This is a genomic window from Gordonia sp. (in: high G+C Gram-positive bacteria) (assembly GCF_049647785.1).
GTDB lineage: Bacteria > Actinomycetota > Actinomycetes > Mycobacteriales > Mycobacteriaceae > Gordonia.
In genome coordinates this window covers 1-57,671 of record NZ_JBARYI010000061.1, presented here as the reverse complement: position 1 = coordinate 57,671, position 57,671 = coordinate 1, and the positions used below count along the sequence as shown (strand labels likewise).

Annotated in this window: 56 protein-coding genes (1 of these 56 running past the window's edge); 30 read left to right on the top strand and 26 right to left on the bottom strand. The window is 62.6% G+C overall.

Features of this window, described 5'->3' with window-relative positions; all coding sequences use genetic code 11:
- From WBA38_RS10035 to WBA38_RS10020, 4 genes are all read left to right on the top strand, one after another.
- Nucleotides 1-457, top strand: partial view of a protein kinase domain-containing protein gene (locus WBA38_RS10035; RefSeq protein ID WP_424322621.1) — the end only. 1,082 nt of this gene lie to the left of the window's left edge; only the last 457 of its 1,539 coding nucleotides appear in the window; the start codon falls outside the window, past its left edge; its stop codon occupies nt 455-457.
- A gap of 212 nt (nt 458-669) precedes the next feature.
- On the top strand, nt 670-831 hold the full coding sequence (locus WBA38_RS10030; protein ID WP_424297557.1) for a hypothetical protein: 162 nt from the start codon (nt 670-672) through the stop codon (nt 829-831).
- On the top strand, nt 831-1,685 hold the full coding sequence (locus WBA38_RS10025; protein ID WP_424322620.1) for an SDR family NAD(P)-dependent oxidoreductase: 855 nt from the start codon (nt 831-833) through the stop codon (nt 1,683-1,685). The genes WBA38_RS10030 and WBA38_RS10025 overlap by 1 nt, the downstream gene beginning before the upstream one ends.
- Nucleotides 1,686-1,700: 15 nt before the next feature.
- A complete protein-coding gene (locus WBA38_RS10020) occupies nt 1,701-3,497 on the top strand; it encodes an acyl-CoA dehydrogenase (RefSeq protein ID WP_424322619.1) in 1,797 nt (598 codons plus the stop codon).
- Between the two features lie 5 nt (nt 3,498-3,502).
- On the opposite strand, the gene WBA38_RS10015 is transcribed toward WBA38_RS10020, so the two are convergent.
- From WBA38_RS10015 to WBA38_RS10005, 3 genes are read right to left on the bottom strand one after another with little or no spacing between them, the layout of a single operon-like run.
- Nucleotides 3,503-4,339, bottom strand: coding sequence for a lysophospholipase (locus tag WBA38_RS10015; protein WP_424322618.1), 837 nt, complete (start codon nt 4,337-4,339; stop codon nt 3,503-3,505).
- Nucleotides 4,340-4,366: 27 nt separating this feature from the next.
- Entirely contained in the window at nt 4,367-5,143 is a 777-nt protein-coding gene (gene aqpZ, locus WBA38_RS10010; RefSeq protein WP_424297197.1) for an aquaporin Z, read from the bottom strand.
- Nucleotides 5,144-5,196: 53 nt separating this feature from the next.
- A complete protein-coding gene (locus WBA38_RS10005; protein ID WP_424297196.1) occupies nt 5,197-5,610 on the bottom strand; it encodes a hypothetical protein in 414 nt (137 codons plus the stop codon).
- Between the two features lie 117 nt (nt 5,611-5,727).
- On the opposite strand from WBA38_RS10005, the gene WBA38_RS10000 reads away from it, so the two are divergent.
- Genes WBA38_RS10000 through WBA38_RS09985 form a run of 4 tightly spaced genes read left to right on the top strand, consistent with a single transcriptional unit; the run spans nt 5,728 to nt 9,344 of the window.
- Nucleotides 5,728-6,702, top strand: a complete 975-nt coding sequence (locus tag WBA38_RS10000) for a pirin family protein (protein WP_424322617.1) — start codon at nt 5,728-5,730, stop codon at nt 6,700-6,702.
- Complete coding sequence (locus WBA38_RS09995) at nt 6,699-7,151, top strand: MarR family winged helix-turn-helix transcriptional regulator (protein ID WP_424297192.1); 453 nt, start codon at nt 6,699-6,701, stop codon at nt 7,149-7,151. Before WBA38_RS10000 ends, WBA38_RS09995 begins: the two co-directional genes overlap by 4 nt.
- Nucleotides 7,148-7,939: a pirin family protein gene (locus tag WBA38_RS09990; protein ID WP_424322616.1), complete on the top strand. Its 792-nt coding sequence runs from the start codon at nt 7,148-7,150 to the stop codon at nt 7,937-7,939. The genes WBA38_RS09995 and WBA38_RS09990 overlap by 4 nt, the downstream gene beginning before the upstream one ends.
- A 34-nt stretch (nt 7,940-7,973) precedes the next feature.
- Nucleotides 7,974-9,344: a dipeptidase gene (locus WBA38_RS09985; protein WP_424322615.1), complete on the top strand. Its 1,371-nt coding sequence runs from the start codon at nt 7,974-7,976 to the stop codon at nt 9,342-9,344.
- Between the two features lie 6 nt (nt 9,345-9,350).
- On the opposite strand, the gene WBA38_RS09980 is transcribed toward WBA38_RS09985, so the two are convergent.
- Together WBA38_RS09980 and WBA38_RS09975 are read right to left on the bottom strand one after the other, a co-directional pair.
- Complete coding sequence (locus WBA38_RS09980; protein WP_424293427.1) at nt 9,351-10,283, bottom strand: hypothetical protein; 933 nt, start codon at nt 10,281-10,283, stop codon at nt 9,351-9,353.
- A gap of 95 nt (nt 10,284-10,378) precedes the next feature.
- Nucleotides 10,379-11,005: a hypothetical protein gene (locus tag WBA38_RS09975; protein ID WP_424322614.1), complete on the bottom strand. Its 627-nt coding sequence runs from the start codon at nt 11,003-11,005 to the stop codon at nt 10,379-10,381.
- A gap of 1 nt (nt 11,006) precedes the next feature.
- Between WBA38_RS09975 and WBA38_RS09970 the strand changes: the two genes are divergently transcribed.
- Complete coding sequence (locus WBA38_RS09970) at nt 11,007-11,327, top strand: hypothetical protein (protein WP_424322613.1); 321 nt, start codon at nt 11,007-11,009, stop codon at nt 11,325-11,327.
- On the opposite strand, the gene WBA38_RS09965 is transcribed toward WBA38_RS09970, so the two are convergent.
- A complete protein-coding gene (locus WBA38_RS09965; RefSeq protein WP_424322612.1) occupies nt 11,324-12,826 on the bottom strand; it encodes a serine/threonine-protein kinase in 1,503 nt (500 codons plus the stop codon). The two genes, WBA38_RS09970 and WBA38_RS09965, sit on opposite strands and share 4 nt — an antisense overlap.
- Before the next feature lie 106 nt (nt 12,827-12,932).
- The gene (locus WBA38_RS09960; protein WP_424293430.1) at nt 12,933-13,625 is read right to left on the bottom strand and encodes a TetR family transcriptional regulator; all 693 of its coding nucleotides are present in this window, start codon (nt 13,623-13,625) and stop codon (nt 12,933-12,935) included.
- Between the two features lie 168 nt (nt 13,626-13,793).
- On the opposite strand from WBA38_RS09960, the gene WBA38_RS09955 reads away from it, so the two are divergent.
- The 4 genes from WBA38_RS09955 to recQ all read left to right on the top strand — a co-directional run bounded on the left by WBA38_RS09955 (nt 13,794) and on the right by recQ (nt 18,281).
- Nucleotides 13,794-14,870 carry a ferredoxin reductase gene (locus WBA38_RS09955; RefSeq protein ID WP_424322611.1) on the top strand — a complete coding sequence of 359 codons (1,077 nt, stop codon included), beginning with the start codon at nt 13,794-13,796 and terminating at the stop codon, nt 14,868-14,870.
- A gap of 5 nt (nt 14,871-14,875) precedes the next feature.
- The gene (locus tag WBA38_RS09950; protein WP_424322610.1) at nt 14,876-16,072 is read left to right on the top strand and encodes a fatty acid desaturase family protein; all 1,197 of its coding nucleotides are present in this window, start codon (nt 14,876-14,878) and stop codon (nt 16,070-16,072) included.
- Between the two features lie 83 nt (nt 16,073-16,155).
- Entirely contained in the window at nt 16,156-16,440 is a 285-nt protein-coding gene (locus WBA38_RS09945; RefSeq protein WP_424322609.1) for a hypothetical protein, read from the top strand.
- An 8-nt stretch (nt 16,441-16,448) separates the two neighbouring features.
- Nucleotides 16,449-18,281 (top strand): DNA helicase RecQ, encoded by a 1,833-nt coding sequence (recQ, locus tag WBA38_RS09940; RefSeq protein ID WP_424322608.1) that lies wholly within the window; start codon nt 16,449-16,451, stop codon nt 18,279-18,281.
- Here recQ and WBA38_RS09935 read toward each other — a convergent pair.
- A complete protein-coding gene (locus WBA38_RS09935) occupies nt 18,202-19,203 on the bottom strand; it encodes an endonuclease domain-containing protein (protein ID WP_424322607.1) in 1,002 nt (333 codons plus the stop codon). The genes recQ and WBA38_RS09935 overlap by 80 nt on opposite strands.
- Nucleotides 19,204-19,409: 206 nt before the next feature.
- On the opposite strand from WBA38_RS09935, the gene WBA38_RS09930 reads away from it, so the two are divergent.
- Nucleotides 19,410-19,910: a DUF4395 domain-containing protein gene (locus WBA38_RS09930; protein WP_424294239.1), complete on the top strand. Its 501-nt coding sequence runs from the start codon at nt 19,410-19,412 to the stop codon at nt 19,908-19,910.
- A 14-nt stretch (nt 19,911-19,924) separates the two neighbouring features.
- Here the strand turns inward: WBA38_RS09930 and WBA38_RS09925 are convergent, their stop codons facing one another.
- The 5 genes from WBA38_RS09925 to WBA38_RS09905 all read right to left on the bottom strand — a co-directional run bounded on the left by WBA38_RS09925 (nt 19,925) and on the right by WBA38_RS09905 (nt 24,204).
- The gene (locus WBA38_RS09925; protein ID WP_424322606.1) at nt 19,925-20,881 is read right to left on the bottom strand and encodes an exopolyphosphatase; all 957 of its coding nucleotides are present in this window, start codon (nt 20,879-20,881) and stop codon (nt 19,925-19,927) included.
- Nucleotides 20,878-21,432, bottom strand: coding sequence for a DUF501 domain-containing protein (locus WBA38_RS09920; protein WP_424294235.1), 555 nt, complete (start codon nt 21,430-21,432; stop codon nt 20,878-20,880). The genes WBA38_RS09925 and WBA38_RS09920 overlap by 4 nt, the downstream gene beginning before the upstream one ends.
- A gap of 5 nt (nt 21,433-21,437) precedes the next feature.
- Nucleotides 21,438-21,950 (bottom strand): FtsB family cell division protein, encoded by a 513-nt coding sequence (locus WBA38_RS09915; RefSeq protein WP_424294234.1) that lies wholly within the window; start codon nt 21,948-21,950, stop codon nt 21,438-21,440.
- Between the two features lie 187 nt (nt 21,951-22,137).
- On the bottom strand, nt 22,138-23,421 hold the full coding sequence (eno, locus tag WBA38_RS09910) for a phosphopyruvate hydratase (protein WP_424294233.1): 1,284 nt from the start codon (nt 23,419-23,421) through the stop codon (nt 22,138-22,140).
- A 75-nt stretch (nt 23,422-23,496) separates the two neighbouring features.
- Nucleotides 23,497-24,204 (bottom strand): lytic transglycosylase domain-containing protein, encoded by a 708-nt coding sequence (locus tag WBA38_RS09905; protein WP_424322605.1) that lies wholly within the window; start codon nt 24,202-24,204, stop codon nt 23,497-23,499.
- Between the two features lie 280 nt (nt 24,205-24,484).
- Here WBA38_RS09905 and efeU point away from each other — a divergent pair, with 280 nt between their 5' ends.
- From efeU to efeB, 3 genes are all read left to right on the top strand, one after another.
- Nucleotides 24,485-25,390 (top strand): iron uptake transporter permease EfeU, encoded by a 906-nt coding sequence (efeU, locus tag WBA38_RS09900; RefSeq protein WP_424322604.1) that lies wholly within the window; start codon nt 24,485-24,487, stop codon nt 25,388-25,390.
- Between the two features lie 83 nt (nt 25,391-25,473).
- The gene (efeO, locus tag WBA38_RS09895) at nt 25,474-26,691 is read left to right on the top strand and encodes an iron uptake system protein EfeO (protein WP_424296807.1); all 1,218 of its coding nucleotides are present in this window, start codon (nt 25,474-25,476) and stop codon (nt 26,689-26,691) included.
- 4 nt (nt 26,692-26,695) lie between these two features.
- On the top strand, nt 26,696-28,012 hold the full coding sequence (gene efeB, locus WBA38_RS09890) for an iron uptake transporter deferrochelatase/peroxidase subunit (RefSeq protein WP_424296805.1): 1,317 nt from the start codon (nt 26,696-26,698) through the stop codon (nt 28,010-28,012).
- A gap of 18 nt (nt 28,013-28,030) precedes the next feature.
- On the opposite strand, the gene WBA38_RS09885 is transcribed toward efeB, so the two are convergent.
- Nucleotides 28,031-28,360 carry a Dabb family protein gene (locus WBA38_RS09885; RefSeq protein WP_424296803.1) on the bottom strand — a complete coding sequence of 110 codons (330 nt, stop codon included), beginning with the start codon at nt 28,358-28,360 and terminating at the stop codon, nt 28,031-28,033.
- A 106-nt stretch (nt 28,361-28,466) separates the two neighbouring features.
- Here WBA38_RS09885 and WBA38_RS09880 point away from each other — a divergent pair, with 106 nt between their 5' ends.
- Nucleotides 28,467-28,883, top strand: coding sequence for a TIGR02611 family protein (locus WBA38_RS09880; protein ID WP_424322603.1), 417 nt, complete (start codon nt 28,467-28,469; stop codon nt 28,881-28,883).
- 144 nt (nt 28,884-29,027) lie between these two features.
- Here the strand turns inward: WBA38_RS09880 and WBA38_RS09875 are convergent, their stop codons facing one another.
- Nucleotides 29,028-30,647 (bottom strand): DUF222 domain-containing protein, encoded by a 1,620-nt coding sequence (locus tag WBA38_RS09875; protein ID WP_424322602.1) that lies wholly within the window; start codon nt 30,645-30,647, stop codon nt 29,028-29,030.
- A gap of 173 nt (nt 30,648-30,820) precedes the next feature.
- On the opposite strand from WBA38_RS09875, the gene WBA38_RS09870 reads away from it, so the two are divergent.
- Together WBA38_RS09870 and WBA38_RS09865 are read left to right on the top strand one after the other, a co-directional pair.
- Nucleotides 30,821-32,092, top strand: coding sequence for a hypothetical protein (locus WBA38_RS09870; RefSeq protein WP_424322601.1), 1,272 nt, complete (start codon nt 30,821-30,823; stop codon nt 32,090-32,092).
- A gap of 32 nt (nt 32,093-32,124) precedes the next feature.
- Nucleotides 32,125-32,724: a hypothetical protein gene (locus WBA38_RS09865; RefSeq protein WP_424322600.1), complete on the top strand. Its 600-nt coding sequence runs from the start codon at nt 32,125-32,127 to the stop codon at nt 32,722-32,724.
- A gap of 48 nt (nt 32,725-32,772) precedes the next feature.
- Here the strand turns inward: WBA38_RS09865 and WBA38_RS09860 are convergent, their stop codons facing one another.
- Complete coding sequence (locus WBA38_RS09860) at nt 32,773-32,979, bottom strand: hypothetical protein (RefSeq protein ID WP_424322599.1); 207 nt, start codon at nt 32,977-32,979, stop codon at nt 32,773-32,775.
- A gap of 112 nt (nt 32,980-33,091) precedes the next feature.
- On the opposite strand from WBA38_RS09860, the gene WBA38_RS09855 reads away from it, so the two are divergent.
- Both WBA38_RS09855 and WBA38_RS09850 read left to right on the top strand, forming a co-directional pair.
- Nucleotides 33,092-33,517: a (deoxy)nucleoside triphosphate pyrophosphohydrolase gene (locus tag WBA38_RS09855; protein WP_424322598.1), complete on the top strand. Its 426-nt coding sequence runs from the start codon at nt 33,092-33,094 to the stop codon at nt 33,515-33,517.
- On the top strand, nt 33,514-36,471 hold the full coding sequence (locus WBA38_RS09850) for a DUF3427 domain-containing protein (protein WP_424322597.1): 2,958 nt from the start codon (nt 33,514-33,516) through the stop codon (nt 36,469-36,471). The genes WBA38_RS09855 and WBA38_RS09850 overlap by 4 nt, the downstream gene beginning before the upstream one ends.
- 41 nt (nt 36,472-36,512) lie before the next feature.
- On the opposite strand, the gene WBA38_RS09845 is transcribed toward WBA38_RS09850, so the two are convergent.
- The gene (locus tag WBA38_RS09845) at nt 36,513-37,688 is read right to left on the bottom strand and encodes a MazG family protein (RefSeq protein WP_424322596.1); all 1,176 of its coding nucleotides are present in this window, start codon (nt 37,686-37,688) and stop codon (nt 36,513-36,515) included.
- A 296-nt stretch (nt 37,689-37,984) separates the two neighbouring features.
- Here WBA38_RS09845 and acs point away from each other — a divergent pair, with 296 nt between their 5' ends.
- Entirely contained in the window at nt 37,985-39,934 is a 1,950-nt protein-coding gene (gene acs, locus WBA38_RS09840; protein WP_424322595.1) for an acetate--CoA ligase, read from the top strand.
- Here acs and WBA38_RS09835 read toward each other — a convergent pair.
- Complete coding sequence (locus tag WBA38_RS09835) at nt 39,931-40,821, bottom strand: LysR family transcriptional regulator (protein ID WP_424322594.1); 891 nt, start codon at nt 40,819-40,821, stop codon at nt 39,931-39,933. The genes acs and WBA38_RS09835 overlap by 4 nt on opposite strands.
- A gap of 74 nt (nt 40,822-40,895) precedes the next feature.
- On the opposite strand from WBA38_RS09835, the gene dapA reads away from it, so the two are divergent.
- A complete protein-coding gene (gene dapA / locus WBA38_RS09830; RefSeq protein WP_424322593.1) occupies nt 40,896-41,813 on the top strand; it encodes a 4-hydroxy-tetrahydrodipicolinate synthase in 918 nt (305 codons plus the stop codon).
- On the opposite strand, the gene WBA38_RS09825 is transcribed toward dapA, so the two are convergent.
- Nucleotides 41,799-42,725 carry a helix-turn-helix domain-containing protein gene (locus tag WBA38_RS09825; RefSeq protein ID WP_424322592.1) on the bottom strand — a complete coding sequence of 309 codons (927 nt, stop codon included), beginning with the start codon at nt 42,723-42,725 and terminating at the stop codon, nt 41,799-41,801. The two genes, dapA and WBA38_RS09825, sit on opposite strands and share 15 nt — an antisense overlap.
- Before the next feature lie 399 nt (nt 42,726-43,124).
- Between WBA38_RS09825 and WBA38_RS09820 the strand changes: the two genes are divergently transcribed.
- Together WBA38_RS09820 and WBA38_RS09815 are read left to right on the top strand one after the other, a co-directional pair.
- Nucleotides 43,125-43,601 carry an Hsp20/alpha crystallin family protein gene (locus WBA38_RS09820; RefSeq protein WP_424295562.1) on the top strand — a complete coding sequence of 159 codons (477 nt, stop codon included), beginning with the start codon at nt 43,125-43,127 and terminating at the stop codon, nt 43,599-43,601.
- Nucleotides 43,602-43,862: 261 nt separating this feature from the next.
- Entirely contained in the window at nt 43,863-44,435 is a 573-nt protein-coding gene (locus WBA38_RS09815; RefSeq protein ID WP_424322591.1) for a TIGR03086 family metal-binding protein, read from the top strand.
- Between the two features lie 6 nt (nt 44,436-44,441).
- On the opposite strand, the gene mfd is transcribed toward WBA38_RS09815, so the two are convergent.
- The 5 genes from mfd to WBA38_RS09790 all read right to left on the bottom strand — a co-directional run bounded on the left by mfd (nt 44,442) and on the right by WBA38_RS09790 (nt 51,048).
- Nucleotides 44,442-48,044 carry a transcription-repair coupling factor gene (mfd, locus tag WBA38_RS09810; RefSeq protein WP_424322590.1) on the bottom strand — a complete coding sequence of 1,201 codons (3,603 nt, stop codon included), beginning with the start codon at nt 48,042-48,044 and terminating at the stop codon, nt 44,442-44,444.
- Between the two features lie 29 nt (nt 48,045-48,073).
- A complete protein-coding gene (locus WBA38_RS09805) occupies nt 48,074-49,324 on the bottom strand; it encodes a Dyp-type peroxidase (protein ID WP_424322589.1) in 1,251 nt (416 codons plus the stop codon).
- On the bottom strand, nt 49,321-49,851 hold the full coding sequence (locus WBA38_RS09800; RefSeq protein ID WP_424322588.1) for a copper chaperone PCu(A)C: 531 nt from the start codon (nt 49,849-49,851) through the stop codon (nt 49,321-49,323). The genes WBA38_RS09805 and WBA38_RS09800 overlap by 4 nt, the downstream gene beginning before the upstream one ends.
- Nucleotides 49,852-49,922: 71 nt before the next feature.
- Nucleotides 49,923-50,498 (bottom strand): hypothetical protein, encoded by a 576-nt coding sequence (locus WBA38_RS09795; RefSeq protein ID WP_424322587.1) that lies wholly within the window; start codon nt 50,496-50,498, stop codon nt 49,923-49,925.
- A gap of 34 nt (nt 50,499-50,532) precedes the next feature.
- A complete protein-coding gene (locus tag WBA38_RS09790; RefSeq protein ID WP_424322586.1) occupies nt 50,533-51,048 on the bottom strand; it encodes an N-acetyltransferase family protein in 516 nt (171 codons plus the stop codon).
- Between the two features lie 42 nt (nt 51,049-51,090).
- Here WBA38_RS09790 and WBA38_RS09785 point away from each other — a divergent pair, with 42 nt between their 5' ends.
- Complete coding sequence (locus WBA38_RS09785; protein WP_424293913.1) at nt 51,091-52,479, top strand: amino acid permease; 1,389 nt, start codon at nt 51,091-51,093, stop codon at nt 52,477-52,479.
- On the opposite strand, the gene WBA38_RS09780 is transcribed toward WBA38_RS09785, so the two are convergent.
- Together WBA38_RS09780 and WBA38_RS09775 are read right to left on the bottom strand one after the other, a co-directional pair.
- Nucleotides 52,436-53,158: a TetR family transcriptional regulator gene (locus WBA38_RS09780; protein ID WP_424293914.1), complete on the bottom strand. Its 723-nt coding sequence runs from the start codon at nt 53,156-53,158 to the stop codon at nt 52,436-52,438. The genes WBA38_RS09785 and WBA38_RS09780 overlap by 44 nt on opposite strands.
- Before the next feature lie 57 nt (nt 53,159-53,215).
- Complete coding sequence (locus WBA38_RS09775) at nt 53,216-53,872, bottom strand: TetR/AcrR family transcriptional regulator (RefSeq protein WP_424322585.1); 657 nt, start codon at nt 53,870-53,872, stop codon at nt 53,216-53,218.
- 195 nt (nt 53,873-54,067) lie between these two features.
- Between WBA38_RS09775 and WBA38_RS09770 the strand changes: the two genes are divergently transcribed.
- The 3 genes from WBA38_RS09770 to WBA38_RS09760 all read left to right on the top strand — a co-directional run bounded on the left by WBA38_RS09770 (nt 54,068) and on the right by WBA38_RS09760 (nt 57,535).
- Nucleotides 54,068-54,862, top strand: a complete 795-nt coding sequence (locus tag WBA38_RS09770) for an SDR family NAD(P)-dependent oxidoreductase (protein WP_424293916.1) — start codon at nt 54,068-54,070, stop codon at nt 54,860-54,862.
- A gap of 76 nt (nt 54,863-54,938) precedes the next feature.
- Nucleotides 54,939-56,066: a DUF5938 domain-containing protein gene (locus WBA38_RS09765; RefSeq protein WP_424322584.1), complete on the top strand. Its 1,128-nt coding sequence runs from the start codon at nt 54,939-54,941 to the stop codon at nt 56,064-56,066.
- Nucleotides 56,063-57,535, top strand: coding sequence for a class I adenylate-forming enzyme family protein (locus tag WBA38_RS09760; RefSeq protein ID WP_424322583.1), 1,473 nt, complete (start codon nt 56,063-56,065; stop codon nt 57,533-57,535). Before WBA38_RS09765 ends, WBA38_RS09760 begins: the two co-directional genes overlap by 4 nt.
- Nucleotides 57,536-57,671 lie beyond the last annotated feature (136 nt).

Below are 57,671 nucleotides of genomic sequence, written 5' to 3'. Positions count from 1 at the left end.
GTCGGCAGCACAGCAACGACCCTCGCAGGTACCCGGAACCGTGACGGTGACGCAACAGCCGCCGGCCGCCCAAACCGTGCCTGGCCAGCCGTCGACTGACCAGCCAACTACTGCTCAGGCACCGCAGCGGGGTTCGGGCGATCTGGGGTTGTCGACGCCGATCAGCACACCGCCATGCGACGGCAGCACGGCGACTTTTGTCTATAACGCGACGACTCCGGGCAACTATGCGACCGAGATCGCCTCTGCGCTTGCCCAGTATCCGGGGGCGTCGTACTTGCGGACCGATCAGTCGTGTTCTTCGCTGCGGCAGGAGTTGAACGGCAACCCGATTTACGCCGTCTACTATTTGGGCTCGTCGGCGTCCGATACGTGCGCGATCAAAGCCCGAGTCGGTGGCGACGCCTATGCCCGCCGCCTCGACAATTCGACCCCGGTCGGCGTCGAGATCTGCTGAGGCCGGCACCTAGTTCGTTGACTTGCCGGGGACGGACCGTCGGTACCAGCGGGCCATGGAAAAACGCCCCGGCGATGTTCGCCGCCACGAAATAAGAAGTGCGCGTTCAGATCACAGCGAAGTTGTCTCTGCGACCTGCAGATATGAGCAAAAGCGGCGTAGCTGGGCCGGATGGGTCGGCGCTGTTCATCTTGACGCGTTACGATCCTGTCGTGCTGGAAGATCTCAACAAGAAGGCCAAGAAGGCCGGGCTCCATGTGGCCAACGCCAAGAAGCCGAACCTGTATAGCGTGCGGAAAGTGAAGAACGGCAAACTCGTCGCCAAGAATGTTGACGCCGACGAGGCACTTTCGGTGATCAAAAAGTACAAGTGATGTCGGTTCTGTCGGCTGTCGCCAACACCCTGCTGAACCCGCCGCACACTGTCACCGAGATTCGGCACATTCTCGGCGGAGCGCGCCGCGATCTCACCGGGAAGACCATTGTTATCACCGGAGCGTCGTCAGGAATTGGTGAGGCCACCGCGCGAGCGTTTGCCGCCCGCGGGGCCAAGATCGTGGCTGTCGCGCGGCACATGGAAGCACTTGAGGCCACTTGCGATTCGATCATCGTTGACGGCGGAACAGCCATTCCGGTGACCGCAGACCTGTCGGACACTGAGGACGCCTCACGCCTGGCCGCGGAGATCATCGAACAGTTCGGTGTTCCCGACGTGCTAATTAACAACGCTGGCCGATCGATCCGTCGGTCGACGCTCGACTCCGCAGACCGATTGCACGACTACCAGCGCACTATGGCCTTGAACTACTTCGGGCCCGTCGCTCTGATTTTGGGCCTGTTGCCCGCCATGATCGATGCCCGTCGCGGACACATCGTCAACGTGGTGACATGGGGTGTCAGCGCTGGCGCGATGCCGAAGTTCGGCGCTTACCTGGCGTCCAAGTCGGCGCTCGCCTCGTTTGGTCGGTCGTTGGACGCCGAGTGCAACGGGACGGGCGTGGTCGTCACCAATGCGGGTTTCCCCCTCGTTCGCACCCCGATGATTGCTCCGACCGCCGACTACCACGATTCACCTGCCCTCAGCAGCGACGAGGCGGCCGCGTGGCTGGTGCGTGCGGTCGATACACGACCCGCTGAGATCTACCCACGATATGCGCTGGTGCTACGTGCGGTGTCAGCGTTCTCTCCCCGCCTGGCAGGTCAACTCACGAACCAGTTGGGCATCTGACGTAATCTTCGGTGTATGACCGAACATCTGTCCCGCCGGGATGTCGACTTCATGCTGTACGAATGGCTCGACACACTCGAACTGCCCCAGCGTGAACGCTTTGCCGAACACTCCCGCGAAACATTCGACGGTCTGCTCGACCTATCCGAAGACATGGCGACCAAACTCTTCGCGCCGCACAACAAGAAGTCCGATCAGTCGCAGCCCGAGATGGACTCCAACGGCAAGGTGGTGATGCTGCCGGAGATTGGGACCGCCCTCACCGAATTCAGCAAAGCCGGGCTGATCGCGGCCTCGTTCGACGAGGAACTCGGTGGCATGCAGTTGCCGAATGTCGTCTCGCGCGCATCGACCACCATTTTCCAGGCGGCCAATGCGGCGACGACGTCGTATGCGTTCCTGACTGTCGGCAATGCCAACTTGCTCGCCAAGTACGGAACGCCCGAGCAGATTGAGACCTGGGTGCTCCCCATGCTCGAGGGCCGATACTTCGGCACCATGTGCCTGTCCGAGCCGCAGGCTGGATCCTCGCTCGCCGACATCACTACCAAGGCAGTCCCCGCCGATGACGGCACCTTCCGGATCACCGGCACCAAAATGTGGATTTCCGGTGGCGATCACGAACTGACAGAGAACATCGTCCACCTCGTTTTGGCGAAGGCACCGGGCGGCGGCCCCGGAGTAAAGGGCATCTCCCTGTTTGTGGTGCCAAAGTTCTTGCCGGATGGCACCCGCAACGACGTTGCCCTCGTCGGCCTGAACCACAAGATGGGTAACCGCGGGACCACCAATACGCTGCTCAATTTCGGCGACGGCACCTTTGCCGTGGAGGGCGCCGGGCAAGGCGCGATCGGCTATCCGGTCGGTGAATTGCACCGTGGCCTGTTCTACATGTTCAACATGATGAACGAGGCCCGGATCGGCGTCGGTTTCCTTGCCACGGCTCTCGGTTACGCGGGTTTCCAAAAGTCTCTGGAGTACGCGAAGGTGCGGACGCAGGGTCGTCCGGTCGATGCCAAGGGTCCCGACGTGCCTCCGGTGCCGATCATCGATCACCCCGATGTGATGCGAATGATGCTGGCCCAGAAAGCTTATGCCGAGGGCGCTCTCGCACTCTGCCTGTATTGCGCACGTCTGCTCGATGAAGAGCAGACGGCATCGGAGGATGCCGCTCGCACGCGAGCACGCACCCTGCTTGAGGTACTTACACCGATCGCCAAAAGTTGGCCCAGCCAGTGGTGCCTGGAGGCCAACAGCCTCGCCATCCAAGTGCACGGCGGGTACGGATACACCACCGAGTTCGACGTCGAGCAGTTTTACCGGGACAACCGGCTCAACCCGATCCACGAGGGTGCCCACGGCATTCACGGGCTCGACCTGCTGGGCCGCAAGGTCGTCATGGACGGCGGGAAGGGTTTCGGCGTCCTGGCTGAAACCATCACCGAAACCATCACCCGGGCGCGTGAGGCAGGCGAGGAAGCGGCCAGGTATGCCGACCAGTTGGCCGCGAGCCTGACTCGCCTCGGCGAGGTGACGGCGGCCGTCTGGGCCCCGGGCGATGCCGCCCTAGCCCTCGCCAACGCGACCGCCTACTTGGAAGCCACGGGTCACATCGTCGTCGCGTGGCTGTGGCTAGACCAGTTCCTCGCTGCCAGCGGCCCAGACGATAAGTTCGCTGCCGACTTCTACGCGGGTAAGCGTGCGGCGACCAAATACTTCTTCACCTACGAACTCCCCAAGACCGGCGTGCAGTTCGACCTGCTCGCCGCCCTCGACCGCACCACCCTGGACACCGATCCGGCCTGGTTGTAGCGCGACTACTTTCGGGTGCGGTGGGCTTCCAGCCAGGTCGTCACATCGCGCAGAACTTCGTCCTGTTCGGGTTCGTTGAAGATCTCGTGGTAGAGGCCGTCGTAAATTTTGACGGTCACATCGTCGCCGCCTGCGAGTCGCCCCACCATCCGCGACCCTTCGGGGTTTGCGAGGGTGTCGGCACCGCCGTGCAACACCAGCGTGGGCATCTTCAGGTTCGGCAGTCGCTCCGGGAAAGTGGCCATGGTGCCGATGAGCGCGCCGCCAAGGCCCGCCGGAATCTTGCCGTGCCACACCAGCGGGTCGGCTTCGTACTCGGCGACCACGGCGGGATCACGGCTCACCGCTGAGGCCGGTAGGCCGGTTGACGGGAGCCACGGCACCAGCTTTCCGAGCACCGGGGCCAGCTTCACCATGACCGGCGGAAGGTCGTCGCCCACCATCAAGGCTGGCCCGGACAGCACAAGCCCGTCGAGCGCATCGGGATAGTCGAGTGCGTACTTGAGGGCAATGGCCCCACCCATGCTGTGCCCAAGCAGGAAGGTCGGCCCGCCGAAGCGGCCAGCGCGACTGATCACCGTACTCAGATCAGTGGTGAAGTCGTTGAAGTCTTTGACTCCCAACCGCTTGCCCCCCGATCGCCCATGCCCGGCGTGGTCGGGAATCACCACCGCATAGCCAAGATCCGTCAGCGTCTCCGCGACGTGCAGATATCGAGCGGCGTGCTCGCCGAGTCCGTGTGAAATAACAACGACGCCCACCGGATCAGAATCGGGCCGATGGACGTCGTAGACGATCTTGTTGTTGTGCGTGCCGGTCACGGAATGAGTTTGCGAGTTCACCACTTCATTCTGCGGTACGCACTGGAATTACGCGGAGACATTGGTGCCGAAGCGGAGCTTTCCGTTCTGGAACAGCAGTGGGTACAGGACGCCGCCGATGGCGCCGCCAATAAGCGGGAAGAGGAAGAATGCCCACAACTGTGCGGGCGCACCGTCACCATTGAAGAACGCGACGCCCATCGAGCGCGCCGGGTTCACCGAAGTATTTGAGATCGGAATCGAAATCAGGTGAATGAGCGTCAACGACAGGCCGATTGCCAACGGACCGAAGCCCTTCGGCGCACGACCGTCAGTGGCCCCCAGGATCACGACGATAAAGAACGCAGTCAGGATGATCTCGGCAACAGCCACCGCAACGAGGGTGTACCCGCCTGGTGAATGCGCACCGTAGCCATTGGCAGCCATGTTGCCTGTGGCCTCCCAACCGGGCTTGCCGTTGGCGATGGTGAAGATGGCGAGGCCACCGAGGAGTCCGCCGATCAACTGCGATACCCAGTAGCCGGGGACGTCGCGCCACGGGAGGCGCCCGCCGACGGCCGCACCAAGGGTGACCGCCGGGTTGAAGTGGCCGCCAGAAATGTGTCCGACAGCGTAAGCCATGGTCACGACAGTGAGACCGAAGGCAAGTGCGACGCCCAGAAAGCCGACACCGACTTGGATCTCTAGTGCTTGGCCGTGCTTACTCGTTGCGTCAGCGACCTGCTTCGCCGCGAAAACAGCCGTGCCAGCGCCACCGAAGACGAGCCAAAAAGTGCCAAAAAGTTCCGCCAGCCATTTGGCCGGCGTTGATACGGGCGTGGTCATATGATCCTCCTCGTTCGCCATCTCAGGACAACCCTACGAGAAGGACGCACCCTTCAACCCAAACCGAAGCGGGATGCGATCCCGCGACCGATCTTCTCTACTTCGTGGCCAGCACTTTCGAGCATTCCGAGCGGCTTGAAGGCCTGCTCGGCGACGCCGACGATGGTTTCGACGCGGCCGACGACCTTCTCGAGTCGCACGACAACCTGTGCGAGTCGATCGATCGTGGTGTCGACTTTGGCGATTGTGCTGCCGAGGTCGTCGAGTGAGGTGTTTAGCCGATCGATGGTGGTATCAAGGCCTTCGAGTGTGCCTTCTAGCGCACCGAGGACGGGTCCGACTGCCGTGAGTAGATCTTCGACTTGGTCGACGGTCTGGTCCGCATTCAGCGCGGCCTGCGCTAGTTTGCGGAGGCGTTGACGCTCACCGCCGCGGGCGGGTCGGTCAACAATCGGATTTATGGCCATGCATCTGAGTATGACCTGTTCCACACACAGATGGAATAGAAGGGCACGGCATTGCGTTGTGGCCTATGAATTAGTTCAGATCTGAACTAAAGTGTAATCCGACTAGGAGGTCACCTCATGCCCGCTGTAACTGCCGACACTCTCACCCTTCCCCGCATCAACCGACCCGGCGAAGGCTCCACGCAGCGTCCGGTCATCAGCCTCACCACCGGGCCCCGCGGCTATGAGGGCGAAGGCTTCCCCGTCGTCCGCGCCTTCGCTGGCGTGCCCCAAAAGCTGCTCGACCCCTTTGTCCACATGGACCAGATGGGCGAGGTCGAATACGAACCCGGCGAGCCCCTCGGCACCGACTGGCACCCGCACCGCGGCTTCGAGACCGTCACCTACATCATCGACGGCCTGTTCCAACACCAAGACTCCCATGGCGGCGGCGGACTCATCACCAACGGAGCCACCCAGTGGATGACCGCTGGCGCTGGCATTCTGCACATCGAGACCCCGCCTGCCGAACTCGTCGAATCGGGCGGCACCTTCCACGGCATTCAGCTGTGGGTCAACCTGCCGGCCTCGGACAAGTTCATCAGCCCCAAGTACCAGAACCTTGAGGGCGGCCAGTCGGAATTGCTGTCGTCGGACGACGGCGGCGCGCTGGTCCGCATCATCGCGGGCGACATCGACGGCCACACCGGCCCCGGTGCCACGCACACCCCGATCGTTTTTGCCCACGCCACCATCTCTCCCGGGGCCGAACTGTCGGTGCCGTGGCGCGCCGACTTCAATAGCCTCGTCTACCTGCTGTCGGGTCGCGGGACCATCGGTGCCGAAAAGCGCCCCATCCAGCAGGGACAGCTCGCCGTCCTCGGTGCTGGCGATGCCATCACCGTCGCTGCCGACAGCGGCCAAGATTCCCACCGTCCGGCAATGGAGATCCTGCTCCTCGGCGGACAGCCCATTCGCGAACCCGTCTTCCAGCACGGCCCGTTCGTCATGAACACCCGCCAACAGGTCGTCGAAGCGATGGAAGATTTCCAGGCTGGTCGCCTCGGCGTGGTTCCGCCGAACGCGCTCCGCCCCCACCGCGTCAAGCGGTGAGCCAGTCTGCCCAGCAGACCGCCTGGCGCTTGTTCATCGAGAACGCGGTGCGTCTGCAAACTGAACTCGATCGCCGCCTAAAGGCTGCGGACATGTGCCTGTCCGATTATCAGGTACTCCTGCTGTTGCATGAGTCCCCGGACCGGAGTTTGCGGATGAACGAACTCGGCCGCCGCATGGTGTTTTCCGCGTCGCGCCTCACCTATCAAATCGACACCCTGTGTCGACGGGGTTGGGTGCGACGCGAGAACGCCACCGAGGACCGTCGCGGTAGCTACGCCGTCCTCACCGATGAGGGCAACACCGCATTCGAGGCCGCCGCCGCAGGGCATTCGGCCGATATCGACGAACTGTTCTATAGCGCCGTCGCCGACGATGACGACGCGACCGTACTGGCCAACATCATGCGACGTCTGGCCGACAACCTCAACAACAGCGAGAACCCATGACCGCGACCTTGATTCCCGCCGCCGACCGCCACTTCTGGGAGAACGAGTGGCTCACATCGCGGCAGTCGTTCCCAGGCACCGGAAACTTCGACATTTTCGCCAACGCACACGGCGTTCTCGCCATGCACAACGATGACGTCATCGGCCCTGGCGAAGGCCTGGACAATCACGCCCACCAGAACATGGAAATCCTCACCTGGGTGGTAGAAGGTGCTGTGTGGCATAAAGATTCACACGGCAACACCGAGACCATCGGCACCGGTTCGCTGGGTGCCATGACGGCCGGTAAAGGCATCACGCATACCGAACGCAATGCGGCCGCCCGCGCCTCACGTGAGTCTGTCCGCGTCGTGCAAATGTGGGTTCCGCCGCACACCGACGAACTGGAACCTGCGCACAGCACGCGCGACTTCAATGTCGCCCTCGCCAGCGGAGAACCGGTAGTTGTGGCGTCGGGGCGTCCCGAGCACGCCGACTCCGATGCACTGCACATCGAGAACCGCTTCGCGACCCTCCACATCGCACGCCCCCGAACGGGTCAGACCATCACGCTTCCGGGTGCGCCATTCGGGCACCTGTTCACCGTCCGTGGAAGCGTCAGTGTCAGCGGCAACAACAGCGGCAGCGGCAGCGGCGGGAGCACCGCGGGCGACGACCTCGTTGCCCAACCGCTGGCCGAAGGAGACGCCATTCGGTTCACCGACTCCGGACCACTGACGGTGACCGCCACCGACGACGCCGAAATCGTCTACTGGGAGATGTACGCGAGTTTCGACCGCGCTCACTGAGCACGCCCGGCGCGTCCGTGCCAGAGTGGAAGGCATGGGACCAGTAGCGCTGACTCCGGAAATTCTCGCCAACCGCATCGACGATCTGATGGTTCAAGCTCGCGCAGATCTCGCCGAGCTTGTCTCCTACCCGTCCATCCACGACGACCCGACGCGTGCCGCTGACAGTCGGACAAGTGCCGATTGGGTTGCCCAGGCGTTCGCCGCCCTCGGCTTCGACACCGAGGTAATCGTGACGGTCGACGGTTCACCCGCGATCGTCGGCCACCGGGCCGGGCCTGCGGGCAGCAAGACCGTCGGCCTTTACAGCCACCACGACGTTCAGCCCGCCGGCGACGAATCTCTCTGGGACTCGCCGCCTTTCGAGCTCGTCGACCGCGACGGACGCTGGTACGGGCGCGGCAGTGCCGACTGCAAGGGCAACCTTGTTGCCCACTTGACGGCACTTCGCGCGATCGGTGACGAACTGGCCTGCAACGTCCGCATCATCATCGAAGGATCCGAGGAAGCGGGCGGTGAGGGCCTTGATGATCTGGTCCGGACTCGCCCGGAACTCTTTGATGCCGACTTGATTCTGATTGGCGATACCGGCAACCTCGCCGTCGGCATACCCACCCTAACGACCAGCCTGCGCGGCGTAGTGAACGTGAAAGTCTCGGTCACCGCGCTCACCAACGGGATCCATTCCGGCGGGGCGGGCGGCCCCGCGCCCGACGCGATGGCCGCGCTCATCGCGGGCCTGGCATCGCTCCGCGACAGCCAGGGCGACACCACCATCGACGGCCTGCAGGCTGACCAGAAGTGGACCGGTTTCGATTTCACGACCGAGCAGTTCCGCGAAACAGTCGGCGCGGTCGATGGTGCCGAAATCCTTGGCAGCGGGACGCCCGCCGACATGGCTTGGGCCCGTCCGGCGGTCACCGTCATTGGTATGGATGCCCCGAGCACTGCCGAATGCGCGGCGGCCATCATGCCGACTGCCGCGGCCATGCTGAACCTGCGGGTTCCGCCCGGCACCGACCCCCACGCGGCGTACGAACTGTTGGTTACCCACCTTCGCAAGCACATCCCGTGGGGCGTCAAGGTGGAGTTTGAACCCGATGCATTCGGCGCACCATTCTCCGCTGACACATCGGGGCCCGCATATCAGCAGTTGATCGCGGCCATGTCGTCCGCATATAGCGAGTCGTCGGCAAATAGCGACCTACCGGTGCAGTTTGCGGGACAGGGCGGTTCAATTCCGCTGTGCACCGTGCTCGCCGAGACGATTCCGCACGCAGAGATCGCACTTCTCGGCGTCGAAGAACCACTGTCCGCGATCCACGCACCGAACGAGAGCGTCGACCCCGGTGAGATCCGTCGGACCGCCCTCACGGAGGCAATCCTGCTGTCGACGTTCCGCTAGCTGCGGTTACTGCGGGCCCGGAGCTGGCGGCGCGGGAACTGTTGGCGCGCAATGCCCCGAAGGCAGGTGCTGCAAGTTTCGCTGCACCCAGTCGCCGACGCGAGTCAGCATGGCGGTCCCGTCTTCAAAAGTGCCACTGGCGGGAAGTGCGACGAGGCTGACGCCGACCTGACCGCGGTTGGTAGTGATGACACCGAGTTGGCGGACGACATACTTGCCGGTGGCGTCGGAGACCGGTCCCCAGCCGCCTTTGACGGCCGAGCGAACGCCCTTGCGCTGCTTTGCGACACCCCATTTTTGGTTGGGGCCGACCGAACTCATGAATTTGAGGACATTTTCGGCACCGGCTAGGCATGGCATGTTCGCGGCGAACACGGACTGATCGGTAGTGGCCCACGGGGTGGCACCGGGATAGCTCTTAGGTCTGCTCAATTCTGAGGAGATCACGGTGCGGTAGTCGCCGCCGTCGCGCAGCACTGCCGTCGCCGCGTCGATTGCCTGCTGGGTGCTTCCGAGGGAGCCCCAGATGGCCTCGGCGGATTCGTTGTCCGAATCACGGATCGCCTTGGTTTCCAGTGGGGTCAGACCAGCAACATGGGCGCGTTCGGCAGCAACTGCGACGGGCGCCTTCAGCGTCGACCATGCGCGAGCATTCTTCACGGTGCCAAAGAAGACGGGTTCGCCGGTACCGGTGGCGGTGATCGCGACCCCGACCCTGCCGGGTATCGACTTATTGATCTGCTTGGTGAGCTTGTTGAAGCTCTTGCCAAGGTCGACTGGTGGCGGAGGCGTCGGGAGGCCCGGGATCTTGGGCAATACGTTGGGCAAAACGTTGGGCAGCGGGGGCGGTGCTGCCTGCGCGACACCTGCCCCGATACCGGTCATTGCCAATGCTGCGGCAGCGCACACCGCCACCATCACTCCCCGAACGCGCAACACTAACCCCTTTTGCAACTTTAGTAACTCCAGTAACGCTAGCGGAGTTGCCAGGGGCAAGCGAGGCTTGATGCTTAGTCGTTACCGGGGCGGCGAACCTACGCGCAGCGGCCGCCGGGCAACGCCGCGAGATGCCGTCCGAGCCACCGTCCGACAGTGCTCAATGCCGCCGTTCCCGGTTCCATCGATCCCGCAGTGGTTGGCGCCTGCATTGCAACGCCCACCTGTCGGCCATCGCGAAGCGTGAGGATCCCGATCTGCCGAACGATGTAACCGCCAGAAACACTGGGGCCCCATCCACCCTTCACCGCTGTCTGCCGGCTCTCGATGGCTTTAAGACCCCACTGCTGGTTACCGGCAACATTGCCCATTAACTCGACGACATGCTTGGAATCGGGCAGGCACGGCAGATTGGCTGAGAACGTCGCAGCATCGGCGAGGGCCCAAACCGTCTGCCCAAAAATTGAGAACTCGGGCCTGAGCCGCTGGGACGGCACCGTCGTATTCTTGTCGCCGCCTTCCCGCAGCACCTTGGTGACTGCAGCGGCAGCCTGCTCGGGTGTTCCGAGCGAGGCCCACAGCGTTTCGGCGGCGGCATTGTCGGAGTTTTGGATGGCATTCGCTTCAGCGTCACTCGGACCTGACTTGCGCTCCGCGGCCAGCGCCAGCGGCACTTTGCTCGTCGACCATGCGACCTGCGGAGTCAGATCCCCAAACGTCTGCACAGTGCCCCCGCCGACCGGCACCAAAGCCAAGCCAACAGGCGACGACAATGTCTTGCTCATCGCATCGAAGCTCTTCGTCAACGACGACCGCGAGGCCGGGGTACCCGTCGTTGCCGTGCTCGACGAGGGCCCCGCCTGCGGCGTACCCGAAGTCTCCGTCACCACTACGGTTGTCACCGTCTTCTCCGCGTCCGACGATCCGCACGCCACGACCGATCCGCCGCATGCGATTGCCGTTGCCAAGGCCACGGCAGACCGCACCATTGTCCGCTTCACTGAAGAATTACCCCCGCTAGTTTCGAGCCCGGCAAACTGCTTTTAGAAGATCACGACCACGGCGTTGTTGCCGCCTCGACACACCACGACGCCAGTTTCCGGATTGCACGACATGGTGTAACTCATCCCGGTGACCGGACTCGACGCCGAAATCGTTCGCGCCTCCCCCTTCGGTCCGGCAGCCAGGTATGACGCACGGACGTTGTAGGCAAATTCGCAGCTCGTAACCCCTGATGCAACTCCGACTTCACCGCTGCAATTCATGGTCCCGGGGGGCGGAGTTGGTGCCACTACAGGCGGAACGGTCGTGGTGAGGGTGGTTGTGGACGACGATCCGGCTTGATCGGGCGTCTTTGAGTCGCGGAATCCGAACCAGTAGATTGCCATCCCGATCAGCGCCAAGACTAGGAGGCCGATCACGGCACCAAGGACCCACTGGAGTGCGTTGCCCTCTTCTTCCTGCTGCGGGTACCCCTGCGGTCCCGTGTAGTACTGCGGCGGAACGCCAACCGCCTGCTGAGGCGCGGATGGATATTGTGGTCCGGAGGCGTATTGCGGTCCTGAAACATACTCCGGTCCCGAAACACCATGCGGCCCAGAGAATCCCGGGCTGGTCAACGGGTCCATCGAAGGCCGCTCACCAAAGACCGTCGGGTTGTAGGCGGCACCGGTTTGAATCGTGGACGTCGGTGCGGCGTCACCGCCTGGCCAATGGCCCTGCAATGCAGCATTGGCGGCGGTGGCTAACTCACCGGCTGTCACGAACCTCCCGGCGGGGTCTTTCGCGAGTCCGCGCACAACCACCGCGTCAAGCTGCGGGGTAACCGACGATGTGAACTTTCTTGGAGACGGGACGTCGTTCATAACCGTCGCGCGCACTATCTGACTGACGGACGCTCCGGGGAATGGCGGTTGTCCGGTCAGCAATTCAAAGAGCACGGCGGCCAGTGAGTACACGTCGGAAGTGGCGCTCGTCGGCACGCCGTCCAATTGTTCCGGCGCCATGTACGCCAGCGAACCGATGGCGGTTCCGGCCTGCGTCAACCGGGTATCAGTTTCCTGGTGGGCAATACCGAAATCGACGAGGTAGGCAAAGTCAGCGTTGGTGACCAGGATATTTTCGGGCTTCACGTCGCGGTGTACCAAGCCGACCGCATGCGCCGCATCGAGCGCCGACGCCACCTGGGTGATTACTGCGACTGCCTCACCCGATGGCATCGGCCCGCTACGACGGATCCGGGCACGAAGATCTTCGCCCTCGACCAATCGCATGTCGAGGTACAGGACGCCATCGATCTCGCCGTAGTCGTGGATCGGAATGATGTGCGGCTCACCGAGTTTCGCGACCGCCTGCGCCTCTCGCCGGAAGCGTTCCTCGTAGGCAGTGTCTCCAGCGAAACGCTCGTGGAGCACCTTTAGCGCAACCTCGCGTTCGCGGACGGTGTCGAATGCGCGGTAAACCTCGCCCATACCGCCGCGCCCCAGCAAGGCATCAAGCCGATAAGGACCGAACTGCGTTCCAACTCGCGAACCTTGCTCCACCATGCGGACAATCTTCCCTCATAGGTCCGACACTTTGCGCGCAGCACTGAATATCAGAAAGGCCGACGTCGGCCGACCGATTGAACCACCAGCGGGAATACCCCCAGCACTAATGCGCAGGCTTCCAGCGATCCATTCCGAGGAAGACCATGACCAGCTGCTTCTCCGCGCGCTCAACTAGCACGCGCTCGGTCTGTTCGCGGCCATCGCCGTCGAGCAGTTCGGCGACCGTCGTCATCATGATTGTCACAATCAGGTCCGCAGCAACCTCGAGATCGTCGGACCCCCATTCCCGCAGCGACGGGACCCTCGCCAGGTCGATCGCCAATTCGCGGGAAAACAGACGCAGTTCCGTTCCGATGGCGCGACGCACTTCGGCGACGCCACCGTGCTGCTCGCGAATCAGGAAGCGGTACTGCGACTCGCTGGCATGGACCTTTTTGAGCAGCGCAGACAGCGAATCGCGTGCGGTCGGCATACCGCGGCTGGCCAGGTCCCGACGAGCTTCGCGCAATGCCCCGCGTAGCAGTCGCATCGCGTCTTCGACGAGCGTGACACCGAGGTCTTCCATCGACGCGAAGTGCCGATAGAACGCAGTCGGCACAATGCCAGCGCCGCGCGCCACTTCGCGCAAGCTGATGGATCCGAATGAACGATCGTCCACCAAGTCGATCGTGGTGTCGAGCAGCGCCTGCCGCGTCTGTTCCTTCTTTTCGGCACGACTACCACCAGATTCGGTGCGCGCGGACTTGGTGCGCGACTTGCGCACTGTCCTGCCTGGTGAATCGGGGGAAGAGGCCACGTAACCGAGTCTATGTGGTCGCGGTCGTCGTAGCGCCGCGCGGCACACCACACATCCGTGACCGCGAACACACCGGACGACTCTTGACATCGCACAGCGCCCGTATGTCATTCTTATTTGTGTACAGTCGTTCACTGAATGACAGAACGCAACCGAAGGAGTTCCCCGATGGCCAGCATCCTTAGCCGCCTCGGAAAAACCATCGTCGAAGCGACCGCAACGCCGTACCCCGTCGACCGCTACCTCGAACTGATCGATCCCATGATCACCTGGCGTGACATGCGTGCCAAGATCGTTGACGTCCGCCTCCAGACCGACCGCTCCGTAACCTTGACGCTGCGTCCGACACGCCAGTGGTCCGGCCATGTTGCCGGACAATATATCGAGGTCAGCGTCATTGTTGACGGCGTTCGGCACCGCCGGTTCTTTTCCCCGGCAAACGCCGCAGGCGCAACATCGGAGATCGAACTCACCGTCACCGCCCACTCGCGCGGCTTCGTCTCTCGCTACCTCCGCGAGAACGCAAGCCCCGGCATGGTGCTGGGACTGAGCACCGCTCGCGGCGAGTTCACCCTGCCGACCGATCGCCCCGCACGCACCGTCCTGGTGAGCGGCGGCAGCGGGATTACACCTGTCCTCTCAATGCTGAGAACGCTCGTCGCCGAAGGATACGACCGTCCCATCACGTTTGTGCACTACGCCCGGACCCCTGCCGATGTGCCCTACCGCGCCGAGCTCGACACGCTGGCGCGCACGGTGGGCAACCTCGACGTCGTGCTCCGGTACACCCGCACCGTTGACGCCGAACACTTCGAGCCTGCCCATCTGGATGGAATCGCCGATGTCGATGGCGCGCAGGTCTTCCTGTGCGGCCCCACCGGACTGATGAAGGCCGTCGGCGAGTACGCCGCCGATCGCGGACTCACCGAACGACTGTTCTCCGAAGCATTCACGATCGACACCACCCCGGTCATCGACCCGAACCAGCCAATCACCGGCGAGGTCGCCTTCACCAAATCCGATGCGTCAGTCCCCAACGACGGTCGGACCATCCTGGAGCAGGCAGAAGGTGCCGGCCTAAAGCCCGAATACGGCTGCCGCATGGGCATCTGCTTCTCGTGCACCAAGGTTCGCACCAGCGGCTGCACCCGCAACATCTTGACCGGAGAACTCAGCTCCGAACCCGACCAGCACATCCAAATCTGCGTTAACGCCCCAGTCGGCGACGTCGAAATCGAGGTCTAAGAATCATGGCTATCTCCCTTCCCAATCGTCCCGCCCGCAAGCTTCCCTTCCAGTCGACTCCAGCCGCGCCTACCGAGGCAGTGCCTACCGAGGTGAACCTCTCCTATGAGCAGGTTGAACAACTCGGCCGCGACCTCGACGACCTGCGTGCACGGACCGTCGCAACCCTCGGCGAGTCCGATCGCGAGTACCTGTACGGCATCATTCGTGCTCAGCGGACGCTCGAGTTCGCCGGTCGTGCGGCCATGTACGTTCCATTCCTTCCGCCCGTGTGGCTCGCCGGAGTCGCTTCGCTGGGCCTGTCGAAGATCCTCGACAACATGGAAATCGGCCACAATGTGATGCACGGCCAGTACGACTGGATGCGCGAGGACACCTACAATTCCCGCGAATTCGACTGGGACACCGTGTGCCCCGGTGATCAGTGGAAGCACAGTCACAACTACATGCACCACACGTACACGAACATCCTCGGCGAAGACCGCGACGTGGGCTACGGCATTCTCCGCATGGCACGCGACCAGAAGTGGAACCCGTACTTCCTCGGCAACCTGGGCTATGCGACCGCGTTGATGCTGCTTTTCGAGTGGGGCGTGATGCTCCATGATCTCGAAGCCGAGAACGTCATCGCGGGCAAGCGGAAGTGGCGTGACGTAAAGAGCCTCGTCAAGGGCATGTGGCGTAAGGCGAGCAAGCAGGTCGCCAAGGACTACATTGTGTGGCCTGCCCTCACCGGACCGTTCTTCGTCAGCACTCTCATCGGCAACGTCGGCGCCAACCTGATCCGCAATGTGTGGACCTACTCCATCATCTTCTGCGGCCACTTCCCCTCCGGCACACAGACTTTCACTGCCGAGGAGTGCCAGAATGAGACAAAGGGCCAGTGGTATGTGCGGCAGATGCTCGGTAGCGCCAACATCACCGGCAGCGATCTGTTCCATATCTTGAGCGGCAACCTGTCGCACCAGATTGAACACCACCTGTTCCCCGATGTTCCCGCCAACCGGTATCCGGAAATGGCCGGCGAGGTGCGCGAGATCTGCGAACGCTACGGCCTGCCGTACAACAGTGGCCCCTTGCGTCAGCAACTCGGATCCACGTGGCTCAAGATTGCGAAGCTGTCGCTGCCCAACTCCATGACCCGCGACGATAACGACATTGTCGTCAACATCGAACGGTCGAAGGCAATCGACGCTGCCTAGGCCGTAGGCGGTGCCCTTGAATGTCAGGGGCACCGCCTACCATGGGTGGCAAATAGGTTCGATGTCACCGAAGGGATGTAGCGATGGTCGGGCGCGTTGAACGCAACAAAGACTTGGTCCAAGAGGTCGTCGAGAGCGCCGCTCACCGGGTCGGCAACATCACGTCGATCATTACTGCGGCTGTCGCCGACGTGGCTCGTGAAATCGGCGAGCTCGTCACCGACGGTTTTGAGATGCGTGAGGCGGCCCGCGCGGCAAGTATCGACACCGAACAACCACCAAAGCCGAAAAACCACGAGGAAGAACTCGATTCCCTCAACGGCTACGACTCCGACCTCGACGATGACGCCGCCGACGAGGACAACTGATCGCAACCGTGCCCGACCAGTATGAAGTCCTCCGGGACGTCTTCGGCTACTCCGCGTTCCGCGGCGACCAAGACCACATAGTTTCCCACGTCGTCGCGGGCGGCGACGCCGTCGTCCTGATGCCAACGGGCGGCGGCAAGAGCCTCTGCTACCAGGTTCCGGCGCTGGTGCGGGACGGTTGCGCGGTGGTCGTATCGCCGCTAATTGCCCTCATGTCCGACCAAGTTGGCGCGTTAAAGCAATTGGGCGTTCGCGCGTCGTTCCTGAATTCGACGCAGACGTTCGACGAACGGGCCGAGACGGAACGCGCTTACCTCGCAGGCGAACTCGATCTCATCTACGTGGCACCCGAACGCCTCAGCCAGCGCGGGACCCGTGAGTTTCTCTCGCGCGGCAAATTGTCGTTGATTGCGATCGACGAAGCTCACTGTGTCTCGCAGTGGGGGCACGACTTCCGACCCGACTATCTGGCGCTCGGTGAGCTCGCCGAGATCTGGCCCGACGTGCCGCGGATCGCCCTCACTGCAACCGCGACGCGTCGGACACACGAGGAGATCACTTCTCGCCTGCACCTGGGTAATGCGCGGCACTTCGTGTCGAGTTTCGATCGCCCCAACATCACCTACCGGATTGATCCGAAGGCCAAGGCGAACGATCAGCTCCTCGACTTTATCCGCACCGAGGGCGTTGTGGATGGCGAACCAGCGACCGGCATCGTCTATGCGTTGAGCCGCAAGAGTGTCGAGAAGATCGCCGAGTTTTTGCGCCGCAACGGGATTAACGCCTATCCGTATCACGCGGGGCTCGACCGCCGCGTCCGCGACGACACTCTGCATAGGTTCCTCCGTGAGGACGGGATCGTGGTGGTGGCGACGATCGCGTTCGGTATGGGAATCGATAAACCTGATGTCCGGTTCGTGGCGCACATGGATCTCCCTAAAAGCATCGAGGGCTACTACCAGGAGACCGGCCGTGCCGGTCGTGACGGGCTGCCGTCAATTGCGTGGATGGCGTACGGGTTGGCCGATGTGGTCAATCAGCGTCGGATGATCGACCAGTCCGAGGGGGACGCCGCGCATCGGCGCGTGCAGTCGCAGTTGCTCGACGCGATGCTCGCATTGTGTGAGACCCCGACCTGCCGGCGTCAGCAGTTGCTCGGGTACTTCGACCAGCAGATCGAACCGTGCGGAAACTGCGACACCTGTTTGAATCCGCCGAAAACCTGGGACGGCACCGTTGCGGCGCAGAAGCTGCTGTCGACGATGGTCCGCCTGGATCGCGAGTTCAACCATGCCGCCTACGGTGCCGGGCACCTGATCGATATCTTGCGTGGTGCCGAAACTACTCGCATCAAACAGTTGGGCCACGACTCCCTCAGTACCTACGGGATCGGTACGGAATTGGATGCCGTCGGCTGGAGCGGCGCGGTCCGACAACTGGTGGCGTTGGGAATCATTGCGCCACAGGGCGACTACGGCGTTCTCCGGCTCACGGAGAAGGCTGGCCCGGTGCTCCGCGGCGAGACCACGGTGATGTTGCGCGAGGAAGTGAAGGCTCCGGCCCGAGCCCGCAAGGCTTCGCGCGCCGCCGCGCCCGCTGCCGACCTCTCCGAAGGTGACCGCAGCCTCTTCGAGGTTCTGCGCCGCTGGCGTGCGGCCGTCGCCAAAGAGGCTGGCCTCCCCGCCTATACCGTCCTCGGCAACAAGTCGCTCGAGGAGATCGCCGCCGTGAAGCCCGCAAACCGCGACGAACTTCTCGGCATTACTGGCATCGGTCAAAACAAGCTCGAAAAGTATGGCGACCAAGTCCTGGAGATCCTCGCGGGCTTCGAATCGGCGTAGAAGCCAGGATTTTCTGTTGGTTATCAGCCCTCCGAGGGCTATTTTTTCCCTCGGAGGCCGAATAACGAACAGATTTTTCGACTAGCTCCCGCTTTCTTGGAGTCCGCGGGCGGTGGCGGTCACGGTTGGTGATGTTTCGGATGTCGGCGAGGACCTCTTCCCAGCCAAAGAGAATGTCATCGTAGGTGAGGCGCATAGTGAGCCATCCATTGACCAACGCCTTGCGGTCGCGCTTGTGATCACGCTCGTAGGCTTCTTTCGTCGCGTGATACTGCATGCTGTCGCACTCAATGATCAGTAGGCCGATTCGCAGGTCGGCACGACCAACCCCTTTGATTTGCGGCTGAACCACCACATCGAAGCCCTCGGACCTCAGACGAACGCGCGAGATGCTCTCGGTCCCCGACTGCGATCGCGGGTCCGTCAGATAAAGCCAATCAGTCACGGTGGGGCCAACACTTCCGAGTTCTGCCCGCAAGTCCTCAACTCCAAGCCCATGGGAGTTCATGTACGAATCGCAGACCGCAATCCACTCCTCGCGGTTGAGACAGCCAGTCGCACAGAGCAACGCTGATGGGACTGAGTCGACCGGTTTGGTGGCGACAGTCAGCCGCTGGCGGATCGTGCCGGACTTCATTGGCCGACAGGCGGGATGCTTTCCGGAAAGGCTCCGACTTCGCCGCAGGTGTAACTTTCGGCGGCCGACCGGGACCCATAGTTCGTGGAACCTCAGCGCATCCACGCAAGTGAGGACGCCTCCGTCCGAGACCGCCGCAGCCGCGGTCAGGTCATGATTCTTCGCGGCCAACCACCCGCTGCGAAGCCGTGTCAGGTCGCCCGCTGCAATCATCCGGTCGATCGTCTTGTCGTCGAAGCCGCTCGCGTGAAGGTGCGACCGTCGATAAATCCCTGGATCTTTCATGCTTCTTTGGACGCACGCGAGATCGATCTGGTTCCGCGACACGCCGCGCAATTCCCGACTGCCGCATTCCAATCACTGTGATTGAAACCCTAGGCGGGCGGAAAACCTGGGCTTATCGTGAAGCGTCATCTTCACGAATGGGAGTTCCCGTGACCAACACCGTGCCGTCGGCTCAAGCTGATGTGTTCACCCAGGCCGACTCGTCGATCAAGCTCGAGCAGGCGTCGACGTGGCATCGTGGGGTCTTGGATTTCCCGAATCCGGTGAACGACTACGCCGCTCGGTCCACCGCTGGCCTAGTAATTGCGCTGGCCGTGGCATCGATCGTGGTCAACCAGCCATGGCTGTACGCGATCTTGGCCCTCGGCTTCGCGTTGCGTGTCGCCGGCGGACCTCGGTACTCACCGTTTGGCCGCCTCGCCGTGCACGTGATTGTGCCGCAGGTGTGGAAGAAGGAAAAGATCGTTCCTGGCCCGCCGAAGCGCTTCGCACAAACGATCGGCCTCGCCTTCTCCGGGACCGCGCTCGTGCTGTCGCTGTTCGGCCTCGGCCTGGCCGCGCAGATCGTGGTCGGGGCGCTGATCGCCGCGGCCTTCCTCGAATTCGCCTTCGGCCTGTGCCTGGGTTGCATCGGCTTCGGCCTCCTGCAGCGCGCAGGCATCATTCCCGCGAGCGTCTGCGAATCCTGCAACAACTTTGGGCGCTAGGCCCTAGCTGCCCCTCAGCCCAGCGCGAGGGCGATGCCGTCGAGGATGTCGTGCTCGGACACCACCATTTCGGTGATACCTGCACGGTCAGCAAACTGTCGGGCGAGTTCGCGCGTCACGATGGCACCGCCACCAATCACGTCGGCGCGACCGGGGTGCATGGAGCCCAACTGCATCCGCTCGTCACGTGTCATCGCAAAGATCTTGCCGCACAACACATGTAGGTCGGCGAGCGGAATGCTGGAGTGGTGGATGACGTCGGGGTCGTACTCTTCCAGGCCCTGATGAACGGCCACGAAAGTGGTCAACGTCCCAGCCACACCCACCCAGGTGCGGGCGGCGGAAACGTCAACGGCGACGAACGCCGCCTGCAGCGCTTTGGCCGCAATCTCCTCGGCGCGGAGTCGTTCGTCGACTGTCGGCGGATCAGAGGGCAACGCCCGCTCGGTCAGACGCACGCAACCAATGTTGACCGAATAGGCGCCGGCAACCACCGCTTCACCGCCCACTACCGACCCCACGACCACCTCGGTGCTACCGCCACCCAAGTCAGTGACGACAAACGGACCGTCGGCCGGATCGAGACCACCAACGGCACCGCGGAACGACAGTCGTGCCTCTTCGTCGCCGGAAATCACTTCGGCAACGGCACCGGGCTGAACGCGGCCCAGCAGGTCGGCGGTCATCGCAAAGAACTCGTCACGGTTGCTGGCGTCACGGGACGCGGACGTCGCCACCATGCGGACGCGCTCGACGCCCGCAGCCAACATCCTTTCCACATATCCGGCCAACGCCACGCGGACGCGCTCAATCGCCTCATCGGCGAACTGACCGGTCGCATCGACGCCTTGCCCAAGTCGCACGACAATCATGTCGCGCTCTACATCGGTTAGCACGCCAGCATCGTCGATGTCGGCAATGAGGAGGCGGATCGAATTGGTCCCGCAGTCGACGGCGGCAACCCGCGTCATTCGGCAGTACCTGACGACACCTTGCCGTCTTCGTCAACGGTCAACGGCCAGTCGCCGGGCACTGCGATGCCGCGTAGCTTCTCGACATCGGCCAGCAACGCGACGGCCTCGTCGCCGAGCGGATTCACACCCGGACCCTTGGCGAGCGAGTGCGCGACGAGCACGTGCAAGCATTTGACCCGGTCGGGCATGCCACCACCGGCGAAGTCGGTGCCGAGCGATTCGATGGCGTCACGCTCGGCGAGGTAACTGTCGTAGGCCGCTCGGTAGCCGGCAGCCAACTCGGTGTCTTCGAGGAGACGGACGCTCATCTCACGCATCACGCCCCCGGACTCAAGCCTGCTGCACGCACCGGTGAGCCTCTGATCGGTGAGGTAGTACAGCGTCGGGAAGGGGGTGCCGTCGGGCAGTCGCGGCGAAGTCTTCACGACGGCGGGTTGCCCGTCGGGGGTGCGGTAGCTGATCTCCAGGACGCCGCGGGGCTCGCGCCCCAACTGCTTGGCGATCGCTTCCAGATCTGCAGTAGCGGGTGCAGTGTTCTTGTCAGGCAAGGAAATTAACCCTTCGGCGGTGTTGCTACCGCATCCATCAGATTTTGGTACCACGGCGTCGCAGCGCGTTCGCGCTCCGCGGCCTGCTGTGCTTCTTGCTGTTTGCGGCTGGGGTCGATGATCACGATCGGCTTCTCGCCTTTCGGCACCATCTGCAGCCGTTCGCGCGCCTGCGCCTCGATGTAGGCAGGGTCATTTTGTTGGGCGAGCTTCGCCTCGTACTCGGCCGTCTCGCGTTCGAGTTGCGCGTTCGAGGCACGCAAATCGTTGAACTCGTTGCGCTGTGCCAGATAGGTTCGCGCTGGCACGGCAAGAGTCAGCATCAGAAAAATACCGAGGCCCAAAGCAATGCCGACGGCGGTCACACTGACTCCGCGACGATGGGCAAACATCGCCAACCGGGACAGCGGTGCGTGCAGGTCGGCGGACTCATTGTGCTGCGGAACCCGTTTGGCATCGTCTGACGGACGACGTTTGCGGCCGCCCGCATGCGAGCGAGCCGACGCGGTTTCCGCCACCGGTGTCACCGACGGCGAATCTGGCCCGACGGCCTCAACCGTTGCCGGTTCGGTAGTACGAGAGCGGGAACTCCGTCCCGCAGGACGCGACCGGCGGGACGACGTGCGTCCGCGCTCGGAGCGTCCCCGGGTTCCGGAGCGTCGCCGCTCGCTCCCGCTCTCGCTACCTACCATGTCTTCTAGCTAATCACGCACCGAACGAGAAACGCGGGAACGCCAGGTCACCGGCGTAGCGCGCCGCGTCGCCGAGGCCCTCTTCGATGCGGAGGAGCTGGTTGTACTTGGCAACGCGCTCGCTGCGGGCCGGGGCACCGGTCTTGATCTGGCCCGAACCGCAAGCGACAGCCAGGTCAGCAATGGTGGTGTCTTCGGTTTCGCCCGAACGGTGGCTCATCATCGTCTTGTAGCCGTTGTTGTGGGCCAGGGCGACGGCGTCGAGCGTTTCGGTGAGCGTGCCGATCTGGTTGACCTTCACCAGGAGCGCGTTCGCGATGCCCTTCGAGATGCCCTCTTCCAGGCGCTCGGGGTTGGTGACAAACAGGTCGTCACCGACGAGCTGCACCTTGTCGCCGATTGCTTCGGTGAGGTTGGCCCAACCAGCCCAGTCGTCTTCGCCGAGGCCGTCTTCGATGGAGACGATCGGGAAGTCGGTGACGAGCTTCTCGTAGAAGGCGATCATTTCTTCGGCCGAGTGCGGGCGGCCCTGGAACTGGTACGCACCGTCGCGGTAGAACTCGGTCGATGCCGAGTCGAGGGCCACGACAATGTCGGTTCCGAACTTGTAGCCAGCCTTTTCCACGGCTTCGGCGATAACGCTGAGTGCGGCCTCGGTGTTCGGCAGGTCGGGGGCGAAGCCACCCTCGTCGCCGAGCGCAGTGCTCATGCCCTGCTTGTGCAGGACCGACTTCAGCGAGTGGTACACCTCGGCACCCCAGCGGAGCGACTCGGTGAACGTGGCCGCACCGGTCGGCGCGATCATGAACTCCTGGAAGTCGATGCCATTGTCGGCGTGCGCGCCACCGTTGATGATGTTCATCATCGGGACGGGCAGGATGTGCGCGTTGGGTCCGCCAACATAGCGGAACAGCGGCAGTCCAGCCGACTCTGCGGCAGCCTTAGCGACGGCGAGCGAAACACCCAGAAGTGCGTTGGCCCCAAGACGCGACTTGTCGGGGGTGCCGTCAAGGTCGACCAGCGTCTGGTCGAGAACACGCTGGTCGTCGGCCTCAATGCCGATCACCTCGGGCGCGATGTCGCCAAGCACAGCCTCAACTGCCTTCTTGACACCCTTACCCAGGTAGCGGTCCCCACCGTCACGCAGTTCGACGGCTTCGTGCTCGCCGGTCGAGGCACCCGATGGCACCGCCGCCCGTGAGAACGTCCCGTCATCCAGAACAACCTCGACCTCGACGGTCGGGTTGCCGCGGGAGTCGAGGATCTCGCGTGCGCCTACCTGCTCGATGATTGCCACTTGTCTGCCCCAATTCGGTTCGTCGGGTCGACGGAAACTCCCCGTCGACGAGTACGGGTCCAGGATAAACGCAGATCAGTAACGAATGTTCACGGAGTAGGCGTTCGCGTAGTTCCGGACGTCCAGGACGTACGCGTCGTGGTTGTTGTAAGCGTGCACTGCCTTCTCCCAACCGGCCGGTGTGGTCATGTCGCCGTTGGCGTACACGCACAGGTAGCGGGCTGCGGAAAGCGCTGCGTCGTCGATGTTGTCGGGGCTCGCAACCCCGTCGCCGTTGGCGTCGACGCCGTAGCGCTGCCACGTCTCGGGGATGAACTGGAAGGGCCCCATGGCGCGGTCGTACTTTTTGTCGCCGTCGAGCTTGCCGCCGTCGGTGTCCAAGATTTCGCGGTTGCCGTTGGTGCCGTCGAGTTGGGGGCCGCGGATGACGGGGCGCACGTCGCCGTTGGGGGCGACACTAGCTCCGCCGTGCCTGCCGTGTTTGGTCTCCACGGCACCAATACCGGCGAGAGTGGTCCAGCCGATACCGCATTCGGGATGCTGCTGTCGTTGGATTTCTGCCGCGTTGCCGTAGGCCTCGAGGGAGGTCAGCGGGATGGCCGTGGCTTCCGAGATGGGTTCGGCCCAGGCACGCATTTTGTCTGCGGTTCGCCCGGGCGCGTTCACGTCAATGTAGGGCTGCTGGGTGCCGACGCCCGGCGGAAGCCCGTCGGGAATGTCGGGGCGGTCCCACGGGAGCCGCACATTGCACGACGAGAGCGTCATGACCGTTGCCACCGCCATTGATGCGGCCAACCACCGTCGTCTAGATGCTCGCGTCACTCATTCCCCCATTTCCATTGGCCCAACGTGCTGGTCTGGGCCGCGCTATAGCGTGCCACATCATTGGGTCAACTCCGAAAACTCAGCGGAAGTTCCCAATGTGACGCTTTGTACTTTTCGGGAATCTTTGAGACCCGAGTGACGAATCTAATGAGGCAAGGCTCACCCAAGTGGGGTTATCCTTACTCGGTTGAATGGCGCGTGGGGAACGCCAGACCGTAGAGGCAAGAAGGGAACGCCGATGACGCTGCTGTTGGCAGAAGAGTTCATCGCCGAAGGCGCACCATCCGTGGTGACCCAGATGGTCGGTAGCGGGTTGCTCGGTGTTCGCGAGGGACTCGAAGCCGGGATCGTTGTGATGGTGTTGATCGCGTTCGCCGTCAAGTCCGACCGCCGCGATGCGCTCAAGTGGATTTGGCTGGGCGTCGCGGCAGCGTTGGCGTTGCTCGTTGGCACATTCCTCATCATTCAGTTCGGGTCGTCGACCATTTCGTCGTTGGCCGCAGAACTGCTGGCCGGCATCGCCTCGTTTGTGGCGGTGGCAATCGTGACGTTCATGGTGCTTTGGATGCGCAAGGCAGCCATGCAAATGTCCGGGCACTTGAAGGAAGGGCTGACAGGTGCCCTCGCTGTGGGTGGTGCGGCCGTGTTCGCCCTCTCGTTCTTTGCCGTTGGACGCGAAGGCTTCGAGACCGCGCTGCTGATGGTCGGCTACGCCGAGAGTGTGTCGGGCGGAGCATGGCCGCTACTCGGCTTGCTCCTCGGGATTCTGGTGGCCGTCCTCCTGACGTGGCTCCTTTACAAGGGCGCGATCGCCATCAATTTTCAGACGTTCTTCACCTACACCGGCTACTTCTTGATCGTCGTTGCTGCGGGCATCCTTGCCTACGGCGTTCGTGCGTTGCAGGTGTACGGATGGCTACCCGGCCTGCACAACACGGCGTTCGACATCTCATCCTGGTATGACCAATCCGCCTGGTACGGCGTCATTGGCCAGGGCATCTTCAACTTCCGGCCCGAGCCGACCGTCCTGCAGGTGATTGCCTGGGTCGGGTACTTGGTTATCGTCGGCGGACTGTTCTACATGCGCGGCAAAACACCTACCGCACCCAAGGCAGTCGACGTCGCCGTGAAAGAACCGGCCTAGCACTACCTGCAACATTCCCCGACCTACTCTTCCCCCTGATCTTCGTGGCGCGCTTGCGTCGTCGAATCTGTGAAAGGACCCTCATGGGCAAGCTCTCCCCCGCTCTGCGGAACACCGTCATTCTCGGTGCCGTGATCGCAACGCCGCTGGCTCTGGCGGCGTGCGAGTCGAAGGCAAGCAGCGACGGTGCGGTAGCCGTGACGTCGACCGACGATGCGTGTGACCTGTCGAGCACCAGTCTGCAGACCGGTCAGGTGAGCTTCGAGATCACCAACTCGGGTAAGAAGGTCACCGAGTTTTACGTGTACGGCCCCAACAATCGGGTCATAGCCGAGGTCGAGAACATTGCGCCGGGCATGACCGGCAAGTTGGGCGTTGAATTTGCTGAGCCCGGAACCTACACGGTGGCATGCAAGCCGGGCATGGTCGGCGCGGGTATTCGCCACGACATCCAGGTCAGCGGCGAGGCGAAGGCCAAGTCGCAGGCACCCGCCGATGTGAACGCCGCCAAGGCCCGCTACCTCGAGTACGTCCGCGGACAGCTCAATGGCCTTGTCTCACAGGCTGAATCGTTCACGACCGCAGTCAAGAGCGGCGACTTGGAGAAGGCCCGCAGCGAGTTCGGCCTGGTCCGCACCTTCTTCGAGCGCGTCGAGCCGGTTGCCGAATCGTTCCCTGACCTCGACCCCAAGATCGATATGCGCTGGGACGACACGGAGAACGGCGCTGTACCGTTCACCGGTTTCCACCGGATCGAGCGTTTCCTGTTCCCGCCGCAGCCCGCCGAGATCGGTGACGCCGAAGGGCAGATCGCGCCGTCGGACGCAGCCAACGCCAAGACTGCCGACACCAAAGAAGCCATCGCGAAGGTTGCCGACCAACTCGTTGCCGACGTGAAGACGTTGCGCGACGAGGTGTCCGCACCGAACTTCGAGTTCGAGACCCAGATGTTTATCCGTGGCCCACAGGCACTGATCGACGAGATCGCCAAGACCAAGGTCAGCGGCGAGGAAGATCGATACAGCCACACCGACCTGTGGGATATCGCCGCCAACATCGAGGGTTCGGAAACCCTGATCGCCGAGTTGGCACCGATCATCACATCGCGCAACAAGGGACTGATGGACAAGATCACCGCCCAGTTCGGTGATGTCAAAACGTTCCTCGAGCAGTTCCGTGAGGGCGAGGGCTACGCGTCGTACACGACCGTGACGCCGGAGCAGCGCAGGGAACTGTCGGACAAGATTGATGCGCTGTCGGCCACCCTTTCGCAGGTGCCCGGCATTGTTATGGCGGAGTGAGTGAATGGCCGTGAGCGAAGAACCAACTGAGATCAGCACCAAGCCCGGCGTTTCCCGCAGAACGGTGCTCGGCGCGGCGGGTGTCGGCATTGCCGCCGGAATTGCTGGCGGTGCGGCGCTCGGCGCGACCGTATCGGGCCGGGGCGACGGCGGTGCGTCATCCGACCAGATCGTCGGATTCCGTGGCGACCGCCAGGCAGGCATCGTCACCGAAGCGCAGGACCGCCTGCACTTTGCGGCGTTCGACGTCATCACCGATTCGCGTGAAGCGCTCGTCGACATGCTGAAAAAGTGGACGGTCGCGGCTGAACGCTTCACTCGCGGCGAAGAAACCGAAGACGGCGGTGCGCTGGAGTTGGGTGATTACCACCCACCCACCGACACCGGCGAGGCGCTCGGTCTGAAGCCCGCGCACCTGACGTTGACGATTGGTTTCGGTCCGGGACTCTTTGGGCCCAGCATGGTCGATCCGGCGCGCAAGGATCGGTTCGGCATTGCCAATCGCAAACCGGCGGCGCTGGCCGATTTGCCGATCTTCGCGAAGGAAAAGATCGAACCGGGACGGTCGTACGGGGACATCTGCATTCAGGCGTGCGCCGACGACCCGCAGGTCGCAGTACATGCAATCCGCAACTTGGCGCGGATCGGCGTCGGCGTGGTGTCGGTGCGTTGGTCGCAGTTGGGGTTCGGTCGTACGTCTGCCACCACGCGGGGGCAGGACACGCCGCGCAATATGTTCGGGTTCAAGGACGGCACCGCCAACATTCGCGCCGAGGACACCGACACACTCGACAAGTGGGTATGGGTTGCCGATAGCGACAATCCTCCCGCCGCGCAGTGGATGACTGGTGGAACCTACTTGGTCGCACGACGGATTCGCATGGACATCGAGCCGTGGGATCGGGCCAATCTGCTGGAGCAGGAGAACATCGTCGGACGGTTGAAGGGTTCCGGTGCGCCGCTCGGCAAGGAAGGCGAGTTCGACGATCCGGATTTCCAGATCACGTCGTATGGTGCGCCAATCATTCCCGCCACGGCGCACGTGCGCCTAGCTCACCCCGACGCCAACAACGGCGCGCAGATCTTGCGGCGTGGCTACAACTTCACCGATGGCTCAGACGGCTTCGGGCATCTCGACGCCGGCTTGTTCTTCATCGCCTTCAATCGGGATACGTTCAAGCAGTTTGTGCCGATGCAGCATCAGTTGTCACGCAAGGACGCGATGACCGAGTACTTGATTCCGAATGGTTCCGCTGTGTTCGCCGTGCCGCCGGGCTTGAAGCCCGGCGAGTACTGGGGCCAGCACCTGTTCGAAGGTTAGTTCTGCGCGGGCTCGGTTCTAGGGTGTGACCGCGAATTGGACTGCGGTCCGCTCTTTGACGTTGGGTGCGATGATTTCGTCGATCACTTTGCGGTGCGCGGGCAGCACCGAGTAGGCGCGCCAATGCTCTTCGGTTTCGAAGACGGCGGCGATACCGTAGTCGGCGTTGCCGTTGTTGATGCCAAGGTCGTCGCCGTGTCGGTACGAGATAAGTCCGTCGAGTTGAGGGATGAGTGCGTCGAGAGCGGGTGACAGTCGTGCGACGACGTCGTCGCGCACGCCGTTCTCGAACTTCAGGACCACCAGGTGGCAGATTCCGCTCTTCGTTACGTTGGGTGCGCTGGTCATGGGTTGGATTCTCCAATTGTCGTGCGATTAGTTGTGCGATTGATCGAGATGGACACAACATTATGTGGCCGGGCCGAGTCGGTGTTGCGGTGATAGCGTCCCGATGGTGTCCGTAGTAGTCGATCACTTTAAGTCGCTTGGTGCGAAGTACCACCACATCCGCCACAATCACCGGTATGGCGGGGCACTGCGTTACGTGACAATTGTGGTCGGAGCATTGGTCACTGCAGTTGGCGTGCTGACGATTCCGTACCCGGGCCCCGGTTGGGCCACAGTCTTTCTCGGCCTGCTTATCCTGTCTCAGGAGTTGGAGTGGGCCGCGCGGTTACGCAAGAAGATCATGGGACTCCTCAACCGTTTCTATTCGAACTACATCGATGGCAACCGCCTGATGCAGGCGGTCTTGGCGATCGGCACGTGCGCAATTGTGTTCTTGACGTTGTGGTTAACGGGCGGCCTCGCCCTGTTCGGCGGCTGGTTCGGGCTCGACTGGGCGTGGCTACGCTCCCCACTCGCCGGTTAAGTTCACGAGCCTCGCTCCCGCTTCCTTTTCCGCTCTCCGAGTTGGGCCCGCGGAGCGTAGCGATGCGCACCCCTTATCGAGGAGCCCGCAACAATCACCGAGATTCGGGCTAACCACGGCGTGTCGCCTGTTCGGCGTGTCCGATCAGAACGGCGGCACCCCTTCCTCGGCCAACGCCCGAGCTTCCTCTTCCTCGCGGATTCGGCGGTTCGCTGCCCGGCGGGCCATGCGGTAGGCGTGCTTGGCCTCGGTGCGGGACTGCGCGCGCCGAGGGCCGTTCTCGGCGTGTCGGGATTCCGGGCGCGGCGCCCCAACGACGCCGGCCCCAACCGGGGCGTGCTGGCAAGGAATCAACCCGACCTCGGGCAGCAGCCACGTGTTGAGTGCTTGCTGACGCACAGTGAATCCTTCCGGGGTCGTCACTTCGGTCCAGATGACGCCGTTGGCGTCGACGATCTGGTCATCGATCCAGCCTTCGGCGCAGGTCTTCAACCCGTGATGAAAACGGCACTTGGGGTTGAGGTTGCACAAGCACGTCGGGCCGCCAGCGGCCGGATCGTCGTGGTTGTATTCGCACACATGGTCCAGATCGGTAGCAAAAGCCGGTTCGGTGCAGCCGGGCCAGGTGCAGATCCCAAACAGGGCACGCAGAACCGTGTCGAGCGTGGCCGTGGGGCGGTACTGGTTGCCCGGCTGGGCCTGGTGATCGAGCAGATCGCCCAAATCCAGATCACGGGCGACGGTGTCGGGGCGGTCGGCGATTTCGCGAACGTGCTCGGCCGAGATCGGGCCGAATCCGTCGAGGACGGCCGGGGTGTCGGCGGTGCCGTCGAGGGTTTCTTCCCGCACCACCACGTGCAGCACCACCCGAGCACACCGGGCATCGATCTGCTCTTGGGAAAGTTCGGCGATGCAATCATCACTGCCGCACTGGCAGGTGAACGCGGTGCCGTTCAACCGCGCCATTGCCGCATCGGAGCGACGAACCTGCTTGGTGCGAGGATCTTTCGGGCACACCCCAGCAATCACTGCATCCAGGGTTTCTTTCGCCAACCGCACATCCTCGGCAGAAGCAGTGATGACCAACTCCGACATGCCTTCGGTGAGCGGGTTGACCATCACCTTCTTGTAGTCGCGGATCTGCTCACGAGTGAGGGTGACCGCATCGGGATCATGCTCGGCGACCACCGCAGCGACCACGGCCTCCACCCGCGCCGCCGACAGGCCACCCAAATGCTGCAACCGGTAGGCGATCTCGGCATCAATCAGCGCAAGCAGAGCAAGATCGTCGACCAGCGAGGTCTGCTCCACAGCACGAGCGAACCACGCATCCGGGATCAGCCCATCGCGCAGCAAACCACCCACGGCCGGAATCCGCTCAGCACACGCCACTGCGCGCTCCACAAACCGCTCAGCGGTGCACTGGCGCACCCCGGCAGCCACCGCGTACGAGGCCGCGACCTTGCACAGCGGATCGTAAACCCGACCAAACACATCCGAAGCCGGATCCGCCTCGGCCACGGCACACTGCTCTTGCAGCAGCGAGTAGATCTCGGCGTAGCGATGCCACATCACCACCCCGGCAAAAGAATCCACCCGCGCAGCAAAAGCCAACCGATCCGCACGGCTATCGCGCACCACACCCGAGGCGGCCGCCGAACCCCCACCGTCGGCCGGGGCCGGGCGAGAAATGCGGATAACGATCTCATCGTCGGCGACCTTCACCGTGGACGCGGGTGGGCGGGTAGTGGTTTGAGTGGTCATCGGCTTCCCCTTCGAATCATCAGCTCGAACTTACGTTCGATGTTAATCCGAGGGTCTGACAATTTTTGAAGGCCAACCCTGACTGGTCCACCAAGATCCCGGCCGACAAACATTTCGGAAGCCGAGTTTTCGCATCCCCGATACTGAGACACCGCTGGTGACACCATCAATAGGTGGATACTTCGACGTCCGACACCCCTCGGCCCACCTCGTACGTTCGCATGGCCGTCAGCTTCTTGCTGATCACCATCGCGCTGCTTCTCGCCCCCATTGCCGCGATCGGAACTTGGGCTCGGGTTGAGTTGGTCGACGGCGATAGTTTTGTCTCGACCTTTGCTCCCTTGGCCGAGGATCCGGCCGTCCAGGATTTCGTCGCGGGACAGATCACTGACGAGATTGACAAGCAGGTTAATTTCGACCAAGCCGTCGGCCAACTCTTCGATGAGCTCGCTGCGGCGAATCTCCCTCCGCGACCAACGGCAGCCATCGCAGCCCTCCGCGGTCCTGCGGTGGCGGGTATCCAGTCAATCGTGGCATCGACTGTTCAACGTCTGGTGGCGTCGGATCAGTTTGCGCAGTTGTGGGAGTCGAGTCTGCGGCTCAGCCATCAGCAGGCGATAGCTGTCCTCAAGGATCAACCCGGAACCGTGTTGGACCTGTCGAAGGACGGCACCTTGAGCGTCCAACTCGAGCCCCTCTTCGATGCCGTGAAGACGCGGTTGGTGCAGCGCGGATTGACGTTTGCCGACCGGATCGAGCCGAAGAATCGGACGATCACCATCGCGCATGCTGATTCGCTCGCACTAGCTCGCGCGACGTATCAGGTGGCGGTGATCGCTGGGTTCTGGCTGCCGTGGGTAGCTCTGGCGCTATTGGTTGCTGGGATTTTGGTGGCGAACCGCCGACGTCGAGCCTTGCTGTTCGCGTCGATCGGGGTGGTCATTGTGTTTGTGTTGTTGTCGTTGGGAATTTGGGTTGGCGGCAACATTTTCACGTACTCCGTGAGCCCGGATCCCATGCCGAGCTCCGTTGCCGACGCCGTGTTTGGCGAGGTCACCGCTGCTATGACGTCCACGATCCGAGCCATCGCCGTTCTCGGTCTCCTGATTGCCGTAGTGGTGTGGTTCGGCGGACCCGCCCGGCCGGCGGTGGCTGTTCGGTCGGTAGCGAATTCCGGATTCAGTTCGTTGCGGTCGGCACTCGACCGGAACGGCGGCGACACTGGTCGGTTCGGCGCATTCGTCGACCATTACCGCGCGGTGATCTGGTGGATCGCCGCGATTCTGGGGACCTTCGCGCTGATGGCGTCGAGGCCAGTCACGTTCAGCGCGATCGGCTGGCTCATTGTCGGACTGGTTGTTCTAGGGATCGCAGTTGAGTTGCTTCGACGGCCAGCCGCAGACCCTCCCGCTACCGAGGCATCGGCTACTCCACTATCCGAATGATCGCGTCATAGTGCCGGGCGTAGTCTTTTCGTGTGACGTACCCGCAGCAACCAGGTTCCCACCCATCTGGGCCACACCAGCCTCAGCAGCAGTGGGCAACCCCGCCCCCGCAGGCGCCGCAGTATCAGCAGGGCCCGCAGTATCAGCAGGCGCCGCATGCACCGGCTCAATGGCAGCAGCCGCAGGTGCCACAGCAGTTCCCTGGGCAGCAGCCTCACTACGGCCAGCCGGTACCGGGTCAGCAGTACCAGCCGCACCCTCCGGCGCAGCAGAGGCAGCAGCAACCCGCGCACTTTCAGCAGCCGGGGCCTCCGCAGCCAGGCCAGTACGCGCCGTCACCACTTGGCACTGGCGCGTTCCTGAGCATCCATACGGGGTTCTTCCCTCTGGCCTGGATCCTCTTCTTGACCGGGCCGCTGATCGTGATCGACGGCATCGAGGTTGGACGAAACTGGGGCGACCAAGTCATCGAACTCGGTCCCGGCGTGCACACGATCCACATCCACACCCGATACCTCTGGGCGATCGGCAACGCTGACCAGCAATTCCAGATTGCGCCCGGCCAGCGTCTGAGTGCTTCGTACAACACACCGTTCTGGGCATTCTCCAAGGGAACCATTCAATTTTACTGAGCGCTTGAGGGTGTCCCGTCAGGTTGAATCGTCGGGACGCGTGGACCTTTACTGTTCAAAATCCGCATCCACATCGACGTCGTTTCGCGCTCGCGAGATACTGACATGCCGCTCGCCGATGCCGGTCTCGACGGCGACGTTCTCGGCGAAATCTCCAAGCTCGACGGACATAGCGTCCGAATCAAACTCGTCAGACACTGCGATGTAGGCAACCCGCTCAACAGTCTCGGCGATCAGGACGCGATAGACCGGCAATCCGCCCTCCTTCTCCTCTTCACACTCGAGGAAAGCATAGGATGCTGACAATCCCCGTCTAGGTTTCGCCCTCCTCGGCATCGACGGTCTCTAATGGGTAGAGTTCGATTCGATGGAAGACACACGCAATACTTCAGCTACGAAGCGCCGAATCCATGTTGTTGGAGCGGTCCTCGTGCGAGACGGCAAGATCCTGGCCGCCCGCCGGAGCAACTTGATGTCACTACCAGGCATGTGGGAGTTTCCCGGGGGCAAGATTGAGCCGGGAGAGAGCCCCCAGGCAGCACTCCGACGAGAACTCGCTGAGGAGTTACTGGTCAACGCTGAGATCGGTGAGCTCCTTGAAACAACCGAGCACGAGTACGATTTCGGTGTAGTCATCCTGACCACGTACTTCTGCACCCTCATCGATGGCGATCCACAACTGACTGAACACTCTGAGATCTCGTGGCTGCCGGCGGCAGATCTTGGAACGTTGGATTGGGCGCCGGCAGATATTCCCGCCGTTGACAAGCTTCGTGCCACGTTTGCCGAATGAACCCAAAACTAAAAACTTCCGAAAATCGCCTAGTACGCGCCGATACGACATTCGGATTCCTTGACGCGTCCGCCCCTTCCGAGCAAGTCTTTCATCCTCAACTCATCTCCAACTGTGACGACAACACGATGTTGCGAGCGATCCGGCATGAACTACATCGCTCGAACCGATTCGTATTCTCTGTCGCATTCGTAACCACGGGCGCGTTAGCCCTTCTGAAACAGGCCCTGGTTGACTTTAACGGCGAGGGAACCATCGTCACGTCGACCTATCTAAATTTCAACGAGCCAGCGGCGTTCCGCGAGTTACTCACGCTGGAGGGCGTTGAGGTACTGGTCCACCCTGATGTTGAGCGCGGTTTCCATGCAAAGGGCTACTTGTTTGAACGAGATGAATCCACGACCGCCATCATCGGTAGTTCCAATCTCACTTCCACAGCTCTGCTGACAAACGAGGAGTGGAACCTTCGCTTCTCGGCTTTGCCTGGCGGTGATATTGTCGACCAACTTCGTGATGCGATCGATAGGCAGGTAAGCGGTTCGTCGCGGCTTACTGCTAGCTGGGTCGCCAAATACGAACACCACTACGCCCAGTTGACACGGCATCCGTCGTCAGAAAGCCAATTTCAATCGGATCCACACACTGAAGATGCCCTCGACAGCGGGTCGCTGTATGACTCGGACTTTTCCCGCAGTTCAATCATGCCAAACACAATGCAGGTCGAAGCGCTTGAAGCCATCGACCAGGTCCGCAGGTCAGGCGAACGCCGAGCCGTGGTGATATCAGCGACAGGAACCGGTAAGACGATCCTTTCCGCCCTGGACGTCCGCGCATTCAACCCCAATCGCATGCTTTTCGTGGTCCACCGAGAGCAGATTCTCGACGCAGCAATCACCGCCTACCAACAGGTTCTTGAAGCTCCAGCCAACGAATTTGGGAAGTTCGTTGGGCGGCAGAAAGACCTGGACCATAAATATGTGTTCGCGACCATCCAGTCGCTGTCACGACCGGAGAACCTAGCCAAGTTGGACTCCGCACACTTCGATTACGTCCTCATCGACGAAGTCCATCGTGCTGGGGCTGATAGTTACAAGCGGCTTATCGATCGAATAGAACCAGCGTTCCTACTGGGACTAACAGCTACCCCGGAGCGAACTGACGGTTTCAACGTCTTCGAAATGTTCGACTTCAATGTGCCTTACGAAATCCGGTTGCAGGCGGCCCTCGAAGCAGACATGCTCGCACCGTTTCACTACTATGGTGTTACCGATTTCGTCGATTCAGACGGCACCACCATCGATGACGCCTCCAAACTGTCGCAACTGATCGCCGAAGAACGCGTGGATTATCTAGTTCAGATGCTTCACAGGTACGGGCACACCGAAGCGACTCGCGGACTAATCTTTTGCGCGAGGCGAAACGAAGCTATCGAACTCTCGCAGCTCCTCAACCAAAGAGTTGTTCACGGATCACCCCTTAGAACCCGCGCGCTGATGGGTTCCGATTCACCCGAGACCCGGCGTGAAGTCGTCCGACAACTCGAATGCGGAGAATTAGACTACATCCTGACGGTTGATATCTTCAACGAAGGCATTGACATCCCGGCAGTAAACCAGGTTGTCATGCTGCGCCAAACTCAGTCATCTATCGTTTTTACCCAGCAACTGGGCCGCGGGCTAAGAAAGGCTCCCGACAAAGATCACCTCCGAGTGATCGACTTCATCGGGAACTACGCCAACAATTACCTGATACCGATCGCCCTTCTTGGGGACAGCTCACTCAATAAGGACGTTATCCGAAGGAAGTTGATCGATGCCGACAACGCAGGGGTGATCTCTGGACTATCCAGTATCAACTTCGATCAAATTTCGCGAGATCGGGTCCTACAGTCCCTATCAAGCATCTCCCTCGACAGCATGAAGAACATCAAGGCAGCCTATCTTCAACTTGAACAACGCCTGGGCAAGATCCCGAAACTGATAGACTTCGCACGATTTGAAACTGTGGATCCCGTTGTCATCGCGACAAAGAAAAAGAACTACTGGGCTCTCCTTCAAAAACTAAAGCGCGAGGAAGAAGAACCCCCTAACGAAGTCACCCAGATACTGAACTTCGTATCCGGTGAACTCCTGCCCGCCAAGAGACCTCATGAACTACTGCTGCTTAACGAACTTTTGGCGGGCCGGTCGCTCAGCAAGGAACGCTTCGGCCAGTTGCTCACTGAGCAGGGACTAGAAACAGATGCCGCGACCATTGAGTCAGTTGAGCGAGTGCTCTCGCTTGAGTTCTTCACGGCTTCCGAACGAGAGAAATACGGAGATCAGGCCCCAATAATCGTCGCCTCATCCGGGTACTCCTTCTCCCCCAGAATGGGACTGATGCTTTCCTCGTCTAACAAGCTTCGCGCGCACATAGAAGATCTTGTTGAAACAGGACTCTACCTTGCGCGCCATCAAAATGGCTGGACCGGAGAGCTTCAGATCGGCAAATTGTACTCGAGAAAGGACGTGTGTCGACTCCTCAACTGGAAGTCAAATGAATACAGCACTATCTACGGTTACAAAGTAGATGCCGCATCCCGGAGTTGCCCCATATTTGTCACGTACCACAAATCGGACGAAGTCTCCGAGAGCACACAATACGAGGACGAGTTCCTCGATGCCTCAACGCTCAAATGGTTCACTCGAAGCAGGCGAACACTTCAAAGTAGCGAGGTTCAGTCAATCGTTGAGAACGAGTTTCCGCTGCACTTGTTTGCCAAGAAGGATGACGCAGAAGGCCTCGACTTCACATACCTCGGACTCGCGAAGTCACGCGAACCCGTCCAAGAACAGATGCCCGGTGGTTCCGGCAAGATGCTTGATGTCGTGACAATGAAACTCGATCTAATGACCCCGATGGATACGAGCCTCTTCCGTTATTTGGTTACTGGATCAAACGGCACCAGCGAATAGGTCGCACCTTCGGCAGCCCCGCTCATGGGGGGGCGCCACCCCTACTCCCCTTCAGCGCTCCACTTTTCGCGCACGACCATCCCTGGCACTTCAGGAACCTTGACGTCCTTGGCTTTTTTGGTCTTGCCCTTTTTGTTGAGGGCGATGGGGTCTTCGCTGAAGAGTTCTTCGACGCCGAGGTTGTCGAGGTCGTCGATCTCTTCGGAGGCGGCGTTGTCGACGGCGGGCGCGTCTTCAACCGCAGTCTCATCGGCCGCAGTCTCGTCGGCCGCAGTCTCTTCGGCCTCCGCCTCCTCAACTTCTTCCTCGTACGCCATCCCGAGGTACTTGCGCCACGTGTTGGCGTCGCGCACCGCTACCCCATCTTCGGCAGCGGCTTCTTCGGCGGCGCGAACCTGGTTCATCAGGACGATCGCGCGGCGGCGTAGGTCGTCTTCGACGCTGCCGACCGCGTGCTTGCGGAATGGGATGTCGACTCGGTACAGCGACGGACTGACCGCGGCGATCGGAAAGTCGACGCGGGCAAGCCGTTCAAAGATCTTCTGCACTAACACCAGGGCTGGCTGTGTGGTGACAATGCCGTCGAGCAGGCTGGTGTTGGCGCGCTCGGCGGCTTTGGCGGTATCCCAATCATCGATCTGCTGATCGAGATTCGCGTGCTCGCCGTTCAAAACACCGGGCGTCCGACTTGAGACCTTGTCGATAAAGCTTTGGGCAACATCGTCGATGTCGAACGAATCGACCGCCGAATCGGCAGCGATCCGCGCGTGGAACAGCACTTGAAGGAGCAGGTCCCCGAGCTCCGACCGCAGCTCGTCGGCCGTCCCGTGATCGATTGAGTCGAGAAGCTCGTAAACCTCTTCGAGGAGGTACTGCCGCAACGAATCGTGCGTCTGCAATTGTTCCCAAGGGCCGGTGCGCCGCAGTCGGTCCATCAGTTCGACGGCGCGCAACAGCTTGCCGCCGGGGAGGGTGCTGCCCTCGATGACAGACTCACCACACTTGAGCCGCTCGAGCACCGCGGGATGGTCGCGGTTGGAGCTGACCAGGGTCTTTGACCCGTCGTCCTCGACGAGCCCAACCAACTCGTACGACGGCAACTGCCACAGCAGTGATGGATGCACTTCCTCGGTGACCGCGACCGTCTCAGCAAGCAAGGCAACCGCGCCGGCCGGAATCATGTCGGGACGTGACGCGTCTAGCAAGACCACGGCCATGGAAGTCCCCTCTCCGACAAATCAGTGTCTACCTCGACATTAACGTGTAGATCGGCTTGATCTCGGTCGCACGCGCGGGAACTGAACGTGTCGCGCATTACTCGCCGCTAAGTAACTCGCCGGTAACTAGGGTCGGTGCTTCCGCAAGGTGTCCGCGACGACGCGATGCCCCCGCGGACACCGTTTCGCCAATGCATAGCCGACACCCCAACTGCCTCGATAGGTTTGGAATCAGCCGTCCCACGCGAGACGACGCCGAGCCCAGTTCTTTCTGAGGTGCAGAGGAGAATCGTGCCATGACGCAAGACCAAACAATCCAGGCATTGAGCCAGGAAACCCGCTCCTTCGCACCGCCACCCGCCTTTGCCGACAATGCCAACGTGACCGCGGAGGCCTACCAGCGCGCCGCCGACGACAACCTCGCCTTTTGGGGCGAGGCCGCCGAACGCATCACCTGGGCTGAGCCTTACACCGAGGTCCTCGACTGGTCGCGGGCCCCACACTCCAAGTGGTTCGTCGGTGGCAAACTCAACGCCGCCTACAACTGCATCGACCGCCACGTCGAGAACGGCCTTGGCGGCCGCGTCGCCTACCACTTCGAAGGCGAAGCCGGCGACACCCGAACCATCACCTACCAAGACCTCCAAGACGAGGTCAGCAAGGCCGCGAACGCCCTCATCGAACTAGGTGTTCAGACCGGCGACCGCATCGCCATCTACATGCCGATGATCCCCGAAACGGTGTTCGCGATGCTGGCCTGCGCACGTATCGGCGCACCGCACACCGTGATTTTCGGCGGCTTCTCGGCCCGCGCGATTGCCGATCGTGTCCAAGACTGTGGCGTCCAAGTCGTCATCACCGCCGACGGTGGCTTCCGGCGCGGCAAGCCCTCAGCACTGAAGGCCGTGGTCGACGAAGCCATGACACTGTGCCCCGAAGTCCGGACAGTACTGGTCGTCAAGCGCACCGGCCAGGACGTCGACTGGACCGAAGGTCGCGACCTGTGGTGGTCCGACGTCGTCGACCGTCAGTCCGCGCAGCACACTCCCGAAGCCTTCGACGCCGAACATCCGCTGTACGTCATGTACTCGTCGGGAACCACCGGCAAACCGAAAGGCATCCTCCACACGACAGGCGGCTACCTCGTCGGCACGTCGTACACGCACTGGGCGGTGTTCGACATCAAACCCGACACCGACGTGTACTGGACCGCCGCCGACATCGGCTGGGTCACCGGCCACTCGTACATCGTGTACGGACCGCTAGCCAACGCGACCACGTCGATCATGTACGAAGGCACCCCCGACACCCCACACCAGGGACGATGGTGGGAAATCATCGAAAAGTACAAGGCCACCATCCTGTACTGCGCCCCCACGGCGATCCGCACGTTCATGAAATGGGGACGCCAAATCCCCGCGAAGTACGACCTCACGTCGCTGCGCCTCATCGGATCGGTCGGCGAACCCATTAACCCCGAGGCATGGATGTGGTACCGCGAACACATCGGCGGCAACAAAACTCCCGTCGTCGACACGTGGTGGCAAACCGAGAACGGGCAGATACTGATCAGCCCGCTCCCCGGCGTCACACACACCAAACCCGGTGCGGCCATGCGAGCTCTGCCCGGTATCGAGGCCGACGTCTACAACGAAGAAGGCCAACCCGTCGGCAACGGCGAGGGTGGTTACCTCGTCATCAAGAAGCCGTGGCCCGCCATGCTCCGAACCCTGTGGGGCGACGATGACCGTTTCCAACGCACCTACTGGGACCGCTTCCCCGGCGTGTACTTCGCAGGCGACGGCGCCAAACGCGACCAAGACGGCGACATTTGGGTGATCGGTCGCGTCGACGACGTCATGAATGTCTCCGGCCACCGCCTCTCGACCACCGAAATCGAATCCGCCCTCGTCTCGCACGAGGCGGTTGCCGAGGCGGCGGTGGTGGGTGCGGCCGATGCGACCACCGGACAGTCCATCGAAGCGTTCGTCATCCTGCGCGAAAGCTCCGGTGGCGGCGGCCGGGACATCGTCGACGAACTCCGCAAGCACGTCCGCACCGAGATTGGCGCCATCGCGAGCCCGCGGTCGATCATGATTGTCGAAGAACTCCCCAAAACCCGATCCGGCAAAATCATGCGACGCCTACTCCGCGACATCGCCGAAAACCGGGAACCCGGCGATTCGACGACCCTCGCCGACTCGTCCGTCGTCGACCGAATCCGCAAGGAAGTCTCCGGCAGCTAAGGCGCGAGCGCGGCCAAGACCGCCCGCAACGCCGGATCAGCCTCGCCGCTGCGGCGCCACACCGTATGCACCTCGCGGCGCGGGGCGTCGTGCAACTCCCGCAGCACCACGCCGTCCGGAACGTGCGGTCGTGCCAGACGTGGAATCAGCGCGACCACGTCGCCCGCCGCCACCAACGCCATCTGCGTTCCGAAGTCGTCGACGGAGTGCACCACGTCGGGTTGGTGTTCGGAATCGGCAAACAGCCGCTCGAACCATCGGTGGCAGACGGTGCCGCTCGGGCTGGTGACCCACTCGCAGTCGTGCAGGTCCGACCGTCGGATGGGCCGGTCGACCTTGGCGAGGGGATGGTCGACAGGGATCGCCAGGTCGCCGATATCAGTATGCAGATGCGCCCGTTCCAGTCCGGCTGGAACGGCGACGGTCACGCCGTCGGCATCGTGCACCATCGCCAATTCCGCGTTGCCCGACTCCACCGCGTAGACGGCGGGAACCGGGTCGAGTTCCACCACCTGCACCCGTACATCGGGGTACTGGCTTCGAATAGTCTTCAGCGCCGGGGCGACAAGCCCGCGGACGCCAGTCGAAAAGGCTGCGATTCTCACCACACCGCGCGGCAGTCCAGCGTCCACCGAGCGCGCCGCGGCCACCGACTTCTCGAGCGCGTTGAGCACTTCCGCGGCGTTCTCCACCAGGGCATGCCCAGCCGGTGTCAGCACCACCCGACGGCCAGCGGGTGCCACCAGACGCACTCCGACCTGCGCTTCCAGTCGTTTTACCTGCTGCGAAATGGCCGACGGCGTAAAGCCAAGCTCATCGGCGGCACGCGCCATGGTGCCAAGGTCGGCGATCGCCCGCAGCGCACGCAGCGCGGCCACATCAATCATGAAGCTCTCCTAACGATTACTCACGATAACCCCTCGCTTGTGCTGAACGGTTCGGGCACGTGACCATAGAGACCATGACCTTGAGTTCCATGCTTTCTGCGCGCGCCACCTTCGGATCCAACCTCGTCGCCATGCCGACGCCGATGAACCCCGACAGCTCCCTCGACGAAGCCGGCATCAGCGCGGTCGCCAAGCATCTGGTCGACGGCGGCTGCGACGGCATCGTCGTCGCTGGCACGACCGGCGAAGCTCCGACGCTCGACAACGTCGAACTCCTCCGCGTGCTGGAACTCGTTCGGGCCAGCGCTGGCCCCGACACCAGGTTGGTCGTCGGCGTTGGCACCAACCACACCGCGAAGAGTGTCGCGACGGCTCGCGAGGTGGCCGCTGCGGGCGCGGACGCGCTGCTCGTCGTAACGCCGTACTACTCGAAGCCGTCGCAGGCCGGAGTCATCGCGCACTGCACCGCGATCGCCGACGCCACCGAACTGCCCGTCATGCTGTACGACATTCCCGGCCGCACCGGCCTCGCCCTGACTTATGAGACGCTGATCGAACTGTCAGAGCATCCCCGTATTCTCGCGGTCAAGGATGCGAAGGGCGACCTCTTCGAGATGATGTCGTTGCTGGCCGAAACCGGTTTGCAGTACTACTGCGGGCTCGACGAACTGAACTTGCCATACCTCGCCGCCGGCGCCGCTGGCGTGGTGAGCGTGATGGGTGTGGTGGGTGCGGACCGCAACCGCGCACTGATCAACGCGATCGACGCCAGCGACCTCACCGCCGCGCGCGCTATCAACGACGCCGTCCGCCCCCTGACCGCCGCACTGATGCGCACTGCTCCCGGCGTCGTCACGGCAAAGGCGGCGCTGCACGAGACCGGCGTCATCGCGCACACTTCTGTGCGTGCCCCACTGTTGCCTGCAACCGAAGCCGAAACCAGCGTCGTGCGGGCGGCATTGGTCGCCGACGGGCAGCTACTCAACGCCTGACGTGGTGCCGTGTGACGGCAGATCTGTTGCGTTAGGTGTCACTCGGTTCCCGGCTGAATAGGCACCCGGCGACATTCCGATCGTCGCCGTGAAGTCTCTCGTCAGGTGGGCTTGGTCGGAGTAGCCGAGTTCCGCGGCGAGGGCTGCCCAATCGGCCAAACTGCCGTCGCGGACACGCTCGGCCGCGTCGATCAGCCGGAATCGGCGGATCACCCAGGTCGGCGACACCCCGGCACACGAGGTAAACATCCGCTGCAGCGTCCGGGCGGTGATTCCACCGAGTTGCGCAAGCTGATCGACCGTCCGAATCGTCCGGTCGCCCTCCGCAGCCGACGCGATCGCGGCAACCTCGCGGGCACGGTTCACGCGAGCTGACGGTCGGATCTCCAGGAGTCTCACCAGCGCGTCGGCGATCGGTGCCGCGCGTCTCGCACCCGGCTCGATATTCGCCACGCGCTCAGCGAGATCCCGATCGTTAAGTTCCAGCACGGTCGAAATCGGCACGTGCGCATCGTTGAGCGCGTGAACGTCGTCGACCCACGCACCGAAGCCGCCAGTGGTGGTCTTGGCTGCGAAGTTCCAGCCGCGGCCCGTCAACTCACGAACCGTTACCTCGGTGGTGACACCGTTAAGTCGGGTTTGGAGGCCGTACGGACCGGGTGGCGGAGTGTCGCCCGGTGGCGGCGCCACCCCGACGCTGACGTTGACCGCAGGCGTCGCCAACACCGGCTGCCGATGTCGTCGGTTTGCGGGCAGATCCCATCGCACCGACCAGAACCACTCAATCAGTCCCTCCAATTCCGGCGGCGCGGGATAGCGCTGGAAGTCGACGACCGTCAGCATTCGGCCCGGTGACAAGATCCCGCGTGTGTGGTCTGCGGCCCCCACAAATGATTCCGGCTTTTGCGGCACGCCTTGAGGTTAGTCGCAAGAATCCCACCCCACGCGCCCCCAACTGTCGCGAATCTTCACGCGGTCCCGCCCGCCACCTCGGACCGTCGAAAGCATGGACACTTCAGCAGATCTACTCGTAGCGTCGACCAACTCGCCGATCTGCTCGTCGCCGCAGCCGACACGTCTCCGACCGCCCCGACACCGTGCACCGCGTTCAATTTCCAGACCCCGAATCGGTTGAGGTGGAGGAACTCGGGACGGCGGAGTACGCCGCGCCCATGCGGACCTGACACGCCGAGAATCGGGATGCCAGATATCTGGCACTCTCCCACCGAGAGTGCTAATATCGGTGTCGCACAGTGATCGGATTCACCGACCGCCGGGGTCGGTGGACAGGGATTTAGGAGGTGTGTTGCTGTGCTTGGATTCGACCCATTCAATGATCTCGACGCTCTCACCCGCGGCCTTCTCGCCGGTCAGCAGAGTGGCACTTCGCGAACTCCGCGGTTCATGCCCATGGATCTGTTCAAAATCGATCACCAATACGTCTTGACCGCAGACCTCCCGGGCGTCGACCCGGGATCGATCGACGTCAGCGTTGACAACGGCGTACTTACCCTCTCCGCACAACGCTCCCTCGCGTCCGACGACAGCGTCAAATGGCTCACGAGTGAGCGCTTCGCTGGCACGTATCGACGACAGGTGACACTCGGCGAGGGCATCGACACCGCCGCCATCAGTGCACAGTACGACAACGGTGTACTCACCGTCACGATCCCGGTCGCCGAGAAGGCCCGGCCGCGGCGTATCGACGTCCAGCAAGCGGACAAACCGCGCGCAATCGCTACGGGACCCAACTCGGACACGAACTCGTTAGAGTCGACGGCTTCGTAACTGGGGGTGCCGTGGCACGGTCACCGTGCCTAACCGCCACTTTCCTGACTGACCGATGTCGGAATTGAGGAGGTGCGAATCAAGCGAATTCATTCAGAGTATGTTCCTTCCGTCTCGCAGCGCCTGGCGGCCTTCTCCCCGAAGGCCGCCAGGCGTTGCGTCCGTTTGGGCGCTGCCACTCATCGAGCCACGCGATGCTGACTGCCGTGCCGTGTCGCGAATCTTCAATACCAGCCGGGCCGACGAGCATAACGTCGAAGCATGGACACTTCAGCAACCCTCCTTCGCCTCCTCGACCAACTCGCAGATCTGCTCGACGCCGCAGCCGACACCCCTCCGACCGCCCCGACACCGTGCACCGAGTTCGACTTCCAGACCCTCCGCAGCCACGTGGTCGGCTGGCTCACTGCCTTCACCGACGGCTACACCAGCGCCGATCACCGCTGCAGCGACCCCGACGCCGTCACCGTCGTGGGGAGCGGCGCAGATCAAGTCCGTAGCAACCGTGCCCGCCTCGCCGAAGCCCTGCCAGCTGCGCTCGCCGATCCGCTGTTCATCGGCGAATCGGCAATGCCCGGAGACATGGCCGCGTCGATGATTTTGTGGGAGTACCAAGTCCACGGCTGGGACTTGGCACAAGCCGCAGGGCTGCCGTGGGCACCCGACAGCGATGGTCTCGAAGCATCGATCGCCTTCGCCCCGAACATGTTGACCCCCGATTTCCAAGGCGAGGGCAAGATTTTTGCACCGGCCGTCAAAGTGGCCGACGACGCTTCCGCGATGGATCGGCTGGCCGGGATGTCCGGGCGGGCGCCACTCACTTCGGTTGGGTAACCGGCGCTATGTCTCCAGCGGCGCGATGGTCTGCAGGAACGTCACGATGTAGTCGATGAGTTCGGTATCGCGGAGACGGGCCGAACCGACGCCACCGGTCCGTGGGATCGGAACCGTGATGACCTGCGTGGCCGCACGGTACGACGCCGACGAGTACATCCGCGACAGTCGAACCTGCTGGCTGTCGAGGAGCAGCATCGGCGAAATCCGGATCGACTGCCCCGCCACACCTACTTCGGTGACGCCGCGTTCCCGGCAACGGATCCGCAGCCGGGCGATCGCCGCCAGGCGTTGCGTTTCAACGGGCGGCTCGCCATAGCGGTCGACGAGTTCACTCATCACTTCGTCAACATCGTCGTCGCTGGTGGCCGACGCCAACTTGCGGTACGCCTCCAAACGAAGCCGATCGGCCTCGACGTACTCCACCGGAATGTGCGCGTCGACGGGCAAGTCAATGCGGACCTCGCCGGTCTCCTCAGTTTCGATCGTCTTGCCGTCGGCCGCCGCGCGATACGCCTCAACGGCCTCACCAACCAGCCGCACGTACAGATCGAATCCGACGCCTGCCACGTGCCCGGACTGCTCGGCACCGAGCACATTGCCTGCGCCGCGCAGTTCCAAGTCCTTCAGCGCCACGGCCATACCGGCACCGAGTTCGTTGTTTTGCGCGATCGTCGCGAGACGGTCGTAGGCCGTTTCGGTCAGGGGCTTGTCCGGGCTGTACAGCAGGTACGCATACCCTCGTTCACGACTACGACCAACGCGGCCACGCAACTGATGCAGCTGCGACAAACCGAAGTTCTCGGCGCGATCGAGAATCAACGTGTTGGCATTGGAAATGTCGAGGCCGGTTTCGATGATGGTGGTACAGACAAGGATGTCGTACTCCCGATCCCAGAATCCCTGCACGGTGCGCTCGAGTTGTTCCTCGCCCATCTGCCCGTGCGCGACAACAACCCGCGCCTCGGGCACCATGTTCGCGATGTGCTTGGCCGTCTTGTCGATGGTCGAGACCCTGTTGTGCACATAGAACACCTGACCGTCGCGCAGCAGTTCACGACGAATCGCGGCCGCCACCTGCTTGTCGGAGTAGGCACCGACATAAGTGAGGACCGGGTGGCGTTCTTCCGGCGGAGTTAGGATCGTCGACATCTCGCGGATGCCCGCCATCGACATTTCCAGGGTTCGTGGGATCGGCGTCGCCGACATGGTCAACACGTCAACATGGGTTCGGAGCGCCTTGATGTGTTCCTTGTGTTCGACGCCGAAACGCTGCTCCTCGTCGACGATCACAAGGCCGAGGTCCTTCCAGCGGACACCGGTCTGCAGCAGTCGGTGCGTACCGATCACGATGTCGACCTCACCGGACGCCATCTGCGCCAGAATCTCTTTCGACTCGGCGGGCGTAGTGAAGCGCGACAGTCCGCGCACCTTCACTGGGAAACCATCCATGCGTTCGGTAAACGTTTGCAGATGCTGGCCAGCGAGGATGGTCGTCGGAACCAGCACCGCCACCTGCTTGCCGTCTTGCACGGCTTTGAACGCGGCGCGCACGGCGATCTCCGTTTTGCCGTAGCCGACGTCACCGACGACGACGCGGTCCATCGGGATGGGTCGTTCCATATCGGCCTTCACTTCGCCGATCACCGTCATCTGATCGATGGTTTCGGTGTAGTCGAAGGCGTCTTCCATTTCGCGCTGCCACGGGCTGTCCGGGCTGAACGCGAACCCGGGGGCGGCATGGCGTGCGGCGTACAACTGCACCAGTTCACCGGCAATCTCGCGGACCGCCTTGCGCGCCTTCTTCTTGGTGTTGGCCCAGTCGGAACCGCCGAGCTTGCTCAGGCCGGGCTGCTCGCCGCCGACGTAGCGCGAGAGTTGGTCGAGCGAATCCATGGGGACAAACAGTCGGTCCCCCGGTTGGCCGCGCTTGCCGGGGGCGTACTCGATGACGAGATATTCGCGGCGGGCCCCGGAAATCACGCGTTCGATCATCTCCACGAACTTGCCGATGCCGTGCTGATCGTGGACGACGAGATCGCCGGCCGTCAAAGCCAACGGATCGACTTGATTGCGTCGCTTGGCGGGCATCCGCCGACCGTCCTTGGCACCGACCACGCGCGCACCGGTGACGTCAGCCTCACTGGCAATCACCAGCCCCGCCGACGGGCACACGAGACCGCGCCGCAGGGTGCCGTGATAGATGCCCACGGCGTCGTTCGGGGGTTCCTCGCCTGGTTCCATGAGCTTGGCTGGCACTTCGGCTTCGCCAAGTCGATCAACAAAGCGTGCCGCAGTGCCGCGACCCGCTGCGACCAACGCCGCACGACCGCCAGAAGCAATCTGCGCGCGGAACGCGGTCATCAGGTCGGCGAGTTCCGCGGGATTGCCATGCGGTGCCGGACCGGGTTGCAGGTCAAGTTCGAGTTCGTCCCCCGACCCCGTCGACAGCGGGCTCATAGTCCACCACGACTGCCCTGCGGCGAGGGTGGCGGCCTGCACTTCGTCGACGCCACGGTACGCACTGGCCGACAGGTCGATCGATGGTTCACCCGCTGCGACCGGGGCCATCGCACCGAGCGCTGCCGCGTTCCACGATGCTTCCAAGAACTCGGCACCCGTGCGCGCCAGGTCGACGGCGCGGGTGCGAACCTTCTCCGGATCGAGCACCAGGACGCGGGTGCCCTCCGGCATCGCCTCGGTGAGCATTTGCATCTGGCCGTCGACGAGCGCCGGGATCAGCGCCTCCATGCCGTCGACGGGGATTCCCTCGGCGAGCTTCGTCAGCATCTCGCGCAACGATTCGTCGGCCGTCGTCTCCGCCAGTTCGCCGGCGCGTACACGGACCGCCTGCGTCAGTACAAGTTCGCGGCACGGATGAAGGTGGACGACGGAAGTGTCGATCTCGGGTTGGGTGCGCTGGTCGGCGACCGAGAACGCCCGAATGTCGGTGACTTCGTCGCCCCAAAACTCCACGCGCACCGGATAGTCGGCAGTGGTCGGGAAGACGTCGAGAATGCCGCCGCGGACCGCGAACTCACCGCGCGTACCGACCATGTCGACGCGCTCGTACGCCATCTCGACGAGTTGCTCGATGAGGCCGTCGAAGTCGATGTCGGCGCCTTCGGTAAGGGTTATCGCACGCATGGCACCCAGCCCCGGCGCCATCGGCTGCACCAGCGACCGCACCGTCGCGATCACGACGCGCAACGGTGCGACAGTCGGATCGGCGAGCCGCGACAGCACCGCGAGACGCTGCCCGACGGTATCGGCCGACGGCGAAAGCCGTTCGTGCGGCAGGGTTTCCCACGACGGGAACTGAGCAACCACCGGCGTCCCGTGGGGGCCGGTTGGCAACAGTTCCGTGAGCTCTGCCGTCAGATCGTCAGCCTCACGACCGTTGGCCGCCACCACCAGAACCGGGCGCTCGGCCTCACTGTCCCCGCCGCTCGCCAACTGCGCGACGACGAAAGGGCGAGCCGCATCCGGTGCCGTGATGGCCAATTGCGCCTGATCCGCACGATCGCGAAGCAGCCCGAAAGCTGCGTCACGAAACGCGACGGGGACAAGGCCGGACAGGGATGGGCGCGACACCGCAGGCGTGGACACCCCTAAATACTAGGCAACGCCCCAATCTTCTAGGAATTGCCAGCGACATTCCAGAGCGTAGCGCCCAGCGGATGTGATTCAGTCGCACCCGGCAACACGGCGTACACGGCCGAACCTATCGGTGTCGTCCACACGTTGAGGTCGTCGTGGTCGGCCAAGCGCTGCTGGACCGGCACATACTGGGTTACCGGATCAGCCTGGTAGGCGGCAAAAATCAGGCCGCTATTGGACGTATCCGACGACCCCGGTTCCGGCGGATCATCGTAGTTGTAGGCGCGCCGCAGGAACTGCTCGGCTTCACTTCGACGATGCGCTCGCGCGATGTGCGACGACGCCGGTATCACCGGGATCCCGCCGCGCGTGGCCGCAAAGTTCGGCTGGTCGAACTCGTCACTGCCGGTCAGCGGCGCACCATTGTCGAGGGTCCGGCCCGTCGACAACTCCCGTCCGCGGCGGTCGATCCCCTCCCACGTATCCATGTTCATCGCAATCCGACGCAAGACCAAGCTGGTGCCGCCCGCCATCCACGATTGTTCGCGGCCGTCGTTCCAGAGCAGCTTGTCGAAACTGTCGGAGGGCGGTTGTACGGTGCCATCAACCTGGCCGAACAAGTTACGCATGGTCCCGGTAGCCATGCCGGGGCTGTTCCGGAAGCCGCGCTGCACCCAGCGGACGCGAGCACTGCGCCGCACCGAGGCGGTCAGCATCCGCGTAGCGTGCGCCAGCGTCACCGGATCGTCCGCGCAGAGTTGCAAAAGCAGATCAGTCTGCCCCCACCGGGGGTCCAACCGGTCGATACTGAACGGCGGCAACGGTTTCAGCCACGACGGCCGGTGCGGCGCCAACTGCTTGGCCCGGAAAGCCCGGTCGCCAACACCAACGGTCACCGTTAGGTTCGACGGTATCCGCGCCAACTCCGGTTCGGTGTCCGACAAGCTCGGCTCACCTTGCGTCAATCGCGCTGCATCCTGCGTCCACAGGGCTAGGACACCCGCGAAGGTCGAAACATCGGACGGATCCACCAGATCGAGTCCAACATATTGCGCGTGCGCGGGCGCATGCGTGGTGATCCCCGACTGGTGTTCGCCGTAGAACGGCACGGTGCCAACTCCCGCGGCGGGGTCGGGCGAGATGACTCCTCGCCCCAACCCCACCGCAGCGGCACCCACGCCGAGCCCCGCCAAACCGGCACCGCCGGTCAGCAGGGTTCGGCGCGACAGCCTTGCAGTTGGCCTAGTCGTCCCGTTCGGTTCGGGTGTCCCAGTCGGCTCCGTTGTCACTTATGCGAGCCGGAGTGCTCCGGCTCGCCCGGCGTGTAGTTCTCCTGGTTGCCGTCAAAGTCGCGGGCCAGCGCGTCGAAGGTCGTAGTCGAACCGTCGGCATACCGCAGGCTGAAAGCGACGGACTTACCAGTTGTGATGGGCGCCGGGATACCCATGAGCATGAGGTGCTCGCCGCCCGGCTTCAACGTGACGGAACCCTTGGCCGGGATCACAAAACCGCCGTCTTTCTGGCGCATCGTGGTGCCGCCGGAACCGTTATCGACCACCTCGTGCATCTCGGTGGTCGTGGCCGCCGCGGTGTGCGCGGACACGATCCGGATGTCGGAGTCGGACGAATTGTGCAGGGTCCCGAACGCAGCCGTCATTCCGGACGGTGCGGCCTTGACCCACTGGTCGGTGATGGTCACCGAATCGGCTTCGGTCCCCGAAGAATCGCTACTGCCGCAGGCGACGAGCGTCACCGAGGTCAGTGCTGCCGCGGCGAGCATGGTCAGGGAACGGATGAGAGTGCGGCGTTGTGCCATGGTTGTATCAACTTTCGTGCATGCATCTGATGTCCCGGCTGTCAGAACAACAGCCGGGTGTGGAAACGGAATCAGATGTGCACGGGTGGTCCGCGGACTCCCGCAGCGGCCCGCATCGGCGCGGGCGTAAGGGTGGCAACCTGCCGGTCGACCTGGGAGGTAACAGCTTCGACCTGCGACGACACTCCGAGGCTGAGGAGTCGCCACAGGTGGGCGATATTGTCACCGCAAGCCCGGCTGAGTCGTTCCGCAACGAACAGGACGCCCGCGGCGGCAGGCACGGCCAATAGGTGCCAGGTAAGCATCAGCGATCCGGGCACCATGGCTGTTCCGTGATGGCCGTCAATGACACTCAGGACGACGTGTGCGGCGGCCTGGCCAGCGGTCAACGCAGCCAACACGCCCACCACCGAGACCTTGATCCGGCCTGCGACCCGCGCGCGTTCCACCGAGCGAACTTGCCCGGCGCGAACCAATCCAACGCAGAACGCGAGACCGACCAGCACAACGAGTTGTGTGGACGAAGGGATGTGACCGCCACCCAGCGAGTGTGCAGCGATACCCAGGACCAGGGAGACGATTGCCGCCAGCAGGCCGTGCGCGGTCGACGAGACCTGCGCACCACCCGACGTCGGAGCAATCAACACGGCCTCCAGACTACTACCGACTGTCGTTGCGCCCCTATTTCGTTACCGGCACCACAAACTGCAGGTATACGCAGCCGACCCATCTGTCGAACTTGCGGCCTACGCCCGCCGACCGACCAACCTCCACAAACCCCAACTTCTGGTGCAGCGCTACCGACTCGGGCACTTCGTCGGACACCATGGCCATGATGTTGCGCGTCACTGACGGATCGACGGCGTCCAGCAGCGCCGACAGCAGTCGCGTGCCCAGCCCACGACCGCCAGCATCCGGGCGCAGGTAGATGCTGTCCTCGGCAGTGAACGCCCAGCCCGCTCGGCCACGGAACACTCCCAGATAGGCATAGCCGAGAATCTCGCGGACCCCTTCGGCCTCATCCACCAGCACTAAGAAGGGCCTTCCACCGTCGACGATCGACTGCAGTTTGCGTTCCCAACCGTCAACCGACAGCGGTTCCAAATCGAACGTCGCCGTCGAGTTGATCACGTAATGCCGATAGATCTCAGCGACCTCGGGCAGGTCAGCGATGGTAGCGGGACGAATGCTCAGCATGGGCTGATTTTGCCGCATCGCCAAGACGACTACGCTCGTGCAGTGGCCAGTTCCGGAAGAGAGCCCCTCAAAGTTGCCGATGAAGGCAGGCTCCAAGGTGGCTTGAAGCCTCGGCATCTGATCATGATGAGCCTCGGTTCAGCGATTGGTGCCGGCCTGTTCGTCGGGTCCGGTCAAGGCATTGCGCTCGCCGGTCCAGCGGCGCTCCTCGCCTACGCGATCATCGGCCTCATCATCGTTTCGGTGATGCGAATGCTCGGCGAACTCGCCGCCGCCGACCCCAATCCGGGCGCGTTCTCGTACTACGTCGGCAAGTCATTGGGCCCCGGTGCCGGATTCATGATGGGTTGGCTGTGGTGGATCCAAATGACGCTCGTCGTCGCCGCCGAGTCGCTCGCCGCGGCCGAAACGCTCAACAGCCTTATCGGCGTCTTACCGGTGTGGGCGTGGGCGCTGACATTCATGATCGTCTTCACCATCCTCAACCTCACCGGCGTCTCAAATTTCGGCGAACTCGAATTCTGGCTATCACTCACCAAGATCGTTTTCATCGTCCTATTTCTGGTTCTCGGTGCCGCGTATCTGTTCGGGTGGACTGCTGAACCGTCGCCGGGACTGAGCAACGCCGGCGAGTTCTTGCCTCATGGTTTCGGCGGTCTCACCGCGGCACTGCTGGTTATTGCGTTTGCCTTCGGTGGCATCGAAATCATCGCGGTCGCCGCTGCGGAGACGCACGATCCGGGGCCCAGCGTGTCGAAATCAATCCGCACCATCGTGTGGCGAATCCTGGTCTTTTACGTTGGCTCCGTGGCCGTTATCCTGCTGGTCCTACCCGCAGATGACCCCCAAATGCTCGAATCACCGTTCGTCGGAGTCCTCGACAAAGTTGGCTTGCCCGCCGTCGCGACCACCATGGGCGTCATCATCGTGGTGGCACTGCTGTCGTCGATGAACGTGAACCTCTACGGCGCCTCGCGCATGTTGTTCTCCCTGTCGGTGCGCAACATGGCCCCCAAGGTCGCATCCAAAACTGCCACCAACGGTGTACCGGTCGCCGCCGTGCTCGCCAGCATCGTCGTCGGATTCCTGGTGGTTCCCGCCGTCTACCTGTGGGGCGACCTCGTCCTAACGCGACTCCTGTCGATGGTCGGTTCCACGCTGTTGGTGACGTGGCTGGCGATTACCTCTGCGCAGATCGTGCTGCGCCGTCGCGCCGACGCCGCAGGCACCCACCTACCGATGAAAATGTGGGGATTTCCGGTCCTGTCGTGGTTGACGCTGGCCGCCCTCGTCGCGATTGTTGTACTAGGCCTCACTACCGACTCGGTCCGCAATCAGATCCTGTCGACAGGCGCACTCGTTGTCGTTCTCTGGGTAATCGGGACGGTCATTGACCGTCGTCGGAAGGCTCCGAAGCCCGCCGGTGCATAGTCGGCGGAGTCGGTTCTTTGTACTCGGCGTCGACCAGGATCGGGTCCGGATCCAACCGGGTCAGTCCGTTCCAGCACAGGTTTACCAAATGCGCAGCAACCACTTCCTTCGGCGGTTCTCGCACGTCAAGCCACCATTGGGCCGTCACTGAAACCATGCCAACGAGAGCTTGGGCGTAAAGCGGCGCGAGACCGGGGTCGAAGCCGCGACGTTCAAAATCACTGGCGAGCAGGTGCTCCACCTGGCTGATCGCGTCATTCAGCAGGCTCGAGTAGCGGGTGTCTTCATCGACGATCGCCGATTCGCCACGAACCAAGATCCGGAAACCGTCGGTCCGCTCCTCCATGTAGGTCAGCAAAGCGAGCGCGACCTGCTGGATTCGATACAGTGACCGGTTCTTCGTGAGTGAACTCGTCACCATCTCCAGAAGGGTTTCCATCTCGCGGTCGACGATGACCGCGTACAGCCCTTCTTTCCCTCCGAAGTGCTCGTAAACGATGGGTTTCGAAACGCCAGCACGCTGCGCGATCTCCTCGATCGAGGTGCCTTCGTATCCGCGCTCGGCGAATAGCCCGCGGGCAACTTCAATAAGTTGCAGCCGACGCTGCGCTCCCGTCATTCGTGCACGCGGTGCCTTCCGAACTTCTTCCGTGCCGTCCGCGGGCCTGCTGATCGCCATGACGCCATCGTAGTGTTAGCTGGCCCCCGACCGGGAAGCGCGAGCGCGAACCGTCGGCTAGTTCACGACGACGAGTGCCCCGACCAGCGCATACAACTGCTCGGTCAACTCCTTGGCGGCATCGACGTCACCGGAGCTTCGACGCCGCACTGCGCGCTCAAACAGCCCGTCGAGGCTGGCATAGGTACCCGCAGAATCCAGGAGCGGTTGTCCCCCGGCCAGTGCCGCGTACTCCCGGACGATGCGCCAGACCATTGCTTCTAATTCGTCGTCGATCGCTCGCACGTCCTCGCGAAGCGAGACCTCAAACACCGCCTGCATCCGGAGGTCGTACCAGAGCTTGTGGGTCGAGAGATCGGCTTCCATCGTGGCAGTCAACCGCTGAGCAAATCGCAGACGAAGCGATTCGGCATCACCGGCACCGTCGAGCACGTCGTCGTAGGAGGCGATGCATTCACGCTTGTAGAGGTTGACGCAGTGGGTGATGAGGTCGAGTTTGTCGCTGAAGTAGTAGTGCAGAACGCCGTGGCTGTACTCCGAATTGGCCGCGATTTCTCGCAACCCGGTCGCCGCGTAGCCGCGTTCGGACAGCGCAGACAGCGCAGCTCTAGCGAGTTCGTCTCGCTTAGTCGCGACTTTGTCGGCGCGTCGTGCAGCACCGCGGGCTGCGGGCGCGACTGATTCTCCCCGGGGATCAACCACGTTGGTCGTCACGGCGCACCTCCTCTGCGGTCGTGTCGGGGGCCATTCGCCCCAGCATAGCCCGCAGATCTCGCGTCGAGCGCAAACGACCTCAAACTTTCTTGACAGTTGTCAAACTTTTCTCTTGACGATCGTCCAGAAATGACTAGTGTGATGCCCACCACTTGAAATGGAACTGGGCATCAGCCCTCACCGAAGGAGAACTCCATGAGTGTTTTCGATCTGACCGGCCACCGCGCACTTGTGACCGGAGGCGCGCAGGGCCTCGGGGAGGGGATGGCACGTGCACTCGCGACTGCGGGGGCCTCCGTTGTCATCGCCGATCTGCAAACCGACACCGCAGCAACTGTTGCCGCGTCCCTCGGCGACGGTCACGGTGCAGTCCATCTGGATGTCACCGACGAAGACAGCTGGACTGCCGCGATCGACGGCGCGCGCACCCAACTCGGAGGGCTCGACATCGTCGTCAACAATGCTGGCGTCGAGATCAGCGAACTGATGACCGAAATCTCGGTCGCCGCAATTCGCGCCCAGCTGGATGTCAATGTGCTCGGTACTGCGCTCGGTATCAAGCACGGGTTGCGCGCGATGCGACCCGGCGGCGCCGCTGGCCAGGGCGGCGTCATCATCAACGTCGCCTCCGTCGCTGCCACCATCGCTTTCCCCGGCATCGGCATCTACTCCGCCACCAAGTCCGCTATCGACCGCATGACGAGGGTCGCCGCGATGGAAGCGGGCAAGCTCGGCTACGGGGTTCGCGTCAACTGCGTATACCCCGGACTCGTACCAACTGAGATGGGCACCGGCCTCGCCACCGACATGGCCGAACTCGGCCTGTTCGGATCTGCCGAAGAAGCTGTCGAAACCGTCGTCAGCCTCACTCCCAGTGGACGCCTCGGCGAAGTGCGCGACATCGCCGACGCCGTGACATTCCTCGCCTCCGACGCCGCCCGCTTCGTCAACGGCGTCGGCCTTCCCGTCGACGGCGGAATGGGCATGTAACAGTCCCCACGCGCATCCCTTCACCTTCCAGACACACCAGCAACCATGCACTCGAAACTCTGCATAGGAGCAACCCATGAGTAGCAAGCACGTCATCGTCTACGGCGCATCCGGGTACACCGGCCGTCTCATCTGCGAATTCCTCCGCCACTACAACATCTCGTTCACCGCCGCCGGGCGCGACGAGGACCGACTTCAAGAATCGATGACCTCCCACGTTCCCGGTATCGAAACCGCCGACTACGAGGTCGTCGCCGTCGAGCACTCGGTCGACGCGCTCACCGACCTCTTCCGCGGCAGCTCGGTGGTTCTCAACACCGTCGGACCGTTCATTAAACACGGCGACGCAGTTGTGCAGGCCGCCCTTGCCGCCGGTGCGCACTACACCGACACCACCGGCGAACAAGACTGGCTCATTCACTGCGAGGAGCAGTTCAGTTCCGACTTCGCAGCCGCCGGCCTACTCCTGGCTCCCGGCATTGCTCAGATGTATACGACAGGTGAGATCGCCGCACAGATCGCGCTCGAGACACCCGGCGTCGACACTCTCGACATAGCCGTCTTCTGGGGTGGAAGTCCGACGATCGCCTCGACTCGGACCATTCTGGTGAACGCCGCCGGAGGCGCCGCGTACTACTTGGAGCAAAACCAGTACGTACCCTTCGATCCCGGTCAAGGATTGGTGCCGCTCGTAGTTCCGGGCCAGCACGAACTCGCGCAGTCTCTCCCCTGGGGCGGTACGTCGCACCCGGTCTGGTTCAAGAATGATCCGCGAGTCGCGAACTGCAAGGCGCAGGGCGGCGTCTTCAACGCCGCGCTGATGAACGGTGTTCCCGTCATCGTGGCCGATGCGCTCGAGGCCACGAAAGACATGACTCCCGAAGACCGCGACGCCGCTCTCGACGCGGTAGCCGCGCAGGTAATGAACACGATGCCGCCTCGAGAGAATGCGCGCATCAACAAATCCCTCGATTCAGTCCACGCATCCGGACCGCTCGGTCGCGCGCACGTGGTGATTCACGGCAATAACAACTATCAGCAGACAGGTCTGCTGCAGGCCTACGCCGCCTACTCGCTTCTACAACAGGCCCCACGTCGGGTCGGACTCGCTTCGGCCTGCCAAGCCTTCGGTCACCGAGAACTCGAAGGGGTGCTGCGGTCCTTCGGATTCATAGCGCCACCGATCGTGACGGTGCACGCATGAGTGGCCTGCCTATCCCCGCGCTACCGCGCACTCGTGCCGACGCCGCTCCCGATGCCCCAGCTCTCGCAGACGACAGGCTCGAACTGAACAACTCCACCTTCGCCACGACGGTGGACGCCGCCGCCAGCCGCCTGCACGCGGCTGGTGTCGGGTCTGGTGATGTGGTGGGGCTACTCCTGCCGAATAGAGTCGAACTCGTCGTAGCGATCTTCGCTGCCTGGCAAGTTGGAGCCGCAGTTACGCCGATCAACCCTGCTCTCGCACCACCCGAAATCGATTTTCAGGCCCACGACGCAGGTTGCCGGGTGCTCGTCGTCGAATCCGGCCAGCCAGTCCCGGATATCACCACCGTCGCCTGCGATGACCTGCTGAAAGCTGACGGCACCGCACCGACGCCGGTAGTCGTGCAGCCAGCAGACCTTGCACTCCTCATCTATACCGCCGGCACCACGGGAACGCCGAAGGGCGTCATGATCACCCACGGCAACATCGATGCCATGACCTCTACGTTCGTCACGCACTTCGCCTTCACCGAACACGATCACAGCCTGCTGGTGCTGCCTCTCTTTCATGCCAACGGCGTAGTGCTCGGCACCCTCAGTCCCTTGCGCGCTGGTGGTCGTGCGAGCATCGTCGGTCGCTTTCGAACGGAAGAATTCTTTCCCGCCGTCGAAAAGTACCGACCCACGTACTTTTCTGCGGTGCCAGCCATCTACGCAATGCTGACGGCGTTACCAGCGGAGGTCGTGCCTGATACATCTTCTTTGCGGTTTGGAATCTGTGGCGCCGCTCCGATGCCTGCGGAACTCATCGAAAGATTCGAATCGCGATTCCACGTGCCGATCGTAGAAGGCTATGGGCTATCTGAGACGACCACCGCATCCGCGATAAATCCCCTCGACGGACCCCGAAAGCCCGGGACTGTGGGACCACCGCTACCTGGCCAACGGATCCGTATCGTCGATGCTTCGATGACTGATGTCCCTGTGGGGCAGACCGGGGAGGTGCTAATTGCTGGAGATGTCGTGATGGCTGGCTATCTGAATCGGCCGGAGGCTACCGCTGAGACAATCGTCGACGGTTGGCTTCGTACCGGTGATGTTGGCCGATTCGACGATGACGGCTATTTGCGCCTCGTTGACCGCGTCAAGGACATGGTGATTCGAGGCGGCGAAAACATCTATCCGAAGGAGATAGAAGAACAGCTTTACCGGGTCGACGATGTTTTTGAAGCCGCTGTGATCGGCCGGCCCCACGAGATCCTCGGAGAAGTCCCCGTCGCGTACGTTTCACTGCGACCCGGAGGCTCATCAACTGCGGAATCTCTCCTCGAGGATCTACGCATCAATCTCGCGCCTGTGAAGTTGCCCGTTGAAATACTGTTCCTCGACGAAATCCCAAAGAACCCGGTTGGGAAGATCGATAAGCCAACGTTGAGACGCTCAGACAAGAGCAAACGGAAGGCCTGAAACAGACCCGCAAATGAGTCAAGCCCCCGAACCATTGCTGGTTCGGGGGCTTGGCTTAAATTGTGTTCGGCGGTGACCTACTCTCCCACACCCATTACAGTGCAGTACCATCGGCGCAGGTGGGCTTAGCTTCCGG

Bases quoted from the DNA above. Each gene is read 5' to 3' on its own strand.
- WBA38_RS09780 (WP_424293914.1), bottom strand. From the start codon at position 53,158: ATGGCGATCAGCAGGCCCGCGGACGGCACGGAAGAAGTTCGGAAGGCA.
- WBA38_RS10020 (WP_424322619.1), top strand. From the start codon at position 1,701: ATGACCGAACATCTGTCCCGCCGGGATGTCGACTTCATGCTGTACGAA.
- aqpZ (WP_424297197.1), bottom strand. From the start codon at position 5,143: ATGACCACGCCCGTATCAACGCCGGCCAAATGGCTGGCGGAACTTTTT.
- WBA38_RS10005 (WP_424297196.1), bottom strand. From the start codon at position 5,610: ATGGCCATAAATCCGATTGTTGACCGACCCGCCCGCGGCGGTGAGCGT.
- WBA38_RS09815 (WP_424322591.1), top strand. From the start codon at position 43,863: ATGGACACTTCAGCAACCCTCCTTCGCCTCCTCGACCAACTCGCAGAT.
- WBA38_RS09850 (WP_424322597.1), top strand. From the start codon at position 33,514: ATGAACCCAAAACTAAAAACTTCCGAAAATCGCCTAGTACGCGCCGAT.
- WBA38_RS09835 (WP_424322594.1), bottom strand. From the start codon at position 40,821: ATGATTGATGTGGCCGCGCTGCGTGCGCTGCGGGCGATCGCCGACCTT.
- WBA38_RS09800 (WP_424322588.1), bottom strand. From the start codon at position 49,851: ATGGCACAACGCCGCACTCTCATCCGTTCCCTGACCATGCTCGCCGCG.
- WBA38_RS09965 (WP_424322612.1), bottom strand. From the start codon at position 12,826: ATGGTGGAGCAAGGTTCGCGAGTTGGAACGCAGTTCGGTCCTTATCGG.
- WBA38_RS10000 (WP_424322617.1), top strand. From the start codon at position 5,728: ATGCCCGCTGTAACTGCCGACACTCTCACCCTTCCCCGCATCAACCGA.
- WBA38_RS09990 (WP_424322616.1), top strand. From the start codon at position 7,148: ATGACCGCGACCTTGATTCCCGCCGCCGACCGCCACTTCTGGGAGAAC.
- WBA38_RS09760 (WP_424322583.1), top strand. From the start codon at position 56,063: ATGAGTGGCCTGCCTATCCCCGCGCTACCGCGCACTCGTGCCGACGCC.
- WBA38_RS09845 (WP_424322596.1), bottom strand. From the start codon at position 37,688: ATGGCCGTGGTCTTGCTAGACGCGTCACGTCCCGACATGATTCCGGCC.
- WBA38_RS09985 (WP_424322615.1), top strand. From the start codon at position 7,974: ATGGGACCAGTAGCGCTGACTCCGGAAATTCTCGCCAACCGCATCGAC.
- WBA38_RS09935 (WP_424322607.1), bottom strand. From the start codon at position 19,203: ATGAAAGATCCAGGGATTTATCGACGGTCGCACCTTCACGCGAGCGGC.
- WBA38_RS09955 (WP_424322611.1), top strand. From the start codon at position 13,794: ATGGCCAGCATCCTTAGCCGCCTCGGAAAAACCATCGTCGAAGCGACC.
- WBA38_RS09905 (WP_424322605.1), bottom strand. From the start codon at position 24,204: ATGGCGGTGGCAACGGTCATGACGCTCTCGTCGTGCAATGTGCGGCTC.
- WBA38_RS09855 (WP_424322598.1), top strand. From the start codon at position 33,092: ATGGAAGACACACGCAATACTTCAGCTACGAAGCGCCGAATCCATGTT.
- WBA38_RS10025 (WP_424322620.1), top strand. From the start codon at position 831: ATGTCGGTTCTGTCGGCTGTCGCCAACACCCTGCTGAACCCGCCGCAC.
- efeB (WP_424296805.1), top strand. From the start codon at position 26,696: ATGGCCGTGAGCGAAGAACCAACTGAGATCAGCACCAAGCCCGGCGTT.
- efeO (WP_424296807.1), top strand. From the start codon at position 25,474: ATGGGCAAGCTCTCCCCCGCTCTGCGGAACACCGTCATTCTCGGTGCC.
- WBA38_RS09875 (WP_424322602.1), bottom strand. From the start codon at position 30,647: ATGACCACTCAAACCACTACCCGCCCACCCGCGTCCACGGTGAAGGTC.
- WBA38_RS09950 (WP_424322610.1), top strand. From the start codon at position 14,876: ATGGCTATCTCCCTTCCCAATCGTCCCGCCCGCAAGCTTCCCTTCCAG.
- WBA38_RS09770 (WP_424293916.1), top strand. From the start codon at position 54,068: ATGAGTGTTTTCGATCTGACCGGCCACCGCGCACTTGTGACCGGAGGC.
- dapA (WP_424322593.1), top strand. From the start codon at position 40,896: ATGACCTTGAGTTCCATGCTTTCTGCGCGCGCCACCTTCGGATCCAAC.
- WBA38_RS09925 (WP_424322606.1), bottom strand. From the start codon at position 20,881: ATGACGCGGGTTGCCGCCGTCGACTGCGGGACCAATTCGATCCGCCTC.
- WBA38_RS09885 (WP_424296803.1), bottom strand. From the start codon at position 28,360: ATGACCAGCGCACCCAACGTAACGAAGAGCGGAATCTGCCACCTGGTG.
- WBA38_RS09790 (WP_424322586.1), bottom strand. From the start codon at position 51,048: ATGCTGAGCATTCGTCCCGCTACCATCGCTGACCTGCCCGAGGTCGCT.
- efeU (WP_424322604.1), top strand. From the start codon at position 24,485: ATGACGCTGCTGTTGGCAGAAGAGTTCATCGCCGAAGGCGCACCATCC.
- acs (WP_424322595.1), top strand. From the start codon at position 37,985: ATGACGCAAGACCAAACAATCCAGGCATTGAGCCAGGAAACCCGCTCC.
- WBA38_RS09765 (WP_424322584.1), top strand. From the start codon at position 54,939: ATGAGTAGCAAGCACGTCATCGTCTACGGCGCATCCGGGTACACCGGC.
- WBA38_RS09945 (WP_424322609.1), top strand. From the start codon at position 16,156: ATGGTCGGGCGCGTTGAACGCAACAAAGACTTGGTCCAAGAGGTCGTC.